This window comes from Sphingomonas sp. Tas61C01 (assembly GCF_052567495.1).
Genome location: NZ_CP199583.1, coordinates 3,425,884 through 3,482,539, shown reverse-complemented (window position 1 = coordinate 3,482,539; position 56,656 = coordinate 3,425,884). Strand labels below are relative to the sequence as shown.

55 protein-coding genes and 1 tRNA gene (1 of these 56 cut by a window edge) are annotated in these 56,656 nt (G+C 68.5%); 29 read left to right on the top strand and 27 right to left on the bottom strand.

Features of this window, described 5'->3' with window-relative positions:
• A protein-coding gene (locus tag ACT009_RS16265) for a TldD/PmbA family protein (RefSeq protein WP_445192095.1) crosses the window boundary here: on the bottom strand, nt 1–1,008 show its 5' portion. The gene continues 342 nt to the left of window position 1, outside the view; the window shows 1,008 of its 1,350 coding nt (coding positions 1–1,008); it begins with the start codon at nt 1,006–1,008; its stop codon lies beyond the left edge, outside the window.
• A 193-nt stretch (nt 1,009–1,201) separates the two neighbouring features.
• A complete protein-coding gene (gene ubiA / locus ACT009_RS16260) occupies nt 1,202–2,110 on the bottom strand; it encodes a 4-hydroxybenzoate octaprenyltransferase (RefSeq protein ID WP_445192094.1) in 909 nt (302 codons plus the stop codon).
• Nucleotides 2,111–2,123: 13 nt separating this feature from the next.
• Between ubiA and ACT009_RS16255 the strand changes: the two genes are divergently transcribed.
• From ACT009_RS16255 to ACT009_RS16245, 3 genes are read left to right on the top strand one after another with little or no spacing between them, the layout of a single operon-like run.
• Nucleotides 2,124–2,366, top strand: coding sequence for a hypothetical protein (locus ACT009_RS16255; RefSeq protein ID WP_445192093.1), 243 nt, complete (start codon nt 2,124–2,126; stop codon nt 2,364–2,366).
• Nucleotides 2,363–3,106: a 16S rRNA (uracil(1498)-N(3))-methyltransferase gene (locus ACT009_RS16250; RefSeq protein ID WP_445192092.1), complete on the top strand. Its 744-nt coding sequence runs from the start codon at nt 2,363–2,365 to the stop codon at nt 3,104–3,106. Before ACT009_RS16255 ends, ACT009_RS16250 begins: the two co-directional genes overlap by 4 nt.
• Before the next feature lie 32 nt (nt 3,107–3,138).
• Nucleotides 3,139–4,509, top strand: coding sequence for a glutamate--cysteine ligase (locus ACT009_RS16245; protein WP_445192091.1), 1,371 nt, complete (start codon nt 3,139–3,141; stop codon nt 4,507–4,509).
• Here ACT009_RS16245 and ACT009_RS16240 read toward each other — a convergent pair.
• Entirely contained in the window at nt 4,488–5,807 is a 1,320-nt protein-coding gene (locus tag ACT009_RS16240) for a methyltransferase family protein (protein WP_445192090.1), read from the bottom strand. The two genes, ACT009_RS16245 and ACT009_RS16240, sit on opposite strands and share 22 nt — an antisense overlap.
• Before the next feature lie 86 nt (nt 5,808–5,893).
• Between ACT009_RS16240 and ACT009_RS16235 the strand changes: the two genes are divergently transcribed.
• The 20 genes from ACT009_RS16235 (at nt 5,894) to lptG (ending at nt 28,628) form a co-directional block, all read left to right on the top strand.
• Nucleotides 5,894–5,967 (top strand) — tRNA-Gly (locus ACT009_RS16235).
• A 130-nt stretch (nt 5,968–6,097) separates the two neighbouring features.
• Entirely contained in the window at nt 6,098–8,902 is a 2,805-nt protein-coding gene (locus tag ACT009_RS16230) for a DUF3857 domain-containing protein (protein ID WP_445192089.1), read from the top strand.
• Between the two features lie 278 nt (nt 8,903–9,180).
• Nucleotides 9,181–10,749 carry a putative bifunctional diguanylate cyclase/phosphodiesterase gene (locus ACT009_RS16225; protein WP_445192088.1) on the top strand — a complete coding sequence of 523 codons (1,569 nt, stop codon included), beginning with the start codon at nt 9,181–9,183 and terminating at the stop codon, nt 10,747–10,749.
• A complete protein-coding gene (locus ACT009_RS16220; RefSeq protein WP_445192087.1) occupies nt 10,746–11,501 on the top strand; it encodes a LysM peptidoglycan-binding domain-containing protein in 756 nt (251 codons plus the stop codon). The genes ACT009_RS16225 and ACT009_RS16220 overlap by 4 nt, the downstream gene beginning before the upstream one ends.
• Nucleotides 11,498–13,174 carry a protein kinase domain-containing protein gene (locus tag ACT009_RS16215; protein ID WP_445192086.1) on the top strand — a complete coding sequence of 559 codons (1,677 nt, stop codon included), beginning with the start codon at nt 11,498–11,500 and terminating at the stop codon, nt 13,172–13,174. Before ACT009_RS16220 ends, ACT009_RS16215 begins: the two co-directional genes overlap by 4 nt.
• A 14-nt stretch (nt 13,175–13,188) precedes the next feature.
• On the top strand, nt 13,189–14,199 hold the full coding sequence (locus tag ACT009_RS16210) for a type VI secretion system-associated FHA domain protein (protein ID WP_445192085.1): 1,011 nt from the start codon (nt 13,189–13,191) through the stop codon (nt 14,197–14,199).
• Nucleotides 14,196–14,972 (top strand): PP2C family protein-serine/threonine phosphatase, encoded by a 777-nt coding sequence (locus ACT009_RS16205; protein ID WP_445192084.1) that lies wholly within the window; start codon nt 14,196–14,198, stop codon nt 14,970–14,972. Before ACT009_RS16210 ends, ACT009_RS16205 begins: the two co-directional genes overlap by 4 nt.
• Nucleotides 14,973–15,029: 57 nt before the next feature.
• Complete coding sequence (locus tag ACT009_RS16200) at nt 15,030–15,728, top strand: PilZ domain-containing protein (protein WP_445192083.1); 699 nt, start codon at nt 15,030–15,032, stop codon at nt 15,726–15,728.
• Nucleotides 15,729–15,825: 97 nt separating this feature from the next.
• Nucleotides 15,826–17,463, top strand: coding sequence for an ATP-binding protein (locus ACT009_RS16195; protein WP_445192082.1), 1,638 nt, complete (start codon nt 15,826–15,828; stop codon nt 17,461–17,463).
• Nucleotides 17,464–17,563: 100 nt separating this feature from the next.
• The gene (locus ACT009_RS16190; RefSeq protein WP_445192081.1) at nt 17,564–17,884 is read left to right on the top strand and encodes a hypothetical protein; all 321 of its coding nucleotides are present in this window, start codon (nt 17,564–17,566) and stop codon (nt 17,882–17,884) included.
• A 301-nt stretch (nt 17,885–18,185) separates the two neighbouring features.
• Nucleotides 18,186–18,776, top strand: coding sequence for a TetR/AcrR family transcriptional regulator (locus ACT009_RS16185; RefSeq protein WP_445192080.1), 591 nt, complete (start codon nt 18,186–18,188; stop codon nt 18,774–18,776).
• A gap of 22 nt (nt 18,777–18,798) precedes the next feature.
• Nucleotides 18,799–19,848 carry a GTPase ObgE gene (gene obgE, locus ACT009_RS16180; RefSeq protein ID WP_445192079.1) on the top strand — a complete coding sequence of 350 codons (1,050 nt, stop codon included), beginning with the start codon at nt 18,799–18,801 and terminating at the stop codon, nt 19,846–19,848.
• Nucleotides 19,849–19,888: 40 nt separating this feature from the next.
• Complete coding sequence (locus ACT009_RS16175; RefSeq protein ID WP_445192078.1) at nt 19,889–20,446, top strand: Uma2 family endonuclease; 558 nt, start codon at nt 19,889–19,891, stop codon at nt 20,444–20,446.
• Nucleotides 20,447–20,479: 33 nt separating this feature from the next.
• Complete coding sequence (gene proB, locus ACT009_RS16170) at nt 20,480–21,580, top strand: glutamate 5-kinase (RefSeq protein WP_445192077.1); 1,101 nt, start codon at nt 20,480–20,482, stop codon at nt 21,578–21,580.
• Nucleotides 21,577–22,464, top strand: coding sequence for an NAD-dependent epimerase/dehydratase family protein (locus ACT009_RS16165; protein WP_445192076.1), 888 nt, complete (start codon nt 21,577–21,579; stop codon nt 22,462–22,464). The genes proB and ACT009_RS16165 overlap by 4 nt, the downstream gene beginning before the upstream one ends.
• Before the next feature lie 45 nt (nt 22,465–22,509).
• On the top strand, nt 22,510–22,755 hold the full coding sequence (locus ACT009_RS16160) for an acyl carrier protein (RefSeq protein ID WP_445192075.1): 246 nt from the start codon (nt 22,510–22,512) through the stop codon (nt 22,753–22,755).
• 150 nt (nt 22,756–22,905) lie between these two features.
• Nucleotides 22,906–24,183, top strand: a complete 1,278-nt coding sequence (spt, locus tag ACT009_RS16155; protein WP_445192074.1) for a serine palmitoyltransferase — start codon at nt 22,906–22,908, stop codon at nt 24,181–24,183.
• A 105-nt stretch (nt 24,184–24,288) separates the two neighbouring features.
• A complete protein-coding gene (locus tag ACT009_RS16150) occupies nt 24,289–26,247 on the top strand; it encodes an ATP-binding protein (protein WP_445192073.1) in 1,959 nt (652 codons plus the stop codon).
• Nucleotides 26,248–26,334: 87 nt separating this feature from the next.
• Nucleotides 26,335–27,534 carry an LPS export ABC transporter permease LptF gene (gene lptF, locus ACT009_RS16145; RefSeq protein ID WP_445192072.1) on the top strand — a complete coding sequence of 400 codons (1,200 nt, stop codon included), beginning with the start codon at nt 26,335–26,337 and terminating at the stop codon, nt 27,532–27,534.
• Nucleotides 27,531–28,628, top strand: a complete 1,098-nt coding sequence (lptG, locus tag ACT009_RS16140) for an LPS export ABC transporter permease LptG (protein ID WP_445192071.1) — start codon at nt 27,531–27,533, stop codon at nt 28,626–28,628. Before lptF ends, lptG begins: the two co-directional genes overlap by 4 nt.
• A gap of 132 nt (nt 28,629–28,760) precedes the next feature.
• Here the strand turns inward: lptG and ACT009_RS16135 are convergent, their stop codons facing one another.
• Nucleotides 28,761–29,855: a fatty acid desaturase family protein gene (locus ACT009_RS16135; RefSeq protein ID WP_445194125.1), complete on the bottom strand. Its 1,095-nt coding sequence runs from the start codon at nt 29,853–29,855 to the stop codon at nt 28,761–28,763.
• 139 nt (nt 29,856–29,994) lie between these two features.
• On the opposite strand from ACT009_RS16135, the gene ACT009_RS16130 reads away from it, so the two are divergent.
• Nucleotides 29,995–31,149, top strand: coding sequence for an N-acetyltransferase (locus ACT009_RS16130; protein WP_445192070.1), 1,155 nt, complete (start codon nt 29,995–29,997; stop codon nt 31,147–31,149).
• A gap of 41 nt (nt 31,150–31,190) precedes the next feature.
• Here the strand turns inward: ACT009_RS16130 and ACT009_RS16125 are convergent, their stop codons facing one another.
• From ACT009_RS16125 to ACT009_RS16095, 7 genes are all read right to left on the bottom strand, one after another.
• Entirely contained in the window at nt 31,191–31,430 is a 240-nt protein-coding gene (locus ACT009_RS16125; protein WP_445192069.1) for a hypothetical protein, read from the bottom strand.
• 187 nt (nt 31,431–31,617) lie between these two features.
• Nucleotides 31,618–32,394: a transporter gene (locus tag ACT009_RS16120; protein ID WP_445194124.1), complete on the bottom strand. Its 777-nt coding sequence runs from the start codon at nt 32,392–32,394 to the stop codon at nt 31,618–31,620.
• Between the two features lie 14 nt (nt 32,395–32,408).
• On the bottom strand, nt 32,409–33,179 hold the full coding sequence (gene xth, locus ACT009_RS16115; protein ID WP_445192068.1) for an exodeoxyribonuclease III: 771 nt from the start codon (nt 33,177–33,179) through the stop codon (nt 32,409–32,411).
• Nucleotides 33,180–33,518, bottom strand: coding sequence for an iron-sulfur cluster insertion protein ErpA (gene erpA, locus ACT009_RS16110; RefSeq protein WP_445192067.1), 339 nt, complete (start codon nt 33,516–33,518; stop codon nt 33,180–33,182).
• A gap of 403 nt (nt 33,519–33,921) precedes the next feature.
• A complete protein-coding gene (locus tag ACT009_RS16105) occupies nt 33,922–34,674 on the bottom strand; it encodes a M23 family metallopeptidase (protein WP_445192066.1) in 753 nt (250 codons plus the stop codon).
• Nucleotides 34,675–34,901: 227 nt separating this feature from the next.
• Nucleotides 34,902–35,357 (bottom strand): peroxiredoxin, encoded by a 456-nt coding sequence (locus ACT009_RS16100; RefSeq protein WP_445192065.1) that lies wholly within the window; start codon nt 35,355–35,357, stop codon nt 34,902–34,904.
• Nucleotides 35,350–38,022 carry a bifunctional [glutamine synthetase] adenylyltransferase/[glutamine synthetase]-adenylyl-L-tyrosine phosphorylase gene (locus ACT009_RS16095; RefSeq protein ID WP_445192064.1) on the bottom strand — a complete coding sequence of 891 codons (2,673 nt, stop codon included), beginning with the start codon at nt 38,020–38,022 and terminating at the stop codon, nt 35,350–35,352. The genes ACT009_RS16100 and ACT009_RS16095 overlap by 8 nt, the downstream gene beginning before the upstream one ends.
• Before the next feature lie 78 nt (nt 38,023–38,100).
• Here ACT009_RS16095 and ACT009_RS16090 point away from each other — a divergent pair, with 78 nt between their 5' ends.
• Entirely contained in the window at nt 38,101–38,268 is a 168-nt protein-coding gene (locus tag ACT009_RS16090) for a hypothetical protein (protein ID WP_445192063.1), read from the top strand.
• Between the two features lie 27 nt (nt 38,269–38,295).
• Here the strand turns inward: ACT009_RS16090 and ACT009_RS16085 are convergent, their stop codons facing one another.
• From ACT009_RS16085 to ACT009_RS16075, 3 genes are all read right to left on the bottom strand, one after another.
• Nucleotides 38,296–38,931 carry a sigma-70 family RNA polymerase sigma factor gene (locus tag ACT009_RS16085; RefSeq protein ID WP_445192062.1) on the bottom strand — a complete coding sequence of 212 codons (636 nt, stop codon included), beginning with the start codon at nt 38,929–38,931 and terminating at the stop codon, nt 38,296–38,298.
• A 113-nt stretch (nt 38,932–39,044) separates the two neighbouring features.
• Nucleotides 39,045–39,182: a hypothetical protein gene (locus tag ACT009_RS16080; protein ID WP_445192061.1), complete on the bottom strand. Its 138-nt coding sequence runs from the start codon at nt 39,180–39,182 to the stop codon at nt 39,045–39,047.
• A 52-nt stretch (nt 39,183–39,234) separates the two neighbouring features.
• Entirely contained in the window at nt 39,235–40,041 is an 807-nt protein-coding gene (locus tag ACT009_RS16075; protein ID WP_445192060.1) for a response regulator, read from the bottom strand.
• 245 nt (nt 40,042–40,286) lie between these two features.
• Here ACT009_RS16075 and ACT009_RS16070 point away from each other — a divergent pair, with 245 nt between their 5' ends.
• The 3 genes from ACT009_RS16070 (at nt 40,287) to ACT009_RS16060 (ending at nt 42,546) form a co-directional block, all read left to right on the top strand.
• Nucleotides 40,287–40,448: a NepR family anti-sigma factor gene (locus tag ACT009_RS16070; protein ID WP_445192059.1), complete on the top strand. Its 162-nt coding sequence runs from the start codon at nt 40,287–40,289 to the stop codon at nt 40,446–40,448.
• A 40-nt stretch (nt 40,449–40,488) separates the two neighbouring features.
• A complete protein-coding gene (locus tag ACT009_RS16065; RefSeq protein ID WP_445192058.1) occupies nt 40,489–42,045 on the top strand; it encodes a sensor histidine kinase in 1,557 nt (518 codons plus the stop codon).
• Nucleotides 42,046–42,411: 366 nt separating this feature from the next.
• Entirely contained in the window at nt 42,412–42,546 is a 135-nt protein-coding gene (locus ACT009_RS16060; RefSeq protein WP_445192057.1) for an entericidin A/B family lipoprotein, read from the top strand.
• A 56-nt stretch (nt 42,547–42,602) separates the two neighbouring features.
• On the opposite strand, the gene tatC is transcribed toward ACT009_RS16060, so the two are convergent.
• From tatC to ACT009_RS16015, 9 genes are all read right to left on the bottom strand, one after another.
• A complete protein-coding gene (tatC, locus tag ACT009_RS16055; RefSeq protein ID WP_445194123.1) occupies nt 42,603–43,373 on the bottom strand; it encodes a twin-arginine translocase subunit TatC in 771 nt (256 codons plus the stop codon).
• A gap of 5 nt (nt 43,374–43,378) precedes the next feature.
• Nucleotides 43,379–43,783, bottom strand: coding sequence for a Sec-independent protein translocase protein TatB (gene tatB, locus ACT009_RS16050; RefSeq protein ID WP_445192056.1), 405 nt, complete (start codon nt 43,781–43,783; stop codon nt 43,379–43,381).
• Nucleotides 43,784–43,862: 79 nt separating this feature from the next.
• Nucleotides 43,863–44,102, bottom strand: a complete 240-nt coding sequence (locus ACT009_RS16045; RefSeq protein WP_445192055.1) for a twin-arginine translocase TatA/TatE family subunit — start codon at nt 44,100–44,102, stop codon at nt 43,863–43,865.
• Nucleotides 44,103–44,129: 27 nt separating this feature from the next.
• Nucleotides 44,130–44,717: an SMC-Scp complex subunit ScpB gene (gene scpB / locus ACT009_RS16040; RefSeq protein WP_445192054.1), complete on the bottom strand. Its 588-nt coding sequence runs from the start codon at nt 44,715–44,717 to the stop codon at nt 44,130–44,132.
• Nucleotides 44,714–45,442: a segregation and condensation protein A gene (locus ACT009_RS16035; protein ID WP_445192053.1), complete on the bottom strand. Its 729-nt coding sequence runs from the start codon at nt 45,440–45,442 to the stop codon at nt 44,714–44,716. The genes scpB and ACT009_RS16035 overlap by 4 nt, the downstream gene beginning before the upstream one ends.
• A complete protein-coding gene (locus tag ACT009_RS16030) occupies nt 45,439–46,440 on the bottom strand; it encodes a glycoside hydrolase family 3 N-terminal domain-containing protein (RefSeq protein WP_445192052.1) in 1,002 nt (333 codons plus the stop codon). Before ACT009_RS16030 ends, ACT009_RS16035 begins: the two co-directional genes overlap by 4 nt.
• 185 nt (nt 46,441–46,625) lie before the next feature.
• Nucleotides 46,626–47,348, bottom strand: a complete 723-nt coding sequence (locus tag ACT009_RS16025) for an SPOR domain-containing protein (protein ID WP_445192051.1) — start codon at nt 47,346–47,348, stop codon at nt 46,626–46,628.
• A complete protein-coding gene (gene argS, locus ACT009_RS16020; protein WP_445192050.1) occupies nt 47,348–49,075 on the bottom strand; it encodes an arginine--tRNA ligase in 1,728 nt (575 codons plus the stop codon). Before argS ends, ACT009_RS16025 begins: the two co-directional genes overlap by 1 nt.
• A gap of 63 nt (nt 49,076–49,138) precedes the next feature.
• Entirely contained in the window at nt 49,139–49,780 is a 642-nt protein-coding gene (locus tag ACT009_RS16015) for a DsbA family protein (RefSeq protein ID WP_445192049.1), read from the bottom strand.
• Nucleotides 49,781–49,976: 196 nt separating this feature from the next.
• Between ACT009_RS16015 and ACT009_RS16010 the strand changes: the two genes are divergently transcribed.
• Nucleotides 49,977–50,270, top strand: a complete 294-nt coding sequence (locus tag ACT009_RS16010) for a hypothetical protein (RefSeq protein WP_445192048.1) — start codon at nt 49,977–49,979, stop codon at nt 50,268–50,270.
• A gap of 155 nt (nt 50,271–50,425) precedes the next feature.
• Here ACT009_RS16010 and ACT009_RS16005 read toward each other — a convergent pair whose 3' ends face one another.
• The 4 genes from ACT009_RS16005 to ftsA all read right to left on the bottom strand — a co-directional run bounded on the left by ACT009_RS16005 (nt 50,426) and on the right by ftsA (nt 56,585).
• Nucleotides 50,426–51,592, bottom strand: coding sequence for a deoxyguanosinetriphosphate triphosphohydrolase (locus ACT009_RS16005; RefSeq protein WP_445192047.1), 1,167 nt, complete (start codon nt 51,590–51,592; stop codon nt 50,426–50,428).
• Entirely contained in the window at nt 51,589–53,421 is a 1,833-nt protein-coding gene (locus tag ACT009_RS16000; protein ID WP_445192046.1) for an SPOR domain-containing protein, read from the bottom strand. Before ACT009_RS16000 ends, ACT009_RS16005 begins: the two co-directional genes overlap by 4 nt.
• A gap of 266 nt (nt 53,422–53,687) precedes the next feature.
• A complete protein-coding gene (gene ftsZ, locus ACT009_RS15995; protein ID WP_445192045.1) occupies nt 53,688–55,217 on the bottom strand; it encodes a cell division protein FtsZ in 1,530 nt (509 codons plus the stop codon).
• A 108-nt stretch (nt 55,218–55,325) separates the two neighbouring features.
• Entirely contained in the window at nt 55,326–56,585 is a 1,260-nt protein-coding gene (gene ftsA, locus ACT009_RS15990) for a cell division protein FtsA (protein WP_375421708.1), read from the bottom strand.
• Nucleotides 56,586–56,656 lie beyond the last annotated feature (71 nt).

The window sequence follows — 56,656 nt, the reverse complement described above, 5'->3', positions numbered from 1 at the left end:
TGCGTGTCCGGTCGGCTCCAGCCCCAGCTGTCGCGCCGATGCGGAATCGAGCAGCCATGCCTCCAGCATTCCGTCCTCGATGATCGCGCGCGGCGATACCGGCAGCCCCTCGCCGTCGAACGGCCGCGAGCGCAGCCCGTGCGGGCGGTGCGGATCGTCGCGGATCGTGATGCCCGGCGCGAACACCCGGCTGCCGAGCGCCTCGAGCAGGAAGCTCGTCCGCCGCGTGATCGCCTGGCCCGATATCGCGCCGGCGAGATGCCCGAGCAGCGACGCGCCGACCCGCGGATCGAACACCACCGGCATCGCGCCGCTCTCCAGCCGACCGGGATCGACCCGCGCCACCGCACGCTCGCCCGCACGCCGCCCGACCGTCTCCGCGCTTTCGAGATGCTGACGACGCCGCGCGCTATGATGCGCATAGTCGCGGACCATCCCGGCCCCGGCGCTACCCGCCAGCACGCTCGCCGACACGCTGTGCCCGGTCGCGGCATAGGCGCCCGCGAAGCCGTGGCTGGTCGCGAGCGCCCAGACGCTGCGCGACGACCCAGCCCCGCCGCCCTCGCTGTTGCTGACGCCGGGCACCGATCGTGCCGCCTCTTCCGCAGCGGTCGCCACCTCGCGCAGTTCGGGGGGCGACACCTCTGCGCCGTCGTCCAGATCGAGCAGCGGCGGCGCGCCGTGCATCAGCCGTTCCTTGGGCGCCAGACCCGACCAGCGATCCTCGGGCGCCTCGCGCGCCATCGCCACCGCGCGCTCGACCAGCCCGGCCATTGCCTCGCTCGACAAGTCGGAGGTCGACACGCTCGCCGATCGCTGGCCGACGAACACCCGCAGCCCGAGCTCCTCGCTCTCCGACCGGCCGACATCCTCGAGCTGCCCCAGCCGCACCGAGACCTCGAGCGACGCATCGGCGGCGAACACCGCATCGGCGGCGTCCGCCCCGGCGGCGATGGCGCGCTGGACGATATCGGCGGCGCGATCGCGCGCTAGATCGGGGGTAAGCATCGCGCGGACTTAGGAGTGGCAGTCGACCCGCGCAACCGAGGCGGGTTGCCAGGACACATTCAGCCAACTTCGGTCACCCTCACCCTTCCGGCGCTTCGCGCCTCCCTCCCTCTCCCACCGGGAGAGGGAAGGGGCCCGCCCGGCGCAGCCGGGTGGGAAGGGTGAGGGTGACCTACCCTGGTCGAACGCCACCCTACACGCTCGTCCCCACCACTACGCAGGCCAGAAACATCAGCAGTCCCGCGAAGCGGTTGCTGCGGAACCGCGCCAATGCGCCGGCGCCGTCGTCGGGTGTCAGCGTCGCCGCTTGCCAACCGAGATGAAGCGCCACCGGTCCCAACGCGACCAGCCCGACCGGATCGGGATGTGCCGACCAGAACGCGCCCGCCCACAGCAGCACCGCCAGCGCGTAGAAGACGCCGACCCCGCCTCTCACCCGCGTCCCCATCCGCAACGCCGACGATCGTACCCCGATCAGCGCATCGTCCTCGCGGTCCTGCAGCGCATAGATCGTGTCGTAGCCGATCACCCACGCGATCGATCCGGCATAAAGCAGCCACAAGGCGGGATCGAGCCGACCCGTGACCTCGCTCCAGCCGACCAGCGCCGCCCAGGAAAAGACCAGCCCGAGCCACGCCTGCGGCCACCAGGTGATGCGTTTCATGAACGGATACGCCGCGACCGGCGCCAGGCTGGCAACCGCGACGATCGCCGCGATCGGGCGGAGCTGCACCAGCACCGCCAACCCGACCAGGCAGAGCAGCGCGAGCCACGCCCAGGCGAGCTTGATCGACACCAGCCCGCTCGGGATCGGTCGCGCGCGGGTGCGCGCGACCTGCGCGTCTAGGTCGCGGTCGACGATGTCGTTGTAGACGCACCCCGCGCCGCGCATCGCGATCGATCCCACCAGCAGCCACAGGATCAGTCGCCAGTGCGATACCGCGCCCCCCGCCAGCGCGACGCCCCACGCGCCTGGCCAGAACAGCAGCCACCAGCCGATCGGCCGGTCGAACCGCGCGAGCAGCGCCAGGCCGCGCAGCCTCGCAGGCAAGCGCTGCACCAGCCCGCGATGTTCGCTGTCGGGGACGATCTCGGATTCCATCGCGACCCCGCGTATGAACAGGCGGGTAGGCGCGCAAGCCCGCACCCGCTACGCACATGATCATGTCGTTGGTGTTCCCCGGATGATCGGGCTGTCGGTCGCGATCGGCCGCTTCGTCGAGGCGCTGTTCTGGGCGATCCTGAAGGTCGCCGGCGTGGTCACCGTCGCCGCGATCGCTGCGGCGGTCGCCGCGATTCTCGCCTTCGTCGTCATGCGCAAGCTGTGGGCGCGGCAGGCGAGGCGTCGCGGCAAGTGACCGCTACCCCCGCCTGGCCGCCGCAATCGACCCCGCGGCTCTACGTCGCTACCGGCCTCGCGCCCGGGCCGGTCACCGTTGACGGTCCGCAGGCGCATTATCTCGCGCAGGTCATGCGGATGAAGCCGGGCGATCCGCTCAAGCTGTTCGACGACCTTACCGGCGAATGGCTTGCGGTCGCGACCGAGGTGGGCAAGCGGTCGGTGACGCTCGATGTCACCACCCTGCTCGGCGCCCGCGAGCCGGTGCCCGATCTCTGGCTCTGCGCCGCGCCACTCAAGAAGGGCCGGATCGACTGGCTGGTGGAGAAGGCGTGCGAACTGGGTGTCGATCGCCTCAAGCCCGTGCTCACCCGCCGCACGGTGGTCGATCGCCTCAACCTCGATCGGCTGCGCGCGCACGCGATCGAAGCCGCCGAACAATGCGCGCGCACCGCGCTGCCGACGATCGAGGAGCCCGTGAAGCTCGCCGCGCTGCTCCGCGACTGGCCCGGCGACCGCGCGCTGTTCTTCGCCGACGAGACCGGCGGCGACCCCGCGCTCGACGCGATGCGTGCACGGCCCGGTCCGGCGGCGATCCTGATCGGCCCCGAGGGCGGGTTCGACGAGGACGAACGCAGCGCGATCCGCGCGCTGCCGCAGGCGGTCGGGATCGGCCTCGGCCCCCGTATCTTGCGCGCCGACACCGCCGCAGCCGCCGCGGTTTCGCTATGGATGGCAGCCGCCGGGGATTGGCGCTAGCGCCCATCTTGATCGGAGCGTAAGGCGCGGCGATGACGACCAAGACCGTGATCAGCGACACGCCCGTGATCGAATCCCGCGACCAGTTGATCGCCACCTTCGCGAAGGGCGAGAAGCCAAAGGACCGCTGGCGGATCGGCACCGAGCACGAGAAATTCGTCTATGCCCGCGGCGATCACCACGCCCCCTCCTACGACGAACAACACGGCATCCGCGCGCTGCTCGGCGAGCTCGAACAACATGGCTGGCGCCCTGTCGAGGAGAACGGTCACGTCATCGCGATGGCGGGCGCGGACGGCAGCATCAGCCTCGAGCCCGCTGGCCAGTTCGAACTCTCGGGCGCGCCGCTCGAGGACCTGCACCAGACCTGCGCCGAAACCGGCCGTCATCTCGAACAGGTGAAGGCGGCGGGCGAGAAGCTCGGCATCGGCTTTCTCGGCCTCGGCATGTGGCCCGACAAGACCCGCGCCGAGCTGCCGATCATGCCCAAGGGCCGCTACGCGATCATGCTGCGCCACATGCCGCGGGTCGGCACGATGGGGCTCGACATGATGCTGCGCACCTGCACCATCCAGGTGAACCTGGATTACGCGTCCGAAGCCGACATGGTGAAGAAGTTCCGCGTCGGCCTCGCGCTCCAGCCGCTCGCCACCGCGCTGTTCGCCAATTCGCCGTTTACCGAAGGCAAGCCGAACGGCTACCTTTCCTATCGCAGCCACATCTGGTCCGACACCGACGATGCCCGCACCGGCATGCTGCCCTTCGTGTTCGAAGACGGCTTCGGCTACGAACGCTATGCCGATTACATGCTCGATGTGCCGATGTACTTCGTCTACCGCGAAGGCCGCTATATCGACGCCGCAGGGCTCAGCTTCCGCGATTTCCTGCGTGGCGAGCTGTCGGTGCTGCCGGGCGAGAAGCCGACGATCGACGACTGGACCGATCACCTCTCGACCGCGTTCCCGGAGGTGCGGCTGAAGAGCTTCCTCGAGATGCGCGGCGCCGATGGCGGGCCGTGGAACAAGATTTGCGCGCTGCCGGCCTTGTGGGTCGGGCTGCTCTACGATCAGGGCGCGCTCGATGCCGCCTGGGATCTGGTGAAGGACTGGGACATCGCCGGACGGCAGGCGCTGCGCGATGCGGTGCCGAAGCTCGCGCTCGACGCACCATTGCCGGGCGGCGGCAAGCTGCGCGACATCGCCGCCGAGGTGCTTTCGATCGCCGATGCGGGGCTGGTCGCGCGCGGTCGCGGCAACTACGCAGGCGACAACGAGAGCGGCTTCCTCGATCCGCTGCGCGAGGTGGTCCGCTCGGGCAAGGTGCCCGCCGAACTGTTGCTCGATCGCTATCACGGCGCCTGGGCGGGCGACGTGTCGAAGGTCTACGACGAAGCGAGCTTCTGACCGCGGATCGCCCTGGACATGCGCGGCACCATGCCGTGCCGTTCGATCCAGTCGCTATAGGCGCGGTAATCGGGGTCCATTCCCAGGTGCCGCTCCTCGGTCTTGGCCCGCCAGTAATAGACGCCGCTGACCACGCCGAGCAGCAACGTCGCGCGGACCGCGTCGGTGGTGCTCTCCAGCGTCAGCACGGGGATCGTCGACAGCCACCAGAACAGGTTCTTGGCGAGATAGGCCGGATGCCGCGACTGCGCATAGGGCCCGTGGGTCAGGATCCCGCGGTTGGTCAGGTTCGAGAAGCGCAGGCCGAACGCCACCGTCGCCCAGGCATAGATGCCGGTCAGCCCCACCAGCACCGCACCCCACGCCGCCAGCACCAGCGGATGGCCTGCGAACCAATAGGTCCATTCCGCGGTCCCGGGATGATAATCCAGCGGACCGCCCGCATCCATCAGGATGAAAGGCGGATAGCACATCAGCGCGGCGGTCCATCCAGCCGCGTAGGGCGTCGCGCTGCGGATATGCGCGTCGAGCGGGCGCATCGTGAGCACATAGCCGACGGTTGCGAACGCCACGTCGATCGTGAACATGAAGGTGATCAGCCACTGTGCCAGCGCCACCGGATCGTGGCGCAACAACGCGGTGTCGGCGCGGATGAACTCCGCGAACCCCGGCCGCACGATCGCGAGCATGAAGGCGAGGAAGAACGCCTTCACCCCCCAGCTGCGCAGATGCGCGTGGATCGCGGCGGCCTCGACCCCCGCCCGCCCCATCAGCCACGCACCAAAATGCCAGGCTCCGTCCTTCGGCTCGATCAGATACCGGTCGAGCCACAGCACATAGGGCACCGACACGACGAACAGCACCGGCGCCGCATAGCCGAAGCACCACATCGCGAATGCGAAATTGCCCTCCCAGTAGAACCGCCCGGTCGCATAGATCAGCCCGATCCCCGCCCAGGTCGCCCATAGCCCCGCGATCTTGGTGACGCTGACATCGCGCGTCGCGCGCGCCGGGCGAACGGCACCCCAGTCGATCCCGGTGCTCGCGCGCCGGTGAACCTTGTCGACGCCCAGGGACCACGCGACCATCGGCACCGCGCAGCACAGCAGGTTCACCAGCGCCGCATAGGGCCCGTCCATCCCGAACCACCGCGAAACCGCGATCCAGGCAATCACCCCGCCCAGTCCCGCCAGCCCGACGCCCCCGCTGACCGCCGACGCCGGCCGCGCCTCCGCTTGGTCGGCGGTCGCCACCAGATATCCACGCGGATCGATCGTCTCGGCAGCCGGGCTTTCCATGCCCGCTTCCTACCACCCACCCTTAACCAATCGATGAATCTGCACGACTTGCGCCCCCGCCCGGTCGCCGCTACCTCGGCGGCGCCGCGGGTGTAGCTCAATGGTAGAGCAGAAGCCTTCCAAGCTTATGACGAGGGTTCGATTCCCTTCACCCGCTCCACGGCACTGGCCCGACTGCGCCGCCCGCCGGGCCCGTACCACTTCGTCACAATCGTCGAAAAGCGCCGCCTAGCCCCCGTTGCGCGGTGCAGATGGCTGCGGCATGATCGTGACTCGGGGGAGTCAAGGTCATGATCGACAAGCTGTTCGTTGCGGCAGTGGTTGCCGGAAGCGCGTCCACGGCGTGGGCTAGCGAGACGGTGCGCTACGAGCCAGCGCCCGCCTGGGTGAAGCCGGCGCCCGCGGTCGATGCGGCAAAGCTGGACGGCGATTCGCCGTTGTTGCTCGTCGCCGACGACCAGCAGCGGCTCGTCGATGGCGAGGTGTGGAGCTACCAGGAGCGCGCGACGCGGGTCGCGTCGCCGGACGTGCTCGCGAAGGTCGGCACCGTCTCGATCGCATGGCAGCCGAGCAAGGGCGACCTCGTCGTCCACAAGCTGGAGATCATACGCGGCGCCGAGCATATCGATGCGCTGTCGGGTGGCCGCAAGTTCACGATCATTCGCCGCGAACAGCAGCTGGAACAGCTCGCGATCGACGGGCAACTGACCGCAACGGTGCCGGTCGAGGGGCTGCGGGTCGGCGATGTGCTACGCTTCGTGGTGTCGACCACCAACCGCGAACCCGCGCTCGGCGGCGAGTTGCAGGCGGTGACGCTGCTGCCGGTCGCGCCGGCGAAGGTCGGCTTCTCGCGCGCGCGGTTCCTGTGGCCCGCCACCAAGCCGGTGTCGTGGCGCGGCTATGCCGCCGGTCTGACCGATACCATCGTCACCGCGGGCGATTTCAAGGAACTCACCATCGCCGGCCCGCTGCCGAAGCCCGCCGATCTACCCGACGACGTTCCCGTCCGCTTCCGCTCGCTGCCGATCGTCGAGGCGACCACCTTTGCCGATTGGCCGGCGGTGTCGCGGGTGATGGCGCCGCTCTATGCGACCAAGGATCTGATCGCGCCCGGCAGCGATCTCGCCAAGGAGGTCGCGACGATCGCGGCGGCGACGACCGATCCGACGCGGCGCACCGCCGCCGCGCTGGAGCTGGTGCAGGAGAAGGTGCGCTACCTCTACAACGGCATGGAGAACGGCAACTACCAGCCGCAGGCACCCGCCAAGACCTGGGCGCTGCGCTACGGCGATTGCAAGGCCAAGACGCTCCTGCTGCTCGCGGTGCTCCACGCGCTGCAGATCGAGGCGGAGCCGATCCTCGCGAGCAGCCAGCTCGGCGACTACGTGCCCAAAAGGTTGCCGACCGCCGCCGCGTTCGATCACGTGCTGGTCCATGCGACGATCGGCAGCGCCTCCTACTGGCTCGACGGCACCGGCACCGGCGCGCGGTTCGCCAACCTGAACGACACGCCGCCGTTCGGGTGGGTGCTGCCGGTGCGCGCAGGCGGTGCGGCGCCGATCGCGCTGCCGATGCACGCGCCGACGCTGCCGATGGTGGTCACCACGATCGATCTCGATCAGCGCGCGGGGCTCGGCATGCCGACGCTGGTCCATGCCAACGCCGTCGTCCACGGGCCCGCCGCCGAGATGATCGGGCTTGCGAAGAGCCAGGGCAGCAAGGAGCAGCAGGAACAGATGGTCGGCGGCATGATCGCCGGATCGATCGGCCGCGACACGGTGATGCTGACCGACTTCAAGATCACCTATGATCAGGCGGCGGCGCAGGCCACCATTGACGCCAACGCGATCACCGGCGGCGTCTGGTATCGTACCGATCGCCGCTACCGGCTCGATCTCGATCGCACCGTCACCAACATCGGCTTCTCGCCCGATCGCGCGCGGTCGGCCTGGCAGGCGCTGCCCGTCAGCCTCGGCATGCCGCAGACCACGCGGCTGACCACGCGCGTGCTGCTGCCGGCGGGGATCACCGGTTTCGCGTTCGAAGGTGATCAGACGATCGCGCAGCCGCTCGCCGGCGCGAAGATCGCGCGCACCACCACGATCGGCAAGGACGTCATCACGATCGACGATCGCGTCGGGTCCGACGGTGGCGAGATCCTGCCCGCCGACGTCCCCGCGATGCGGTCGCGGGTCGCCGCGGCCAAGAACCGGCTGCTTCGGGTCATCGCCCCTGCCGACGTGCCGAGCCGCTGGGACAATGTCGTGGCCGGGCGCAGCGACGGCCGTTTCAAGCCGATCGCCGCCGCCTACGCCGCCGCCATCGCGCGCGATCCCGACGAGGCGAGCGCCTACGTCAACCGCGCCAATTACCTCGCCGGGATCTTCGACTGGAAGGGCGCGCTGCCCGATCTCGACAAGGCGGTGTCGCTCGATCCGACCGCCGATACGCTGGTCACCCGCGCCGATGCCTATCGGACGCTCGGCGACGAGGCGAAGGCGACCACCGACTATCAGGCCGCGCTGAAGGTCGATCCGACGCTCAACAGCGCACTGGTGGCGCTCGGTCGCTTCGATCTCGATCATGGCCGCCGCGACGCCGCGCTGGCGCGGGTCGACGACCAGCTCGCCTCCGCGGGAGAGGGCAAATACGATCTGCTCAGCGCCAAGGCCGACCTGCTCGAATATGCCGGCGACAAGGACGCCGCGCTCGCGGTGATGGACGAGGCGGTGGCGGCGAAACCGAGCAACGCCAACCTGCTTAACGGCCGCTGCTGGCTGAAGGCCAAACTGCGCGTCGGGCTCGATACCGCGCTGAAGGACTGCACCAAGTCGATCGAACTGGCCGAACAGCCCGCCGCCCCACTCGACAGCCGCGCGCTGGTCTATTTTCGCCTCGGCCGGTTCGACGACGCGATGGCCGATGTCGACGCAGCGCTCGATATCGCGCCCAACCAGTCGGACACGCTGTGGCTGCGCGGCGTGCTGCGCTCGCGCAAGGGCGATGCGGTCGCGGCACGCGCCGATTTCGCCGCGGCCCGATTGATGAACCCGCTGGTGGAGAAGGAATATAAGCGCCTCGGCGTGATGCCCTGATCGTCGCCGCCCGTAGACCGCTGTCCTGTTTCGAGACGAAACAGAACGATCGCTATCTGACCGCGGAACCGGTTCGCGAGCGCCGCATTCCATCGGAGCAGCCCGCGTCGTTCGTAACAGCGATCGGCGTCCTGGAGCCCGGCATCGCTGCATGCCGGGCTCCAATTTTTTCGTGGCTCCGAGCGGCGGCGCGCAGCTTGATCTAAGTTGCTACCAAGGCTTGCGAAAACGCCTTCTCCTTAACGTGTCGGTATCAGAGTCTCGGCTATCCGATCGGCATGGGTGCTGATCGTTCGCACATCAACTGGACTGACCTGACCGCGGGGCATTTGCTCCTCGTGGCGTCGGCCGGCGTGGCGATGCTAGTGCTCGCCGCGATGTGGTGGCGCCAGGCGATGCTCCTGCGGCGGCTTGCCGACCGGCTCGACCTGATCCTCGGCAACGCGATCGACGATTGCGCCACGAACCGGCTCGCCCGCGCGATCGACATGGTCGAGCAGCGGCTGGAGCCCGCCCAACGTGCCGACCAGCGCCATTCGCTCACCGGGCTGCCGACCCGCGAGCCGCTGATCGCGGTGATGGCGCGCGATCGGACGGGGCTGCTCGGCGTCGTCGGCGTCGGCGACTTCGATCGCCTCTGCGCCTTCGATCCGACGCTCGGCGAGCGCGTGCTGCTGGCGATCGTCGATCGCTTCGCGCGGATGTTGCCCCCCGAGCGGCTGGTCGCACATGTCGATCGCGCCAATCTGGCGATCTGGTTCGGGCCGGCGGTCGACACCGCCGCTGCGCAGGCCGAACTCGACGTGATCGGCTATGCGCTGGGCGACGCGATCGTCGTCGGCGGGCGCAAGATCCTGCCCGAGATCCGCATCCGCCAGGCAGCTCTATCCGACGACGGCGGTACCCCACAAAACCTGCTCGCCCGCGCGCTTGCGTCGCTGACGCTCGATCGCGCCACCGCGGCGGTCGATGCCGAACCGACGCTCGATCCCGCCGCCGTGGCCAGCGACCGCTACGCGCTCGAACAGGATCTGCGCCAGGCGATCGCGCGCGATCAGTTGCAGATGCATTATCAGCCGCTGGTCGACGCCGCGATCGGACGCGTCTGCGGCGCCGAGGCACTGATCCGCTGGCGCCATCCGGTCCGCGGCAACGTGCCGCCGTCGCGCTTCGTGCCCATCATGGAAGCCGGCGGCATGGCGCATCCGGTCGGCATGTGGATCCTCAACACCGCCTGTCGCGAGGCGCGACGCTGGCAGGCCGAGGGGCTCGCCGCGCTGCGCGTCGCGGTCAACGTGTCTGGCCACCAGTTACAGCGGGACGACCTGCCCGCGCTTGTGGAACGTGCGCTCGCACGGCACTCGCTCGGCCCCGACGCGCTGGAGATGGAACTCACCGAAAGCGTCGCGATGGGCGACGGCGATCACGCCGCGCTTCTGTTCCAGCGGCTGCGCGCGATGGGCGTCAGGATCGCGATCGACGATTTCGGCACCGGCTATTCGAGCTTCAGCACGCTGCGGACGCTGTCGTTCGACAAGATCAAGATCGACCGTGAATTCGTCACCAACGTCGATGCCCGCCGCGATTCGCAGGCGATCTGCCAGAGCATCATCGCGCTGGGCCGTGGGCTCGGCATTCGCGTTCTCGCCGAAGGGGTCGAACGCCGCGCCGAATATGAATGGCTGCGGCGCCACGGCTGCACGCATTTCCAGGGCTATTACTTCGCGCCGCCGCTCGACGGCGCGGCGTTCGTCGCGTTCGTGCGCGACGGCCACGCGCTCGCCCGGCTGCTCGCGGTCGACGGGCCCGCCATCACCGATCGAACGACCAAGAGGCTGACCGCATGACGAAAATGTCCCGCTCCCCGTTCGCATGCGCGCCCCGGATCGCGGTGCTGGCGCTCGCGACGGCGGTGGCGGCCTGTGCGGGCGGCGGCCCGAAGCCGGCCGCGCAACTCCCCGCCCCGCCCAGCGCCGCGACCGCGACCAGCGAGATCGATGCGATCATCGCTCTGCTCGATGCAGGCGACACCAAGACCGCGCAACGCCGCATCAACGCCGCGCTGAAGCGCGACCCGATGAACGCCTCGGTGCAGGTACTGCGTGATTCGATTGCGCAGGATCCCAGGGAATTGCTCGGGCCGGTCAGCCACCCCTATGTCACCAAAGCCGGCGACACGATGAACGGCCTCGCCGACCGCTTTCTCGGCACCCGGCTGAAGGGCTATCAACTGTCGCGTTACAACGGCATCGCGGTGCCGGCGACGCTCGCCGCCGGCCAGACGCTGCGCATCCCCGGCGAGGCTCCACGCGCCGAACCGATCCATCGCGCCGAGCCGCGTGCCACCGCTCCCGCCGTCGCCGCACCCAGGCCGAAGCCCGTCGCCGCCAAACCGGTCGCCGCCGCCAAGCCCCCCGCCAATCCCGTCGCCGCCCGCCAGGCACGCGCCGCGGGGCTCGCCGCGCTCAACCAGGGCGACGTCGTGCGTGCCACCAATCTGCTGCGCCGCGCATCGTTCCTCGACCCCGCCAACCCGACGATCGCGCGCGATCTCGGCCGAGCGCAGCGGATCGCCGCAACCGTGAAGGCCCGCCGATGACGATGCTCGGACGCTACCGTATCGAAGGACGTCTCGGCGAAGGCGCGATGGCCGACGTGTTCCGCGCGCACGATCCGGGAATCGGCCGCACCGTCGCGATCAAGCTGCTCAAGCCCGAATTCGGCCGCAACCCCGAACTCGGCGAACGCTTCCTGCGCGAGGCGCGGGCGGCGGGCGCCCTCAACCATCCCAACATCGCGACGATCTACGACGTCGGCGAGGCGGACGGCGTCGCCTATATCGCGATGGAGCTGGTCGAGGGGCAGCCGCTCGACCAGTTGATCCAGTCGCAGGGCCGGCTGCCCTATGAACGCGTGCTCGCGATCGGCCAGCAGCTCGCCTCCGCGCTCGACTATGCGCACCGCGCCGGGATCGTCCACCGCGACGTCAAGCCGTCGAACATCCTGCTCACCGCCGACGGCCGTACCGCCAAGCTGCTCGATTTCGGCGTCGCGCGGATCGGCGATCTCGATCCCGCGGGTAGCGAACAGCAGCTCGCCCAGACCCAGATCGGCCAGATGATCGGCACCCCGCGCTACATGAGCCCCGAACAGGCGCTCGGCATCGCGGTGGACCGCCGCTCCGATCTCTTCTCGCTCGGCGTCGTGCTCTACGAGATGGTCACCGGCAAGGTCGCCTTCCCCGGCGTCGGGCTCGCGACGCTCGCGATACAGATCGCGCAGGAGCGGGTCGAGCCGATCGACCGCTCCGCCGCCGATTGCCCGCCGGGCCTTCGCTTCATCATCGACAAGCTGCTCGCCAAGAAGCCCGATCAGCGCTTCGCCGACGGCGACGCGGTGCTGAAGGCGCTGACCCGCGAGCTCGACGCCACCGGCGAGGCGCCGACGCAGCGGCGCGGGCTGTCGCTGCGGGTCAAGCTGCCGCTGATGCTGGTGACGCTGACCGCAGTGGCGCTGGCGGCGAGCGTGTCGATGATGCTGTCGCGCGAACGCCGGACGCTCGAACACATGGCAATCGTCTCGGGCGGCTCGATCGCGGCGTTCGTGACCGGCAATTCGGCAGTGCTTGCCGCCGACAATGCCGGGCTCGCGCCAGCCGAGCAGGACTGGACCAGCCTCCAGGCGTTCGTCACCACCGCAGCGCGCGATCAGGGCATCCGCGACCTCGTCGTCGCCGACACCGGCGGCATCGTCCGTGCCGCCAGCGATTCGGCGCTGATCGGCCGACCCTATCGCGCGGCATCGGGCGAAGCGCCGCTCGACGCCGAAGCCACCGGCGTCATCGCCGCCACCGATCGCGGCAAGGGCCCGGGCCTGCGCTTCGTCCGGCCGATCCGCTATGCCGGCGCCGATTTCGGCAAGGTCGATCTGGTGATCCGCCGCACCGCGCTCGACGCGGCGATCGCCAACGCGCGCCTGCTGCTGATCATTCTGTCGCTGGTGGTGATGACCGTCGTGCTCGTCGTCGGCTATCTCAGCGGCGCGATGGTGGCGCGGCCGTTGGCGCGGCTGCGGCTCGCGCTCGACGAAGCCGCGCAGAGCGACTTCGCGCTCCGCATCTCGCACCGTCGTCGTGACGAATTCGGCGCGGCGTTCGATGCCTTCAACCGCGCCGCCGCCGCGGTCGAGCCGCATCTCGGCGGCACCGGCGCCAAGTCCGAAGCCGCGATGAAGGCCACACTGATCGCCGCCCCCGCCCGCCGCGCCGCCTGAGAAAGCCAGCCGTCATGTACATGCTGCAACTGTTCGATGCCGACGACATGGTGACCCCGGTCGATGTCCGGCTGATCCGCGACGGCATCCTGCGGATCGGTCGCGATGCCGAGGCGGACTGGGCGATTGCCGACCCCGATTGTGCCCTGTCGCGCGCGCATTGCGAACTCGCGGTGAACGGCGACGCGCTGACGCTTCGCTCGCTCGGCGCCAACGGCGTGTTCGACGATGACACCGGCGAACGCTATCCCGATGCCACCGACGTCGCGCTGCCGGTGCCGAGCGCGCTGCGCCTAGGCCGGTTCCGGATGGTCGCGACGCAGGCGCCGCACGACGACAGCATGATCGATTCCGGCCGCACGATGGTGTTGACCCCGCCGCTCGGCTCGTCGGTCGAGGTGCCGAGCGAATGGTCGGACGGCACCGCCGCACCGATCGCGTCGGGCGGCTCGCTGCTCGAGGCGTTCTGCCAAGGCGCCGGGCTAGATTGCTCGCAGCTGTCCGAAGAAGAGCCCGAGGAGATTATGCGCCGCGCGGGCGCGGTCTACCGGCAGATGGTGCTCGGCATCGGCGATCTGATGGCCGAGCGCGACCTCGCCCGTGCGCGCTACCAGCTCACCCGCACGACGATCAGCGGCAGCAACAACAATCCATTCAAATGGGCGCCCACCCAGCGGCTCGCGATCGATCTGCTGCTGGTCGGATCGACCGGCTTTCTGTCGGGGCCCGCGGCGCTGAAGGCGTCGTTCCGCGACGTCAAACGCCATCTTGTCGCCACCTTCGCGGGGCTCCAGGGAAGCCTGCGCGCCGCGATCGGCACGTTCGATCCCGCTGCGCTCGACACCGCGATCGCCGACCGGGCGACGCTGCTGAAGAGCCGCACCGCGTTGCAGATGGGGGCGGTTGCCGAACGCCACGCCGATCTCGTCCGCCAGCTCGATGAAGCGACCCCGGGCTCGCTCGATCACGCTTTCGTCGCGGCGTACGGTGATGCCGAGAGCATGATGATGCGCGACCCGACGTGAGGCGCGCGATCCTGCCGCGCTGGGCGCGGTTCGCCGCCTCCACGACTCCGGTGATGACGAACCGCTTCCGGTCCGCGGCGCGCACCCATGTCGGCCGCGTTCGCTCGATCAACGAAGACCGGCTGCTCGACCGCGCCGATCGTGGGCTATGGGTGATCGCGGACGGCATGGGCGGGCATCATGCCGGCGCGGCGGCCGCCACCACCGCGGTCGAGACGCTGGCGCGGCTCGCCGACCGCACCGGCCAGATCACCCGCCCCGACCTGCTCGCCGCGATCCGCGAGGCCAACTCCGCCATCCACGCCGGCAGCACCGCCGACGCCGGCACCAGCGGCGCAACGATCGTTGCGATCACCGTGATCGACGACCGCGCAACGATCTGCTGGGCAGGCGATAGCCGTGCCTACCGGATTCGCGCCGGCATGGCCGAACGCCTCACCCGCGACCACAGCCTCGTCCAGGAACTCGTCGACGCCGGCGTCCTTGCCGAGGCGGCGGCCGAACGGCATCCGCGCGCCAATGTCGTGACCCGTGCACTCGGCGTCGCGGCAACCGTCGAGATCGACGTCGCAGCGGTGACGCTCGTTCCCGGCGACCGGCTGTTGCTCTGCTCGGACGGCATCTCGCGCTCGCTCCACCCGCGCGACTTCGCGACCATGCCGGTCGCGATCGATGCCTGCGCGGACCGGCTGCTCGCCAATGCGCTGCAACGCGACGGCAGCGACAACGCCACGCTGATCCTGGTCGACCTCGCCGGCGCGGCCATCTCCTAACGTCGGTTTACGATGTCCCGCAGCCGGCTGGAAACCATTGTCGCCTAGGATGATCCGATGACCGCACTCCCCCAGCGCCTCGCCGAACCGCAACCCGATACCGACCGCCGCAGCGCGCAACGCCACGCGGTCAAGCTCGTCGGCCACGCCGTGGTCGCGGCCAGCCCCAGCGTCGCGGTGATGCTGACCGACGTGTCCGAATCAGGCTGCCAGATCGCGCAGTCCGATTGGCTCGGCGACGCCTCCACCGTCATCCTGACGCTCGACGGCTTCGCGGCGTTCGAATGCACGGTGACCTGGACATCGACCACCGCGACCGGCTTGCGGTTCGACGAACGGCTCCACCCGGCGGTGCTGCGCCAGATCGTCGCGCTCGGCCAAGGGCGCAAGCGGGCGCAGCGCCTGCTCGCGGGGGCGCTGGTGCGGCGCGACGAGGGTGACCGCCGCTGGCGCGTGGCGAAGGACATCGTGATCGAGCGGCAGCGCGGCCGCGACGGCGCCGAGCCGATCGTGGCGCGGCTGTTCGACCTGTCGAGCGCCGGCTGCCGGGTGAGTTCGGACGTCCGTCTGTCGCCCGGGCTCGACGTCATGTTGTCGATGCACGGGCTCGATCCCGTCCGTGCCAGCGTCTGCTGGTCGGACAGCCGCAACGCCGGCCTCACCTTCGCCGAGCCGATCGACGCCGCTGCCGTCGAACGCTTTGCAACCGACAAGCTGATCCATCTGCCGCGAATCGATCCCACCGATCTCGCCTAATCAACCTTAGATCTACGGTACGCTACCAAACTGGTTTGCTCGATCGCGTCACACGCGATAGGGCCGGACCGGCGAGGAACGGCATCGGGGTGCGCGCATGAACTGGGCTGCCTTGAGCGACTTGGGCCGACGCCATCCGGTCTATTCGATCGCCCTCTCGATGGCGCTCGCCTGTGCCGCCATCGCCGGCCGGCTCGCCTTCGATCCGATGCTCGGCGGCTATCCGCTGCTGACCTTCTTCCCCGCGATCCTGCTGGCGACCTTGTTCGGCGGCCGCAACGGCGGGATCGTCTGCGCATCGCTGTCGACGCTGTTCGCGTGGTATTTCCTGATCGAGCCCCGCTACAGTCTCGCGGTTGCCTGGCCCGGCGGGCTGCTCCGGCTGCTCGCGTTCGGCACGCTCTGCGCGCTGATCGTCGCGGTGATCGACGGCATGGCCCGCGCCTTCGATCGCGCGCAGAAGAGCGACGCCGCACGTGCGGCGCTGAACGCGGAGCTCGAGGAACGGGTGATCGCCCGCACCGCCGAACTGCGCAACGCCAACGAACGGCTGACCAGCGAGATCGCGCAACGCACCGCCGCGGAGGAACAGGTCCGCCAGATGCAGCGGCTCGAGGCGATAGGCCAGCTCACCGGCGGCATCGCGCATGACTTCAACAACATGCTGTCGATCATCATGGGCAATCTCAGCCTCGCCAGCCGCCGCATCGCCGCGGGCAACCCCGATGTCCTGCGCTATCTCGACAGTGCCAACGAAGGCGCCGCACGCGCCGCGACCCTGACCCAGCGGCTGCTGGCGTTCGGCCGCCGCCAGCCGCTCGAACCCGCGGTGGTCGACGTCAACCGGCTGGTCGGCGGCATGACCGACATGATCCGCCGGACGCTGGGCGAAGAGATCCAGATCGAAACCATCCTCGCAGGCGGCTTGTGGATGACCCACGCCGATCCTGGCCAGCTCGAGAATGCGATCGTCAACCTGGCGATCAACGCGCGCGACGCGATGGCCGATGGCGGCAAGCTGACGCTGGAAACGCAGAACGCGCACCTCGACGAGGCCTATGTTGCGGGCGAGAACGGGCTGGAGGCGGGGCAGTATGTGATGCTCGCGGTGTCCGACACCGGCAGCGGCATGAGCGCCGAGGTTGCCGCCCGCGCGTTCGAACCCTTCTTCACCACCAAGGAGGTCGGCAAGGGCACCGGGCTCGGCCTGTCGCAGATATACGGATTTACCAAGCAGACCGGCGGGCATCTGCGGATCTATTCGGAGCCCGCGCACGGCACCACGATCCGGCTCTACCTGCCCCGGCACCACGGCGCCGTCGGCCCGGTCGCCGCGACGCTCGCCCGCGAAACGCTGCCCTGCGGATCGCGCGACGAACTGATCCTGGTCGTCGAGGACGAGGCGTCGGTCCGCGCGACCTCGGTGGAGACGCTGCGCGAACTCGGCTATTCGGTGGCGGAGGCGGCCGACGGCGACAGCGCGCTGGCGTTGCTCGCGACGCTGCCCGCGGTCGCGCTGCTGTTCACCGACGTGGTGATGCCCGGCATGACCGGCGGCGCCCTGGCGCAGGAGGCGACGCGCCGCCGGCCGGGCCTCAAGACACTGTTCACGACCGGCTATACGCGAAACTCGATCGTTCACGGCGGCATGCTCGATCCCGGCGTGCAGCTGCTGCAGAAGCCGTTCACCGCCGACCAGCTCGCCCGCAAGATCCGCCAGGTCATCGCGCGGTAGCCCATTGCGGGACAGCGAAAACGGCCGAGTCGTTTCGATGAAGGAACATCATCCGGGTTCGACGAGTTGCACGCTTACGAACAAACTAGGGAGGATGACCATGGCCGATTACCGAGACGATACCGATCGTACCACCGTACGCCGCGGCGGCGCGGGCCGCACGATCCTGATTCTGCTGGCGATCGCGGCCATCATCGTCGCGATCCTGTTCGCGACCGGCTTCTGGAGCGCGGACGTGAAGGAAGGCGCATTGCCGAAGGTCGATGTCAGCGCCAAGGGCGGCGCGCTGCCCGACGTGGACGTGAATTCCAAGGAAGTCGTGGTCGGCACCAAGTCGACCACGGTCGACGTGCCGAAGGTGAAGACCGAGAAGGAACAGATCGACGTTCCGGTCGTGGGCGTCACCGACGACAAGAAGTAAGCGCCGCCGCGCAAGCGGAGATGGCGACCAAGACGGCGGTCCCGCGAGGGGCCGCCGTTCTGCGTTGGATGGCCAGCGTCGCCCCACCTCTTCCGTCACCATCGCGAAGGCGAGATCCAGAACTTATACCGTCAGCGATAGGGCCGCAGCGTTGGCCAGTCTGGATCCCCGCCTGCGCGCGGATGACAAAATAGTCGGAACTGCCAACACCTCGCCCCCTGTTGCTTTCGCCACGAAACTCTCCAAACAGAATGGCCGCCCGTCCTACTTACACCGATGTAAACAGGTCCCGACCCACCCCGTGACAAGCCTGCGCAAACGCCTCTCTCCCGCCGAATCGCGCGATGCCGCGCTCGATGCAGCCCGCGCGCTGCTGGTCGAAACCGGGCCGCAGGCGGTCACGTTGAAAGCGGTATCCGCGCGAATCGGGCGCACCCATGCCAATGTGCTTCATCATTTCGGGTCTGCCGAGGGCCTGCAGAAGGCGCTGATCGCGCGGATCGCAGAGGACATCGTCGGCACCATCGGCGCGGCGGTGCTCCGCGTCCGCGCGGGGGATCAGGACCCACGCGAGGTTGTCGACCTCACCTTCGACGCGTTCGGCAAGAACGGCGCCGGCGCGCTCGCCAGCTGGATGATCCTCAACGGCAACGAGGATGCGCTGGACCCCATCCTCACCGCGATCCACGATCTCGTCGATCAGCTGGCGGAGGGCCATTCCCCCGCCGAGAAGCCGATCCACGAAGAGACGCTGCAACTCGTGCTGATGGCGCTCGGCGATGCGCTGCTCGGCGCCCCGATGGCGCGCGCGCTGGGGCTGGATCGCGGCAAGGCGCGGCAGCTCGCCTTCGAGACGCTGGTCGCCGCGCGTACCGACGCTGGCGAAAAATAGCCCGACTCGCTAGAGGGCGCGAATGCATTTCCTAGACCAGGCCAAGATCTTCGTCCGTTCGGGTTCGGGCGGCCCCGGCGCGGTCAGCTTTCGCCGCGAAAAGTTCATTGAATATGGCGGCCCCGACGGCGGCAATGGCGGCAAGGGCGGCGACATCGTGTTCGAGGCGGTCGCCGGCCTCAACACGCTGATCGACTTCCGCTACACCCAGCATTTCCGCGCGCCGCGCGGCAGCGGCGGATCGGGGTCGAACCGCACGGGTGCCGGCGGTGACGATCTCGTCATCAAGGTGCCGGTCGGCACGCAGATCCTGTCCGAAGACAAGGAGGACGTGCTGCTCGACTTCACCGAGGTCGGCCAGCGCGAGGTGTTCATGCGCGGCGGCGACGGCGGTCGCGGCAACGCCAGCTACAAGACTTCGACCAACCGCGCGCCGCGCCAGCACGGCACCGGCTGGCCGAGCGAGGAGGGCTGGATCTGGCTGCGGCTGAAGCTGCTCGCCGACGCCGGCCTCGTCGGATTGCCAAATGCGGGCAAGTCGACCTTCATCAACGCCGTAACCAACGCCCAGGCCAAGGTCGGCGAATACGCCTTCACCACCACCCGCCCGCAATTGGGCGTGGTCCGCCACAAACAGCGCGAATTCGTCATTGCCGATATTCCCGGCCTGATTGAGGGCGCTGCCGATGGTGCGGGGATCGGCGATCGCTTCCTGGGGCATATCGAACGTTGCCGCGTCCTGCTTCATCTGGTCGACGCCAACGACGAGGACGTCGCCGAAAGCTACCGCGTCGTTCGCGCGGAACTAGAGAACTACGGCGCCGGGCTGGTCGACAAGCCCTACGTCGTCGCCCTCAACAAGATCGACACACTCGACGACGAACTGATCGCCGCGCTTTCCGCGGAACTGGAGTCGGCCAGCGGCCGCCCGGTCCTGCCGATCTCGGGTGTCTCGGGAACCGGGGTCGACTGGGTGCTCGACGAGATGATCGAGGCGATCGGCCCCGCCCCTGGCGGCGCGGTGCCCGCCAACGACGAAGGCAGCGACGCGATCTCCTGGTCGCCGCTGTGAGGGGGTAGGAGACACCCGCCCGATCGGATATGGTCGGGCCATGGCGACCAGTCCCGTCTATCCGCTGCTCACCGCTGCCGAATTCCTCTTGATGGATTTTGGGGATAGAAAGGCCGAGCTCGACAACGGCGTCATCCGCATGATGGCGGGAGGCACGGCGCGGCATGCGAGAGTGCAGGCCAATATCCTCGTGGCGCTGGCCAACCGCCTGCGCGGCACCGGCTGCACGCCCTACAATTCGGATATGGCGACGCGGACCCACGATCTTTCGATCCGGTATCCCGACGTGAGCGTCTTCTGCGACCGCGGCGATCCGGCGCACGACGACGCCACCGCGTTCGACGATCCCCGCATCTTGTTCGAGGTGCTTTCGGCGGGCACCGCACGCACCGACCTTCGGGTCAAGCTCGACGAGTACAAGGCGCTGGCAAGCGTCGAGACGATCGTGTTCGTCGACATCGCGACCGAACGGCTGCGCATCGTCCAGCGCACCGGTCCGCACGCCTGGCAGGACGAGAGCCACGATGCGCCCGTCGATCCGGTATTCCCCGGGTTAAACCTCGTCGTGCCGCATCAGGAAATCTTCGCGCGCGATTGATCCTTGGGCGCGCGACGGGCTAACCCGACGCCGATGCTGTTGCCCCCCGCCTCCTGTGCGCGCCTGATCGTCAAGATCGGCTCGGCGCTGCTCGTCGATCCGGACGGCGCGGTACGGCGCGACTGGCTCGCGACGCTGGTCGCCGATCTCGCCCAGCGCCACCGTGCCGGGCAGCAGATCGCGATCGTTTCGTCGGGCGCGATCGCGCTCGGCGCCCGGCGGCTCGGCTTGCCGAAGGGTGGCCGCGCCAGCCTCGAGGACGCGCAGGCCGCCGCCGCGACCGGGCAGATCGCGCTCAGCCAGACCTGGGCGGAACTGCTCGCGGCCGAAGGGCTTACCGCAGCGCAGATTTTGGTCACGCTCGACGACCTCGAGGATCGCCGCCGCTATCTGAACGCCGCGGCGACGCTCGATCGGCTCCTCGGACTGGGCGTGGTGCCGGTGATCAACGAGAACGACACCGTCGCCACGGAGGAGATCAGGTTCGGCGACAACGACCGGCTCGCCGCGCGGGTCGCGCAGGCGGCGGTCGCGCAGGGCGTGATCCTGCTGTCCGACATCGACGGCCTCTACGACCGCAACCCCGCTTATCCCGACGCGCGCCACGTGCCGCTGGTCGAGCGGATCGACTTGGCGATCGAGGCGATGGCCGACACCGGCTCGGCATCGGGCATGGGCTCGGGCGGCATGGTCTCCAAGATCGCCGCCGCGCGCATCGCCACCGGCGCGGGCGTGCCGCTGGTGATCGCCTCGGGCCGGATCGACCACCCGCTGGCCGCGACCCCGCGCCACACGCTGTTCGCGGCCGAGAAGACCGCCACCGCGCGCAAGGCGTGGCTCGCAGGTGGGCTGACCGCCAAGGGCGCGCTCCACGTCGACGCCGGCGCCGAGCAGGCGCTGCGCTCGGGCCGCAGCCTGCTGGCAGCGGGGGTCACCCGGATCGAGGGCGGGTTCTCGCGCGGCGACCTCGTCGCGGTGCACGGCCCTTCGGGAGCAATCGCGCGCGGCCTGATCGAATACGATGCCGCCGACGCCGCGCGGCTGCTCGGCCGCCGCAGCGACGAACATGCCGCGCTGCTCGGCTACGCGCCTCGATCAGCGCTGATCCACCGCGATCATCTGGCGCTGCTATGATCCTGGCGATCACCGGCGGCACCGGCTTCGTCGGTGGCCACCTCATCGACCTGGCGCTCGCAGCCGGGCACGAGGTCCGCGCCCTCACCCGCCGCGCGCAAGTCGCGCGCGCGGGCGTCACCTGGGTCGAGGGCAGCCTCGCATCGCCCGGATCGCTCGCGGTCGGCGCCGACGCGATCATCCACGTCGCCGGCATTGTGAACGCCCCCGACCGTGCGGGCTTCGCAGCAGGCAATGTCGAGGGCACCCGCGCGATCCTCGCCGCGGCGAGCGAGGCCGGCGTGTGCCGCTTCGTCCACGTCTCCTCGCTGTCCGCACGCGAGCCGCAGCTGTCCGACTACGGCTGGTCGAAGCGGGAGGCCGAACGACTGGTGGAGGCATCCGCGCTCGACTGGACGATCGTCCGCCCGACCGCCATCTACGGCGCCGGCGACATGGAGATGCGCGACCTGTTCCGCGCCGCGCGCCTTGGGCTCGCCTTCCTGCCGCCCCCCGGGCTAATGTCCGCGGTCGAGGTCGGCGACTTGGCGCGCCTGCTGCTGATCCTCGCGGCCCGCCCCGGTGCGGGCGAGACGTACGAGATCGACGACGGCCGGGCCTGGACCCATGCCGAGTTCGCCCACGCACTCGGCACCGCGGTCGGCCGGCCGGTGCTCGCGATGCATCTGCCGAAGCCGCTGATGCGGCTGGGCGCCCGGCTCGATCGCCTGATCCGCGGCGACAAGGCGAAGCTCACCCCCGACCGCGTCGGCTATCTCTGCCATCCCGATTGGTCCGCCGCCCCCGATCGCCGCCCGCCCGCCGATCTCTGGACCCCGCTGGTCGACACCGAGGCGGGGCTCGCCGCGACCGCGCGATGGTATCGAGCCAATGGTTTGCTATAGCCTCGCCGTACCGCCGCCGCATTTGGCTGCCAACCGGATAACATCATGAGCGACCGTCAACAGATCTTCGACACCGTCACCGGCCAGATCACGCCCTTCAACAAGAAGGGCGTCGCACTGACCGACGCCACCACGTTCCAGGGCGATCTCGAATGGGACAGCCTGACGGTGATGGATTTCGTCGCTGCGATCGAGGACGAATTCGACATCATCATCACGATGAACATGCAGGCCGAGATCGAGACGGTCGGCCAGCTCGTCGATGCGGTCGCCAAGTTGAAGCAGGATTGATCCCCACCCCGTTCGTCCCGAGTAGCCACTGAGCGAGATGGAAATGGCGTATCGGAGGACAGGTGGTTCGATACGGCGCTTCGGCTACGCTCAGCACCTACTCACAACGAACGGGGCTGGGGAAACGAACCCAATATTTGGATCGAGATCATGACCGAAGCCGCCACCACCGCCCATGCGTTGCCGATCGATCCGCCGGTGATCGCGCCCGAACGCGATCTGATGTCGAAGTTCGACAATCTGATCGCGGAGCGCCAGGCGCTGATCGACACCGGCGTCACCGATCCCTTCGCGATCGTGATGGAACAGGTGAAATCGCCGACCGAGGCGGTGATCCGGGGCCGCGACACGATCCTGCTCGGCACCTATAACTACATGGGGATGACCTTCGACCCCGACGTGATCGCCGCGGGAAAGAACGCGCTCGACCGCTTCGGGTCGGGCACCAACGGCAGCCGCATGCTCAACGGCACCTTCGCCGACCATATGGACGTCGAACAGGCGCTTCGGGAGTTCTACGACGTGTCGGGCGCGATCGTGTTCTCGACCGGCTACATGGCCAATTTGGGGATGATCTCGACGCTGGTCGGCAAGGGCGAATACGTCATCCTCGACGCCGACAGCCACGCCTCGATCTACGACGGCTGCCAGCAGGGCAACGCCGAGATCGTCCGCTTCCGTCACAACAGCGTCGAGGATCTCGACAAGCGGCTCGGTCGCCTGCCCAAGGAACCCGCCAAGCTGGTGGTGCTGGAGGGCGTCTATTCGATGCTCGGCGACATCGCGCCGCTGAAGGAGATGGTCGCGGTCGCCAAGAAGCACGGTGCGATGGTGCTGAGCGACGAGGCGCATTCGATGGGCTTCTTCGGCGATCACGGCCGCGGCGTGTACGAAGCCGCGGGGCTCGGCGACGATGTCGACTTCGTCGTCGGCACTTTCTCCAAGTCGGTCGGGACGGTCGGCGGCTTCTGCGTCTCCAACCACCCCAAGTTCGAGGCGATCCGCCTCGCCTGCCGCGCCTATATCTTCACCGCCAGCCTGCCGCCGTCGGTCGTCGCCACCGCGGCGGCATCGATCCGCAAGCTGATGCATGCCGATGCGAAGCGCGCGCAATTGTGGAAGAACGCGCGCCGCCTGCATGGCGGGCTGCGCGAGATGGGCTTCAAGCTCGGCACCGAGACGCCCGACAGTGCGATCATCGCGATCATCCTCGACGATCAGGAACAGGCGGTCGCGATGTGGCAATCGCTCCTCGAGAGTGGGCTCTACGTCAACATGGCTCGTCCCCCGGCAACTCCCGCGGGCACGTTCCTGCTGCGCTGCTCGCTGTGCGCCGAGCATTCCGACGATCAGATCGGCCGCGTGATCGAGATGTTCCGCGCGGCGGGCACCGCGATCGGCGTCCTCGGCGGAACGGCCGCTTCTTAACCGGTCGTCAACCATGTTCGGTCACGATCGCGTCATGATCGACCGGCCCGCCTGCCCGGAATGCCTCGCCTCCGCCCGGCGCAAGCGAATTGCGCCATTTCGGTGATGAGTTATACCGATGCGGTGCATGCGGAGAACGAAGGGACTGCCCGGGGGGGCGTGACCTCGTGGCGCACCATCATGCTGGTCGTGATGGGGCTACTCGGGGCGGCGGTCCTGGTCGGGCTGCTGATCACGCTCGGAGGCGCCAATCGCCAGCGCGACCGCGCGCTGGAGCTGCAGGCGCACAGCTACGACGTCATGATCCTGGCACGGACGCTGTCGGGCACGATCGCGCGGTCGGAGGCATCGCTGGGGCGCTACGTGATTTCCGGCGACCGCAAGCTCGGTCAGCTCTATTTCGACCAATGGCGCCTCGCTGCGTCGCAGATCACCCGGCTCGACAACATCACCGAGGACAATCCAGCGCAGCAGCGCCCGATCGATCGGCTGCGCGATGCCTATCAAAGCCGCGGTCGCGAACTTTCCCTGACCGCGCTCAGCACTTATTACGGCAAGAACAACCAGGCGCTGTCGCGCTACTATCAGGCGCGCAAGGGACCCTCGCTGGTCAACATCGACAAGCTGCTCGACGAGATCATCGATCACGAGCGCGAACTGCTCGACAAGCGTACCGCGACCGCGATGCGCACGGTCGACCGGTCGAGCCGGATCGCGGGCGTCCTCGCGGTATTCGGCATCCTGCTCGTGCTTGGCGCGATCCTGCTCGGCTGGTTCACGATCCGCGCGGTCGAGGAACGCGCCAATGCGCGCGCCGACGCCGATGCAGCGCGTGCGCTGGCGGAGGAACTGTCCACCGCGGTCGCCGAGGCCACCGACGAGCTCCGCGTCCAGGAACGCAAGCTCCGCCAGGTCCAGAAGATGGAGGCGGTCGGCCAGCTGACCGGGGGCATCGCGCACGACTTCAACAACATGCTTGCGGTCGTGCTCGGCGGTCTCGAGCTCGCCCGCCGCTCGGTCGACAGCGATCCCGCCGCGGCCGCCCGCCACCTCGACAATGCCACCGAAGGCGCCAACCGCGCCGCGGCGCTCACCCGCCGGCTGCTCGCGTTCAGTCGCGAGGATTCGCTGAAGCCCGAACCGATCGGCGCGGCGACGTTGGTCGCGGGCATGTCCGAACTGCTCGATCGCACGCTAGGCGACGAGGTCACCGTCGTCACCGAGGATCGCGCAGCGGGCTGGCAGGTCCGCGCCGACCGCGTCCAGCTCGAGAATGCGATCCTGAACCTCGCGGTAAACGCGCGCGATGCGATGAACGGGCGCGGCACGCTGACGATCGCAACCGGCACGATCCTGCTGGGCAAGGACGCGGTCGGGCATTGCGCCGCCGGCGAATATGTCACCATCGCGGTGACCGACAATGGCTGCGGCATGACCCCGGACGTGGTCGAGCGCGTCTACGAGCCCTTCTTCACGACCAAGGCGGTGGGCCAGGGCACCGGCCTCGGGCTCAGCCAGATCTTCGCACTCGTCCGCCAGCTCGACGGCGAGATCGCGATCCGCACCGCGCCCGATCAGGGCACTACCGTGACGCTGTACCTGCCGCGCGAGGACAATCCCGAACCGTCGGGCGAGATCGTCTCGATCATGCCCGCCCCCGCAGGTCCGACCCGCCCGCTCACCGTGCTGGTGGTGGAGGACGACCCGCGGGTGATGGCCGCCGCGCTCGGCGCGCTGGAGGAGCTCGGCCATATCGGGATCCCCTGCGACGATCCGTTCGCGGCGGAGGCGTTGCTGGACCGCCACGGCGATGTCGACCTGATCCTGTCCGACGTGCTGATGCCGGGCCAGACCGGTCCGGAGATGATCGCCGCGCTGTCGCCGCGCTTTCCGCATCTTGCGGTGCTGTTCGTCACCGGCTTCGCGGGCGACGTCGACGCGGCGGAATTCATCGATCGAGACGTGCTCCGCAAGCCCTTCACGCTCACCGCGCTGGAACGCGCCGTCGCCGCGGCGATGGCACGCGAGCGCCCCGCTCCGCCCGAACAGATCGCTGCCGAATAGCCGGGCGCGACGCTGCCGAAATAGAAGCTGACGACCCTTCGCGTCCCGCCTATAGCGTCGGCTCCCCTGCCCCCGAGCCGATCCTTCATGCAATCCATCGACCGCTACATGGCCCGGCTGATCGCATTGCCGCTGTTCGCGACGCTGATCATCTCGGCAATGCTGCTCGTGCTCGATCGGATGCTCCGGCTGTTCGAATTCGTCGCCACCGAAGGCGGGCCGGTCAGCGTCGTCTGGCGGATGCTCGCCAACCTGCTCCCGGAATATCTCGGCCTCGGCATCCCGATCGGGCTGATGCTCGGCGTACTGCTCGCGTTCCGGCGGCTGGCGACGACCTCGGAGCTCGACGTCATGCGCGGCGTGGGCATGAGCTACGGCCGGCTGCTCCGGGTGCCCTATATGTACGCGATCGCGCTCGCGGTCGCGAACCTGCTGATCGTCGGCTATCTCCAGCCGATCTCGCGCTACTACTACGAAAATCTGCGCTTCGAGCTGCGCACCGGCGCGCTCGGCGCCTCGATCAAGGTCGGCGAGTTCACGCATCTGGGCGATCGGATGACGCTCAGGATCGAACAGAGCCGCGACAAGGGCCGCGACCTCAGCGGCATCTTCGTACACACCCTGACCGCAAAGGGCGACTGGATCGGGGTCACCGCCGAACACGGGCGTTTCCTCGCGTCGGACGATCCCAACGTAATCATCTTCCGCCTCACCAACGGCACGATGATCCACAATAATCCGACCTTCAAGGTGCCGCGCGTGCTCACCTTCAGCACCCATTCCCTGCCGATCAACCTGCCGAAGTTCGAAAGCTTCCGCCAGCGCGGCGGGCGTAACCTCGAATATACCCTGCCCGAACTCGCCCGCCAGGGGCAGACCGCGGCGACGGTCGAGCAGCGCGACAGCAGCCGGTCCGAGTTCCATTTCCGGGTGGCGGAGGTCGCGACGATGTTCCTGCTGCCGATGCTCGCGCTCGCGCTGGGGGTGCCGCCCAAGCGTTCGTCGTCCGCGCTCGGCGTGTTCCTCGCGATCGTGATGATCGTCACCTACTTCAAGATCAACCAATATGCCGCCGGGATCGGCGAGGCGGGCAAGGTCGATCCGCTGATCGCGATGTGGGTCCCGTTCTCGCTCTTCGCCGCTTTGGTGCTGTGGATGTACTATACCATCGCCTACGTCCCGGGTGGGCAGCCGATCGGCGCGCTCGAACGTACCATCTCGCTCATCGCCAAGGCGGTGACGAGCCGCCTGCCCGGCCGCCGCCGCCGGGTGGTGGCAGGCGCATGAGCACCGTCAGCTTCTTTCCGTCGCGGACCGTCGCGCTGTACATGGCGCGGCTCTTCCTGGTCCGCACCTTTGCGATCCTGGGCGGCCTGGTGCTGGTACTGCTCGCGCTCAACCTGCTGAGTGAATCGGGCAACATCCTCGCCCAAAAGGGAAACGGCGATGCGCAGGTGTGGCGCTATGTGTCGCTGCGTGGGCCCGAGCTGATCGCATTCGGGCTGCCTTATTCGGTGCTGCTCGGCACGATCCTGACGCTGATCACGATGAACCAGAATAGCGAGATCATCGCACTGAAGGCGTCGGGCATGTCCGCGCACCAGGTGCTCGCGCCGCTGCTCGTCGCCAGCCTCGGCGTCGCGATCCTGAGCTTCGCGTTCAACGACCGCGTCGTCTCGCGCGCGACCGCGACGCTGACCCAGTGGAACAAGGTCAATTACGGCCCGCTGCCGGTCGATCGCGGGGATCGCTCGAACGTGTGGGTGCGTGACGGCGACGACCTGATCGAGGTCGGGCAGATCCGCGGCCGCGGTAATGCCGCGATCCTCGGCGGAGTGACGGTCTACGATCGTGCCGGCGGCAATCTCGTCGGCATCGTCCGCGCCGATCGCGGCCGCCGCGACGGCAATGGATGGCGGATCGAACCCGCGACCCGCTTCGACGTGGCGAAGGGAACGTTGACCCAGCTAGGATCGGTGGTGATCGGCCGCGGCGTGCGCCCCGATCAATTCACGCTGGCGAGCGTCGATGCCGACGGCCTGTCGTTCGGCGCCCTCCGCTCGGCGATCGCCGACCTGGCGGAGTCGGGCCGGCCGACTGCCGCGCTCGAAGGCGCGCTGTGGCACAAGCTATCGAGCCCGTTGTCGTCGGTGCTGATGCCGCTGCTCGGCGCGGTCGCGGCGTTCGGCATCGCACGCTCTGGCAAACTGTTCATCCGTGCCGTGATCGGCATGGCGCTCGGCTTCCTGTACTTCGTCGCCGACAATTTCGCACTCGCGATGGGCAGCCTCGGCGCCTACCCGCCGTTCCTCGCCGCCTGGGCGCCGTTCCTGCTGTTCCTGCTGATCGGCGAGGCGGTGCTGTTCCGCACGGAGGAATAACGCCGATCCTCCCCTGCAAGGGGAGGTGGCAGTCCGCAGGACTGACGGAGGGGTAACCCGGTATCCGGAGAAGGCGTCACCCCTCCGCTTGGCTGACGCCAGCCACCTCCCCTTGCAGGGGAGGATGACCCGTTACCGCCGCACCACCATCGTGCTCCGCGCGATCCGCGCGACCAGTCCCGGCAACCCCGGATAGCTCGCCTGATGATAGGGCGACATCGCGTCCAGCGTCGCCGACAGCCGGCGATGCGCCTCGCCCAGCGCGTGATAGGGCACGCCCGGCAGCAGATGATGGAGCGCGTGATAGCGCAAGCCGACCGGCGCCCACAGCATCGGCAACAGCGCGGGCGGGGGCACGTTGACGGTATCGAGGTACTGCGCGGTCACGCTCATCGATTCGCCCTCGTTCTCCCACAGATGCGCCACCAGCGTGCGGACCTGGTTGACCACCGCGACCCCGGCGGCGACCGCAAGGAAGATCAGGAACGCGCGCAACGGCACGACGTCCGACGCGACCAGCGCCAGCAGCGTGATTGCCCAGAGGCTCGCCGCGGTCTCGATCCGGTTCCACTGGGCGCGGAACTCGCCTTCGGGCATCCGGCGGCGGAACGACGGATTGATCGCCAGCGCGGAGAAGCGCTCGACGACGATGCGACGCAGGCCCGGCAACACCACCGACACCGGCGAAAGGATCGCATAGCGGATGAGCAGCCCGATCGGCGCCAGCCCGGAGATCACGATGAACAGCGGCAGCGTCCACGGCTTCATCAGCGCCAGCGGCAGATATTCAGGATCCTCCGCGGTGCCGTAACGCGTCTTCGCGTGGTGCAGATTGTGGACGCCTTCGTACATGAACGACGGCGTCAGCATCGGCACGCCGATCAGCGCGTTCCAGCCGGCGCGGAAATGCGGCAGCGACGCGTGCTTCACGTGGGTCAATTCGTGGATGAAGCTGATCCCGCGGTACAGTGCCAGCATCGACACGATCCCGGCGCCGATCGCGAGCGCGGTCGACGGGGTCAGGATCGCCACCGCCAGGGCCCCCCAGCCGACCACTGCGGAGGCGATCAGGTCTGCCCAGTAGATCGCCGGGCGGGGCGCGGTCAGGTCGCGCGTCAGCACCGCCGCGGTACGCAGCATCGCCTTGTCGTCCGCCACCAGATGCGTCGGCACCTTTCCCGGCGCCGCCTGTCCGGCGCTGCGGTCGAAGTTGAGGATGGTGTCCATATTCGTTGCCATTACCCACAGATAGTGGCGACACGGTGGCTTTAACAGGCCGGCGCCGGCCTGCCATTAGGTAGAAACCCTGCTCGCTATGATCGCCTGCGCCGGTTAGGAACCATCACTTGGCAGTTGGACGACGACGATGGCAGAACCCCTGACGATCCGCCCGGTAACCACGAAACGCGACCGGGTCGCGTTCATCGATCTCCCCTTCCGCCTCTACGCCGACGATGCGAATTGGGTGCCGCCGCTGAAGGGCGAGGCGCTCGGGATGATCGATCCCGCCAAGAACGGCTGGTTCAGCCATGCCGAGGCGCAGCTGTTCCTGGCGCTGGAGGGCAAGCGTGTGGTCGGCCGCATCTCCGCGCACATCGACACGCTCGCACTGACGATGCCCGCCGCGCAGGGCTTCGGCCCCGGTGTCGGGCAGTGGGGCCTGATGGAGGCCGAGCGCGAGGACGTCTTCCGCGCGCTGCTCGCCGCCGCCGAGGAATGGCTCCGCAAGCGTGGCATGGTCCGTGCGCTCGGCCCGATCAGCATGTCGATCTGGGAAGAACCCGGCCTGCTCGTCGAGGGGTTCGATCATCCGCCGACGATCATGATGGGCCATGCCAAGGCCGAATACCGTGCCTGGATCGAGACCGCGGACTATCACGAGGTCAAGAAGCTGATGACCTACGATCTCGACATCACCCAGGATTTCCCGCCGATCGTCAAGCGGATCATCCAGTCCGGCGAGAAGAACCCGCGGATCGTCGTGCGTGAGGTCGACAAGAAGCGGTTCGAGGAGGAGGCGGCGATCATCCTCGCGATCCTCAACGACGCCTGGTCCGACAATTGGGGGTTCGTGCCGCTGACCCCGCCCGAGATCCGCGACGTCGGCGTCAAGCTGAAGCCGATCGTGTTCAACGACCTGATCCGCATCGCCGAACTCGACGGAAGGCCCGTCGCGTTCATGATCACTCTCCCCGACCTCAACGAGGCGATCGCCCCGCTGAAGGGCAGCCTGCTCCCGTTCGGCTGGGCCAAGCTGCTGCTATGGCTGCGCAAGCCGAAGGTGAAGACGATGCGGGTGCCCTTGATGGGCGTGTTGAAGGAGCTGCAATCGTCGCGGCTGGCGAGCCAACTCGCCTTCATGATGATCGAATACATCAAGCGCGCCTCGGTCGAACATTATGGCGCGCGCCGTGGCGAGATCGGCTGGATCCTGGAGGACAACCAGGGCATGCGTTCGATCGCCGAGACGATCGATAGCAAGGTCAACAAGGTCTATCTGATCTACGAACGGACGCTGTGATCCCGGGCCCGCGCCGGACGATCCGGCGCGGGCGGGCGGTATCATTTGGCGATCGGATCGACGCCGCGCTTCATCCATTCGGCGCGAGTACGGCAGATCTTGTTGCGCAGGATCGTTCCCGTCTCCGGCCCTACGACGCAATAGCGCGTCTCGGGCCGTTGCCGCACCGCTTGGTCCGCCACGGGCGCGGACACCGCCGGGTCGGCGCGATCGGTGGCGAATGCGGGTGCCGCGACCAGCGACGCACCGGCTGCGATCATCGAAAACATCGTCTTCATCATGGTTCCTGCTCCACTTACCCAGGCCGTAACCCGGCCTGCTAGTGTAGCAGTGCATTATGCATGCCAAACAGCTATGCCGTTGACTCTCAAGTGTTTTGCAAAGATTCTACCTGTCCGATCCCGGTCAGCGCCCCGCATATTGGCCGATTTCGCGCGGAGGTGGCGGATCACCCCACCCCGCGTCGCGTCAGAACCGTCGCGACACACCCGCATAAACCCGCGCATCGGGAGCATCGTGGTTCAGCCCGGCCACGCCACCGACATCGATCTGCAGGTCGTCGTTGGCCATCCACGCCATCGACAGCGCCGCGAACGCCTGCGATGTCCGCCCGCCGGGATCGCGATCGCGCAACGCCTGCACCTCCGCAGTCGCGGATACCGTCTTGGTGAAGGGCAGCTCGATCCCCGCCACCGCGCTGTAGGCGAGGTGCCGGCCATTGCCGTCCTCGTCGACCGCTGCGTCGATCTCCGGGGTGAATTGCAGGTTCATGCCGCCGGGCAGGTCGTAGCTCATCGGTACGAGCAGCCCCGCGCCCCAATCGCCAGCGCCGACCGGCGACCGCCCGACCGGCAGCGTCGCGAACGGCTGCACCGCAACGGAAAACCCGCTGCCGTCGGGGCTGGCGAGGTTCGCCTTCAGCCCCAAATACGCGTCACCGACCGCGGTGCTGCGGTCGATCGAACCCGTCGCCTTGTCGCGCTCGCGGGCGATGCTGACCGGCGACCAGCCGACGATCCCCTCGATCGTATCGGTCAGCCCGGCCCGCACGATCGTATCGCCGAACAGGATGGTGTCCGACCGCTGATCCGCATTGTCGTCGCGTTCCCAGTCCGCGACGCTGGTCTCGACCGAAACGCGGCCCGGCGCGATCGTGCAAGCCGGGGTGCCTAGCCCCGGACGCGCCGGGCAATAATCGCGGTCCTGCGCGGCAGCAGGTGCCGCGACCACCAGCGCGACGAGCATCAGCACGGCACCTCTCACCGCAACGTCGTCCAGGTCGGCGCGTGATCGCTGGCGCGTTCGCGGCCGCGATATTCCTTGTCGACGCCCGCATCGATCAGCCGATCCGCGGCCTGCGGGCTGAGCAGTAGGTGATCGATCCGGAAACCCGCGTCGCGCTGCCACGCGCCCGCCTGATAGTCCCAGAAGGTCCACATCCGGCCGGTCGGATGCCGGGTCCTGAGCGCATCGGTCCACCCCTGCGCCAGCAACCGTCGGTACGCCGCGCGGCTCTCCGGCTGCATCAGCGCGTCCTCGGCCATCGCACGTACCGAGAAGGTGTCGTCGTCGTTCGCGATCACATTGTAATCGCCCATCAGCACCGCCGGCATTTCTTCGGCCAGCAAGGCACGCGCCCGATCGGCCAGACGATCGAACCAGCGAAGCTTATAGTCGAACTTGGGGCCCGGCCGCGGATTGCCGTTGGGCAGATAGATAGAGGCGACGACCAGCCCGTCGATCTCGGCCTCGAGATAGCGGCTATGGTCGTCCTCTTCCTCGCCCGCCAACCCGCGCTGCCGCTCCACCGGGGTAGCACCGCGCGCGAGCACCGCGACGCCGTTCCAGCTCTTCTGCCCGTGCCAAACCGCGCCGTACCCTGCCGCCTCGATTTCCGCGATCGGAAAGGTGTCGTCGCTCGCCTTCAGTTCCTGGAGGCAGACGATTTCGGGCTGCTGCTCGGTCAGATACTCGATCAGCCGCGGCAGCCGGGCCTTGATCCCGTTGACGTTGTAGGTGACGAGCTTCACTTAGACGGCGAAGCTGGAGCCGCACCCGCAGCCGCTGGCCGCGTTGGGGTTCTCGACCTTGAACGCCGCGCCGCCGAGCGATTCGACGTAATCGACCGCGCATCCGCGGACCAGATCCATGCTGACGCTGTCGACCACCAGTCGGACGCCGTCGGTTTCGGCGATCGTGTCGTCGGTCTCGACCGCGTCGGCGAACCCGAACTTATACTGGAACCCCGAACACCCGCCGCCGTCCACCGACAGGCGGAGGATCGCGGGCTTGTTCTGCTTGGTCGCGATCGCAGCGACCCGCGCCGCTGCAGAGGGTGTCAACGCGATCTCGGGAGCGAGTGTGGCCATGCAGCCGAGATAGGCGCTGCGCCCGCACTCGGCAACCGGCGTGCGGTAGGCGGGTCGGCCCGAGACAAGTGAGTCACGCGAAGGCGCGCAGGCACGAAGATGAGGCGCCTGCGGCAGCATGCTCTGATCGTTGCCAAGGAACAGCTGTCCCACGACATGCAAACTGCCGCTGCACCGGCCGAAACACCTTTGCGCCTCCGCGTGAACATCCTCATCTACTCCGGGGAGCGCCGCGGGGCCTAAAGAAGTGGATTTACGCGAAGATGCGGAGGTGATCCGCCTGCGGCAGCCTCAGCCTGTCTTCGCTGAACGGACTATAATAATTGGAGCACTTGCGCGCCGTCGTCAGAAACGCCGCAGCGTCCTTCGCGTCTCTGGGCGCCCATCTTCCTCTGTTAGCAGATCAATCCTGCGCGGCAGGGCCGTCCGTCGACACCGGGATCGCGTGCACCGCACGGTCCTGCGCCGCGAGCAGATAGTCGGCGGTCGTCAGGAACGGGATCGGGTTCACGGCATGGCCGTCGATGCGGACCTCGTAGTGGAGGTGCGGGCCAGTCGAACGCCCGGTCGAGCCCATCAGCGCGATCAGCTGGCCGCGGGTGACGTGCGCGCCGTCGGCGACGAGGATCTTGGACAGATGGCCGTAGCGGGTCGCGATGCCCTTGCCGTGGTTGATCTCGACCATGTTGCCATAGCCACCCTGGCGCGCGGCGTGGCTGACCATGCCGTCGGCGGTCGCGTAGATCGGGGTGCCGGTCGGGCCGGGGATGTCGACGCCCGCGTGCATCGCCGCGGTGCCGCGGAACGGATCGGAGCGGATGCCGAAATTACTGGTGAACAGCAGCTTCTGAACCGGCTGTACCGACGGGATGGCGATGCCGCCGCGCGTACCGACGTCGAGCTTCTTCCAGCTCTGGAACAGGGTGCGGAACTGGCCGTCGGCCTTGAGATCGGCGGCGGCTTCGGCGCTGTTCGCCTCGACCAGCATGCCACCGACTGCGGCGCTAGCGTGCTTGGCGATCTTGGCCGTTCCCGGGGTCGCGGCGACCGGCTGCTCCAGCTTTTCGGCGGCGAGGGCGGGTCCTGCGAGAGCCACGCTCAGCGTCGCTGCGATCGCGAAACCGATCGAGGAAAAATTCCGGGCAATGCTGATCATCGGACCCCAACAAGATGCGCCACATCCGACCGGCGGATGCGAACTCGTAAACCTCGTCCCAATTCGCAGCCCCACCGCGTCCCGGACGCTCATCTTGTGGCCGGATCGCGCGTTCGTCCGCAATAGCGCGGCGGCGTTCCCGCGCCGGACCGACATGGCGTCGCGGCAAAGCGTTGATTCAGAGGCGGGATGAGCCGCGGTTCGACGGAACCGAGGTGGCCAAGTGTTTACAAGGTCTTGACGGCGTCCAGCACCGCGGCGGCATGGCCGGGCACTTTGACCTTGCGCCACGACCGCGCCAGCGTGCCGTCCGCGGCGAACAGGAAGGTCGCGCGCTCGATGCCCATGTAGGTTCGCCCATACATCGATTTCTCACCCCACACGCCGAACGCGTCGCACACGCTGCCATCGACATCGCTGCCGAGGACGACGCCGAGTTCGTGCTTGGCGGCGAACTTCGCATGGCTCGCGGGCGGGTCCTTCGATACGCCGATCACCGTCGCGCCGACGCCCGCGAACGCGTCCGCCGAAGCGGTGAAGTCCTGCGCCTCGCGGGTGCAGCCCGGCGTGTCGTCCTTCGGGTAGAAATACACCACCAGCGGCCGCGGCAGATCGCGCAGCCGGACTTGCGCGCCGTCCGCGGTCGTCACCGCGACATCGGGGATCATCGCACCGTCATCCATTTGTCTCTCCCGTCATCGATCCCCAGCACCGCGCGACCTCCTGCCGGGTGGTCGCCAGGGTGGCAAGCACCTCGTCCCAGTCGGTCGTCCCCAGCGCGCGCGCGATCAGCGCCCGTGTCGCCGGTGCCGGCTCGGCGGCGTCGGGCGCGACCAGCCGCAGCGTCACCAGCAGCCGCGTCAGGAAATCGTGCGCCGCGATGAGCGACACCGGCACCAGATCCTGGGCCGCCAGCGATGCGATCGCGCGCGCCAGATTGGCGTCGAACCCCGCGCGCGCGACGAGCTGCGCGACATGCACCGTGAATTCCAGGTCGACGAGCCCGCCCGGCAGCAGCTTGGCGTCGAGCGGCCCGGTCGGCGGCTTGTGCGCGGCCATGTCGGCGCGCATCTGCCGCGCGTCGGCGCGCACATCGCGCGCACGCCGCTCGCCGTGAAGCACCGCCGCGATCACCGCCGCCGCCGCGGTCCGCGCCACCCCTGACCCGAACACCGCCCGCGCCCGCGCCAGCGCCATATGCTCCCAGGTCCAGGCGTCCTCGCGCTGATAGCGTGCGAAGGAATCGAGCGAGACGACCAGCGGCCCTTGCGTCCCCGACGGCCGCAGCCGCGTGTCGATCTCGTAGAGCGGCCCAGCGGCGGTCGCGACCGAGAGCGCCGCGGTGACCCGCTGCGCCAGCCGGGTGAAGTACAAGGTCGCGCCGAGCGGCTTGGCGCCGTCCGAATTGCCGTGGAAGTCGCCGGTGAACAGATACACGAGGTCGAGATCGGACGCGTTGGTCAGTGCCCCGCCGCCCAGCCGCCCGAACGCCAGGATCACCAGCTCGCTGCCCGGCACGACGCCGTGCAGATGCGCGAATTCGTCGATTGTCGCGCTCGCCAGCACCTCGATCGCCGCGTCCGCGACCCGCGCATAGCCGGCGGACACCGCGAGCGGATCGGCGACCCCCGCGACGATCTGGGCGCCGAGCGCAAAGCGCTTCTCGCCGACGACGCGGCGGACATGATCGAGCCGCGACTGGTAATCCGCGACGTCGCCGCCGCGCATCTCCGCCGCCAGCGCCTCGGCCGTGGGCACGTCGTCGAACGCCGACGCATCGATCAGCCCGTCGAGCAGGTCCGGCCGTCGTCCCAGGGCCTCGGCGAGCGGCGGCGCGTGGCTGAGGATCGCGACCAGCAGCGTCGCCAGCGCCGGTCGCGCCTCCAGCAGCCGGAAGATGTTGATGGCGCTCGGCAGCCGTTCGAGCATGATGTCGAAGCGCAGCAACGCCGCCGCCGGATCGGGTGCCGCGGCGAAGGCGGGCATCACCACCGGCAGCACCGCCTCCAGCGCCTCGCGCGCCGCCTGGCTGCGCAGCGCCGGATAGCGCCCGCTCCGCCACGCCGCGAGCCGCTGCGCCGCACCCGCGCTGTCGGCGAAGCCGCTGGCGACCAGCGCCTCGCCCAGCGCTGCGGTCTCGTGTGGCAGGCCGAACGGTCGTCCTTCGTCGAGCGCGTCGTAGATCCTGCCCGCCGTCGCCACCGGTTCCACGATCGACGCCAGCAGTGCCGCGCCGTCGGCGAGCCCGTGCAACCGCGCGACCCGGTCCAGCGCCTCGCCCTCGGGCAGCGCATGGGTCTGGCGGTCGTCGATCATCTGAACGCGGTGTTCGATCGTGCGGAGCAACGCGTAGGACCGGATCAGCGCCTCCGCCTCGCGCGCACCGATCCACCCCGCCGCCGCCAGCCGTGCGAGCGCGTCGCGGGTCGCGGGCGCACGCAACGACGGATCGCGTCCGCCGTGGATCAGCTGGTGGATCTGCGCGAAGAACTCGGCCTCGCGAATGCCGCCCCTCCCCCGCTTGAGGTCGAAGCCGGGGCCGAACACCTGCCCGCCATGATGGTCGCGGATCCGGCGGGAGATCGCGCGGATTTCACCGATCGCGCCGAAATCGAGCCCGCGCCGCCACACGAACGGCCTTATCGCGTCGAGGAACGCCTCGCCCAGCGCGCGGTCGCCCGCCGCCGCCCGCGCGCGGATAAAGGCGGCACGTTCCCACGCCAGCGCCTGCGATTCATAATAGCCGATCGCGGCGTCGACCGGCAGCGCGATCGGCGTCACCTCGGGCGAAGGCCGCAGCCGCAGGTCGACGCGCAGCACATAGCCGTCGCCGTCGCGCGCTTGCAGCAGCTCGACCGCGCGCCGCCCGATCCGCACCGCCGCCGCGAACGGCTCCTCCTTCGCCCCCCGCGGCAGCGTCGCCGGATCGAAGATGAGGATCGGGTCGATGTCGGACGAATAGTTGAGCTCGTGGCTACCCTGTTTGCCGAGCGCGATCGCCGCGAACCCGACCGCATCGGCGCCCGGCGTCCGTTCCTGGATCGCGGTGCGGATCGCGAGATCGAGCGCATAATCCGCAAAGTCGCTAAGCGCTCGCGTCACCGCGGTGAGGTCCAGCTCCCCCGCCAGATCCCCGATCGCGACGGTCAGCGCCAGCGCGCGGCGTTCGAGCCGCAGCCGCCGCGCGACCGGCAGCTCTTCTAGCCGCACCGCTAGATCGATCTCGCCGCGCGCGAGCCGTTCCACCAGCGCAGGCTCGCGCTCCATGATCATCGCCAGGAACGGCGCGTTGGCGCGCGCCCGGTCGATCGCTTCGACCACCCTGTCGGGCGACGTGGCACGAATCATCGGCCGCGATGTCCCGCGAAGGAGCGATTGCGTCCGCATCGCGACGAAACGTTTCCGGTCGAGGGTCGTTCAACCTGCATGACCGACACCGATCATCCCGTCGATCGCGCCAGCGGCGAACAGCTGATCCGTCGTCCCCGCGCGACCGATGCGGTCGGGCGGGCGTTGCGCGGAGTGTTCGCTACCCCGTGCCTGCCGGCCGACATGATGCGGCTGATCGAACGATTGGATGCCAGCGAGCACTGATCCGCACGCGCCGGTCGGCCGAGGCGATCAGCGACCGCGGCTCAGTTCCTCGACGTCGCCCATGATCTGGTCGAGCGCGGTCTTGTTGACGTCGGTCTCGTGATCGCGCCGGGAGGGCAGCGATCCGTCGCTCATCAGCGTTTCCAGCGCGACGCGGCCGCGGGCGACGCGGCTCTTGATCGTACCGACCGCCACCTGACAGATTTCGGCAGCCTCTTCATAGGCGAAGCCGCCCGCACCGACCAGAATCAGCGCCTCGCGCTGCGGCTGCGGCAGGTGCATCAGCGCCCGCTGCATATCGCCCAGCTCGACATGGCGGTCCTGGCTCGCGGGGGCGGCGAGGATGCGGTCGGCGACCAGATCGTCCCACTCGCCCTTGAAGCGCGCGCGACGCATCTGCGACAGATAGAGGTTGCGCAGGATGATGAACGTCCATGCGCGCATGTTGGTGCCCGCCTGGAACCGCTGGCGTGCAGCCCATGCCTTCAGCAGCGTCTCCTGGACGAGATCGTCCGCAAGGTCGCGGCTGCCCGACAGCGATCGGCCAAACGCGCGGAGGTGCGGGATGACCTGCGCCAGCTGCGCCTTGAACTCGGGGTCGGATAACGCGACGTGCTCGACGGGCGGCGCCAGAGCGTCGTCATCATCGTCATCGTCACGCATGGCAGGCTGAGTCATCTGATAAGCGTCCAAAGGCTCGGGTCAGCCATCCATCGCCCCACCGGGACATAGGATGGCGTTTCCCGGATTGCCAGCGATGCCGAAGGCGCGTGCGATCAGCGGAGGATGAGGAACGCGAAGATCACGATCACCAGGACCAGCGAGATCGCGAGGACGTAGCGCGCGACGCCCGGGGTCGAGCCTCCGCGCGCTTCGTTGGTGGTGACATGCACTTGTTCGTTCGGATCGGCCATGGCGTCTCAACCCCCTAGGTTCGTTTTGGGTCCGTAACTTTTTGCATGCGCATTACGCGGCGGCGGGGATCGTGCTCTCGTCGAAGAACAATGCCTGGCTGATCGCCGCCTTCACCGTCGATCGCTGAAACGGCTTAGTGATCAGGAAGGTCGGCTCGGGACGCTCGCCGGTCAGCAGCCGTTCGGGGAAGGCCGTGATGAAGATCACCGGCACGTCGAACTCGGCGAGGATGTCCTTCACTGCGTCGATGCCCGAACTGTCGTCGGCGAGCTGGATGTCCGCGAGCACCAGGCCGGGGCGGTCCTCCATTGCCAGCGCCACCGCCTCGTCGCGGGTCACCGCGACGCCGGTCACGTCATGGCCGAGGTCGCGGACGATCGTCTCGATATCCATCGCGATGATCGGCTCGTCCTCGATGATCAGCACGCGCGCACGCGTTTGCTTCTCGATCTCTGCGAGCGCCTCGGCGACCAGCGTTTCGACCTCGTCGGTATCGACCTCGATCAGATAGGCCGCATCCTCGGGCGTGAACCCCTCCATCGCGGTCAGCAGCAGCGCCTGACGCGACAACGGCGTCATCCGCGCCAGTCGCGCGCGCGCGACCGCCTCGTTGCCGTCGATGTCGCTTGCCGAGGTCTCGTCCGCGCCGTTGGCGTTGGCCGAGGCCCAGATCCCCTGGAACATGCGATAGAGACCGAGCCGCGGATCGACGTCGCGCGGGAATTCACCGGGTGCGGCGACGATCGCTTCCAGCGTTGCACGGACATATTTGTCGCCCTGGGTCTGGCTGCCGGTCAGTGCACGGCCGTAGCGCCGCAGGAATGGAAGATGCGGTGCGAGTTGCTGTCCAAGCGACATGGGTCGTGATCACTCCCTGAAAAAATGCATGTACCCCATCTGTCCGGGGGTCAGCCGCAATGCAACGGTTACGTCGAAATAGCGGTTCCGCCCGGACGGACGGAATTTTCGCGTGCCTACGGAACCAACGAACGTCCATATGGTTTCACCGGCACCTTTATGCGACAGCCTGTGTCCGAGGGGGCGGGGTTGTATGCGTTGCGTCGTTCGCCTGGACCGCCGGGCCACCAGGGGAAACGTTCGAATTGACCAGCAACAAGGATAGCAAGAAGGCGTCGAACAAATCCCCGGCGAAGGTCCAGAGCAAGGATCGCGACATGGGGTCGGCGCTGCGTTCCGCCTATCAGAAGACCATCGAGGAAGACGTGCCGGACGAGATGCTCGACCTGTTGAGCAAGCTCGCTTAGCGTCGTGATGACCGCGGACCCCGCCGCGACTGGAACAAGAATGAAAGACCGGCCGGCGTTCGGCGATCCGTCACGGCTGACGACGGGTGCCAAGCTATTCCTGATCCTGAGCGCCGCCCTGCTCCCGCTGGCGCTGATCGCGATCTTCGCCACCTTGCAGACGAGCCGCGTTGCCGACGAAGAGGCGCGCGCGCGGCTTCGCGTCGCCGCCGACGAAAGCGCGCGGTCGATCGCGATCGAACTCATTGGCGACATGGTGGCGTTGCGGGTCGCGTTGAACGCGCTCGGCGCCGACGCGGCCGACGCACCCAGCTGCGCGCGCGTCCAGGGCGTCTTCGCACAGCAGGCGGTCGACGGGACCCGTTTCGCGGTGCTCGATCGCTCGGGTCGGGTGCTGTGCGGTGCCAACTTCGCGTTGCCGGTGGCGCTGCCAAGCGACCAGCCGATCGCTGCCGCGGTCGTCCCCGGAAAGGGGCTGATTCTCGCGATCTCGGGCAAGCGCAACGGCCCGACCGCGCGCGCCTTCTTCCCCCAACCTTTCCTCGCCACGCTCGGCACGCCAACCAGCCGCTCGTCCGGCTTCAGCAGCGCGATCGTAGTGCGCGACCAGGAACTGGTGCTCGACACGATCGACAATGCCGGCCCGCTCGATCGCATGGAAACGACTAGCGCCGACATCGGCATCGGCGATCTCGCGCTACGGGCGAGCGTGCGCAGCGCGCCGGTCACCTCGTCGCTGATCGTCGCGATGCTGTTGCCGTTGCTGATGTGGGCCGCCGCCGCCGGCATCGGCTGGTTCGTCGTCGATCGGCTGCTGATCCGCCCGCTGCGCCAGCTCCGCGCGAGCGTCGCCGCGTATACCCCGGGCGAGCTGATCGATCCGGGTCAGGTGCGCGCGCTGCCCGCGCAGGAAATCCGTGAACTTGGTGACACCTTCCGCGCGATCAGCCGTACCGTCGCCTTGCATGAGGCCGGACTCGCCGAGGGTTTGGTCCGCCAGACCAAGCTGACCCGCGAGGTCCACCACCGCGTCAAGAACAATCTCCAGGTGATCTCCAGCCTGATCAACTTTCACGCCCGTGCCGCGCCCAGCGCCGACGCGATCGCCGCCTATGCCTCGATCCAGCGCCGCGTCGACGCGCTCGCGGTGGTTCACCGCAACCACTTCGCGGAGATGGAGGAGAATCGCGGCCTCAACCTGCGCGCAGTGATCGGCGAACTCTCCTCCAACATCCGCGCCACCGCGCCGGAGGGCGCATCAAGCGTCTCGATCGCGCTCGACGTCGATCCGTTCCTGGTTACCCAGGACGTCGCGGTCGCCGTCGCCTTCCTCGTCACCGAATCGATGGAACTCGCGATGAGCTGCGATCCGTCCGCGCAGATCCGTGTCGCGATCAAGCCGTCGGAGATCGAGAAGCGCGCGGTGCTCCGCGTCGTCTCTCGCGCCTTCGTCGAGAGCGAGGAGCTGCGGATGCTGATCTCCAGCCGCTACGGCCGCGTCATGGAGGGCCTTTCCCGCCAGCTGCGCTCGCCGCTCCACCACGATCCGCTCGTCGGCGCGTACGAAATCGCCGTTGCGGTGCTCGGCCGCGACTGACCGTCCGCGAGGGGAACGAGTTTTTTCGTCGCACCACAAAAAACCTGGTCGGTCGCCGGAACCCATCGCGCGAAGGTGGGTTATCATATTCGGATCGCGACCTTATGCCCCCCCGCTCTCGCGATCCACGACATAGGCCCGAAGGCGTCCACCCTCCCCCCCGGTGACGTCTTCGGGCCTTTAACGTTTATGGGGCTGGTGACGCGCAGGTGCTTACGAGCCTCCCCTGAAACGGGAGGATTTGGTGGATCAGCGCACCGATCATGACGCTATCCACCCATATGCAACCGAACCGCAGGTGGAACGATCCGCGCGCAAAAGCATTGGCGCTTACGGCGATATGCCCTGTTTTCGAAAGGATGGACCATGCGGAAGTTTCTTGGATTGGCGCTCGTCACCGGCGCGCTGCTGGTCAGCGGCTGCAACACCGTTGAAGGCCTCGGCAAGGATGTCGGCTCGGCCGGCGACACCGTCGCCAAGACCGCCGACAAGAGCAAGTAAGCCGGTCTATCGATGCGCAGGGGCCTTCCGCGATTCCGCGGGAGGCCCTTTTCACGTCAGCCTTCGACGATTTCTTCCTTGGCGGCTTCCCGCGCACGCTTACGTTCGGTGAACCAGATCCCGATCAGCGCCATTTCGTACAGGATCGTCAGCGGGATCGCGAGCAGCAGCTGCGACCCGATATCCGGCGGGGTCAACACCGCAGCGATCGCAAAGGCCGCGACAATCGCATAGCGCCGCGCCGACACCAGCTGCTGCCGGGTCACGATCCCCGCCCGCTCCAGCAGCATCAGCAGCACCGGCAACAGGAAGGCTAACCCGAAACCGAACAGAAACTGCATGATGAACGAGAGATAGTTGCCGATCGCGGGCAATGCCTCGCGATTGACGCCGCCGACCACGCCCGAATAACCGAGCAGGAAGTGCAGCGCCATCGGCACCGCGATGTAATAGGCCATCGCCGCGCCCATCGTGAACAACACCGGCGTCGCCAAAATGAACGGCAGCAGCGCGCGCTTCTCCTTGCGGTAGAGCCCCGGCGCCACAAACTGCCACATCTGGTTGGCGATGATCGGGAACGACAGCATCATCGCCGCGAAGAAACCGACCTTCACCTGGACAAAGAACGCCTCGAAGATCTGGGTGTAGATCACCGTCTTCTGCCCGGCGTGGAGCAGCGGCTGGACTAGGAAGGCGAAGATATCCTCGGCGAAATACATCGCCACCGCGAACGCGATCCCGATCGCGGCAATGCAGTAGAGCAGCCGCCTGCGCAGCTCGATCAGGTGATCGAGCAACGGTGCGCGGCTCTCGTCGATCTCGGTCATGTCGGTCATGATGGCGCCACGTCGGGGTTCGCCTGTGCGGGTTTGGATTCGACCGGCCTCGGATCGGCCGCGGGGGCCGGACGCTCCGCCTCGACCACCTGCGGCTGTTCGACCATCACCGGCGGCGGCGTCCCGTCGTCCGTCACCGGCTCGACGACCGCATCGCCGTCGCTTGCGGGATGCTCGCGCATGATCCGCTCATTCTCCGCGGCCCAGCGCTTTTCCATTTCCTCGAGCTCGGCCTCGCGCACCATGCTGTCGAAACCCTGCCGGAACTGCCGCGCCACGCCGCGCGCCTTGCCGACCCAATAGCCGACCACGCGCAACGCCTTCGGCAAATCCTTCGGGCCGATCACGATCAGCGCCACGAAGGCCACGAGCAGCAATTCGGACGGCGCGATGTCGAACATCAGCAGCCGCCCTGCCGCGACGCCTGCGGCAACGAATGAAGTCTAGGCACCAAGTCGGCCCGCGATCGCGTGCGCAGGCTCAGCGATCGTCGCGGACGCGTTCGCCATCGCGATCGAACGCGGGGTCGGCGGTCTTCTTCGCCTCGATCCGGCCCGCTGGCTTGCCGGCGGTATCGTCGTCCTGCTCCGCCATGCCCTTCTTGAAGTTCTTCACGCCCTTGGCGACGTCACCCATCAGGCTGGAGAAGCGACCGCCACCGAGCAGCAGGATTGCGACGACGGCGAGAACGAGAAGGTGGATCGGGCTGAAGCTGCCCATGGCGCGTCTCCTAAATATGCGACCTATCTAGGCGTCTTCGCCGGGACTTTCCACCTCCAAAGCCGGGTCCGCCGCCTCGTCGGCGAGATCGACCGGGTCGAGCATCCCCGCCGCGCGGAGATCGTCGATCCCGGGCAGGTCGCGGCGGCTCGCCAGGCCGAAGTGGACGAGGAACTCCGCCGTGGTCGCGAAGGTCAGCGGCCGTCCCGGCACCTCGCGTCGCCCCGCCGGCCGGATCCAGCCCGCCTCCAGCAGCACGTCGAGCGTCCCGCGCGAGATCTGCACCCCGCGGATCGCCTCGATCTCGGCGCGGGTGACCGGCTCGTGATAGGCGATGATCGCCAGCGTCTCGATCCCCGCCCGGCTCAGCTTGCGAGGCTCGTGCCGATCGCGGCGCAACAGGTGCGCGAGATCCCCCGCGGTCTGGAACTGATAGCGGTCGCCGCGCCGTACCAGCTCGACCCCCCGCCCCGCATAGTCGCCAGCCAAGCGGTCGAGCGCCGGCCGGACCTCCGCCGCCCTGACATGCGCGCGGATCGCGTCGATCGTCAGCGGCTCCTCCGCCGCGAACAGCACCGCCTCCACCGCGCGGACGAGGTCGTCGGGCGGGGTCACGGCACCGCGCGCAGATAGAGCGGCGCGAAGGCGGCGTGCTGGCGCAACTCTATCCGCCCCTGCCGCGCCAGCTCCAGCGCCGCGACGAAGCTCGACGCCAGCGCCGATCGTCGCAGCCGCCCCTCGGCGGCGGGGGGCAGGAAGCTGCCGATCACGCTCCAGTCGATCCGCTCGCCGACCAATGCCGACACCCGCTGAAGCGCAGCGTCGAGCGTCATCACCTCGCGATCGGCGACGACATGCATCACCGGCCGCGTCCGCGCGCTGATCCGCCCATAGGCCGCAATCAGATCGTAGATCTCCGCCTGCCACTGCGCGGTGCGCACCGTCCGCAGCCCCTCCGGCGCGCCGCGTGCGAACACGTCGCGGCCGACGCGATCGCGCGCCATCAGCCGCGCGCCCGCGTCGCGCATCGCATCCAGCCGCTCCAGCCGCCGTTGCAGCCGCAGCGCGAGCAGTTCGGGGTCGGGATCCTCCGCGGGATCGCGCGGCAGCAAGAGCGCCGATTTCAGGTACGCCAGCCACGCCGCCATCACCAGATAGTCCGCCGCGAGTTCCAGCCGTAGCGCCTCGGCGCGATCGATGAAGCCGAGATACTGCTCCACCAGCGCGAGGATCGAGATCTGCCGCAGATCGACCTTCTGCGACCGCGCGAGCGACAGCAGCAGGTCGAGCGGCCCTTCCCAGCCGTCGATCTCCAGCGTCAGCGTGTCGTCGTCGGTCACACCAGCGCCAGCAGCGCGTCGCGCTTGGCGATCAGCGCGGCGAAGTCGCCCTCGGGCTTGCCGATCGTCGCCATCGCCCGGTCGAGCCTGGCAAGCGAGGCCGGAGCGATCTCGCCCAGCCGCTCCGCGATCTGGACCATCTCCGGCATGCGAGCCCAGCAGTCGAGCACCACGTCGCATCCCGCCGCGATCGCGCCCGCGGCCTTGTCGCCGGCACTGCCGGACAGCGCCTTCATGTCGATGTCGTCGGTCATCAGCAGCCCGTCGAAGCCGATCCGCTGCCGGATCACCTGCTCGATCACCGTCGGCGACAGCGTCGCGGGCCGGTCCGCATCCCACGCCTCGAACACGATGTGCGATGTCATGCCCATCGGCGCCGCCTTCAGCGTCCGGAACGGCTCGATGTCGATCTCCAGTTCGACATCCGACGCGGTGACGGTCGGCAAATGGTGGTGGGTATCGACCACCGCGCGGCCATGCCCCGGCATGTGCTTGACCACCCCGACCACGCCGCCCGCGCGCAGACCGTCGAGCGTCGCACGGCCCATCGCCGCGACCCGCATCGGCTCGCTGCCATAGGCGCGGATCGTGATCGCCTCGGTCGTGTCGGGCTGCACCACATCGAGCAGCGGCAGGCAGTCGACGGTGATCCCCACCTCCGACAGCATCAGCCCCAGCGCCTGCGCATTCGCTGCCGCCGCCTTGATCGCGGACATCGGCGCGATGTCGTACAGCGCATCGAACGCCGGTCCCGCAGGAAAGGCCGGCCATTCCGGCGGCTGCATCCGCGCCACACGACCGCCTTCCTGGTCGATCAGGATCGGCAGATCGTCGCGCCCCGACAAGGCCCGCAGGGAGTCGGTCAGCGCGCGAAGCTGCGCGCGATCCGCGACGTTGCGCTTGAACAGGATATAACCGAGCGGCGCCGCCTCGGCGAAGAACGCACGCTCGTCGGCGGTGAGCGACAGGCCGGACAGGCCGAAGATGACGGGCTTCATGTCCGCTTGTTAGCGGGGAGGGTGGCGAAACTCAAAGCCCGCTCAGTTCCTCCGCCGCCAGGGGGAGGTGGCAGCCGCAGGCTGACGGAGGGGGAGGTAAGCGACCAACTATCCTTCCGCTTACCTCCCCCTCCGTCACGGCTTCGCCGCGCCACCTCCCCCTGGCAGGGGAGTATTGCCCGCCCTCAACTCGCGATGAAGCAGCTCTCGCCGGCGACCCGCAGCCGCCCGCAGATATCCGCCGCCTGGTTCGCGCTGCCGGCGTTCACCCGCAGCCGATATAGCGTCTTGCCACCGGTCGCGACCGGCTGCACCGATTGGCCGAGCGGCGCGAGATAAGCGAAGCGTTTAGAGAACCGTGTCCACGCCGCGGTCGCCGCCGCCTGGCTCGGGAAGGCACCCAGCTGCACCACCGCGCCGCCGCCGGTCGCCCCGATCGCCGCCGGGCGAGCCACCGTCACCGGAGCCGCCGCGACCAGCTTGCCACCCGATTTCGGCACCTGCGCCACCGCGTTGCGGCCGCCGTCGGGCATCGGCTTCGCGGCGGGGGCGATCCGCCGTCCTTCCACCGGGCGCTCGGGCACCGCCTGGAGATCGATCGATCCGTTGCCCGCCTTGCCCGCGCTCGTCGCGATCGCCGCCGCGCCTTCGCCCTCGACCTTCAGCCCGCCGGGCTCGTCGGGCTTGACCTTGTACGCCCCTGCAGGTGCCGCGATCAGTTGCCCGTCGCTGTCCGCGGGGCGCTGTTGCAGGCGATAGATCCCGAAGATGATCGCGGCGAGCACCACCAGCCCGAGCACGACGGCAGCGACGACCCGCCCGATCGACGGACCATCCTGCTCCTCCGGCTCGACGGTCTCCAGCCACGGCAGCCGGTCGTCTTCGCGCAGGTCCATCTCATGGGCCATCAGTTCATCTCCGCAACCGCCACCACCCCCATGATGGCGAGGCCGTTACGGATAATCTGTCCGATCGCTGCCGCCAAGGCGAGACGCGCACGGGTCGCGTCCGCATCATCGACCACCAGGAAGCGCCGGTCGGGCCGATCGTTGCCGACGTTCCACAGCGCGTGGAAGGCTGCGGCCAAGTCATAGAGATAGAACGCAATACGGTGCGGCTCGCGCGCCAGCGCCGCAGTTTCGATGGTCCGCGGAAACTGCGCCGCCAGCTTCACCAGCGCGAGCTCTTCCGTATCAAGACGGGACAGATCGGCGCTTCCCGCGGCGATCCCCGCCTCCGCCGCACGCCGGTGCAGCGACGCGATCCGCGCATGCGCATATTGCACGTAGAACACCGGATTGTCCTTCGACGCCTCCACCACCTTGGCAAAGTCGAAGTCCATCTGCGCGTCGGACCGCCGGGTCAGCATCGTGAACCGCACCACGTCCTTGCCGACCTCGCGCACCACGTCCGCCAGCGTCACGAAATTGCCCGACCGCTTGGACATCTTGACCGGCTCGCCGTCGCGCAGCAGCCGCACCATCTGCACCAACTTGACATCGAACCGGGTCTTGCCGCCGGTCAGCGCCGCCACCGCCGCGACGATCCGCTTCACCGTGCCGGCATGATCCGCGCCCCAGATGTCGATCAGCTGGTCCGCGCTCTGACTCTTCTGATAATGGTAGGCGAGATCGGCGCCGAAATAGGTCCATTGTCCGTTCGATTTCTTGATCGGCCGGTCCTGGTCGTCGCCGAATTGCGAGGACCGGAACAACGGCAGCTCGACCGGCTCCCAATCGTCCGCCATCTCGCCCTTCGGCGCCTCGAGCACCCCGTCATAGACCAGATCCCGCGCGCGCAGCTCGGCCTCCGCGGCCTCGGGCTTCCCCGCCGCCTGCAGTTCGGCCTCCGACGCGAACAGGTCGTGATGGATGCCGAGCAGGGCCAGGTCCTCGCGGATCATCACCAGCATCGCCGCGACTGCGCGGGTGCGGAACAGCACCAGCCACTCGCCGTCGGGCGCACCGACGAAGCGGTCGCCATACTCGACCGCGAGCGCCTGCCCGACCGGAATCAGATACTCGCCCGGATACAGCCCCTCGGGGATGGCGCCGACATCCTCGCCCAGCGCCTCGCGATACCGCAGGTGCGCCGACCGAGCGAGCGTATCGACCTGCCCCCCCGCATCGTTGACGTAATATTCCCGGATCACCTTGTGCCCGGCATACTCGAGCAAACTGGCGAGCGCGTCGCCGACCACCGCGCCGCGGCAATGCCCCATGTGCATCGGACCGGTCGGGTTGGCGGAGACATATTCGATGTTGACGGTGATGCCCTGCCCGGTGCTCGACCGGCCATAATCGTCGCCCGCCGCGGCGATCGCTTCCAGCTCGTCGCGCCAGCTCGCATCCGCCAGCCGCATGTTGATGAAGCCCGGCCCCGCCACCGACACCTCGGCGACCTCGTCGATCGCACCGAGCGCCGCGACTAGCGCATCCGCCAGCGCGCGCGGATTGGTCCGCGCCGGCTTGGCGAGCACCATCGCCGCGTTGGTGGCGAGATCGCCGTGGCTGGCGTCGCGCGGCGGCTCGACCGTGACGTTGCGCCGGTCGAGCCCCTCGGGCAGCGTCCCGGCGGCGACGAGGCGATCGAGCGCTGCATCGAGATGCGCGGCAAAGCGGGTATAGAGCGTCATGTTAATCGTCCGATTGGCAAGCCGCGGGCTCTAGCCCAGCTGAGAGCAGCACTCAAACAGCTGTTAGCGTGTCGCCGCGGCACGGCCTTGCGCGAAAAGCTTGGCGAACCCATCCTCGTCGCGCGCGCCGACCGCAAGGATCGGCCCGGTCAGATATCCCGGCGTGCCCGCAACCCCGATCGCCGCCGCCAGCTTTCGCGTCGCCATGAGCTGCGCCTCGATCGCCGCGGCATGCGTCGCCCGGTCCCGCACCACCCGCGCCCAGTCGCCGCCCACCGCCTCGACAGCCTCGCGCAGGACCGCCTCGTCGAGCGGCCGGCGCTCCGCCATCAGCCGACGGTGAAGCGCGGGATAGATACCTTGCCGATCCGCCGCGATCGCCACCCGCGCGGCATTCTCCGCGACCGGCCCGAAGATCGGATAGTCGCGGTAGATGGTACGGACATGCCCGTCCCGCGCGATCGCTGCCGCCATCGCCGGGTCGGCGGCGCGGCAGGCCGGACACAGATAGTCGGTGAACACCACCAGCGTCAGCGTCGGCGCTTCGACCTCGACACGCGGGGACGCAACATCGGCCAGCGCCCTCTGCACCGCGGCACGATCCGCGACATCGGTGCCTGCCGGACGCAACCGCTCGACGATCTGCCCGACTCCCCAGCCGAGCACGACCACCAGCAACAGCAGCAGCATGTGTCGGCGTGCCATCGTCGTCGCTCCCAACGAGCCGCCCCGTGCCGCCCGTCGCCTGCGCCTACCACGTGGCGAGAACGCCGGTCGATCCAACCGTCATTGCGTCTCACGCAATCACGAGAAATAAGTTTGCAATTGAAACCTATGTTGCGCTGCAATAGATGGTTGATCAGAGTTTCAGTATCATTCCTACACTGCAGCGGAGACCATCATGCGCAAGACCCTCACCATCGTTGCCGCAGTTGCTGCCGCTCTCACCTCGACCATCGGCATGGCCGCCGAGGGCCAGCAGCGCTTCACCCATGACGGCATGACCTATGTCTACACGTCGAAGCAGGACGGCAACCGCCAGATCATCGACGGCCGCCGCTTCCCCGCCGGCGCGGGCTTCCACCTCGTCGTCCGCAACAACCGCGTCTCGGGCGTATCGGGCGGCGTTCCCGTCGACTTCGCGCTGGACGAAGCCCGCGGCGCCAAGGGCGCCGTCGAAGTCGCCGCGCGTTAACCGAGCGGTGCACGTCACCTACTGTACCCCGGCGAAGGCCGGGGCCCAGTAGCGACGATCAGGCGGGTGAAGATAATCCGCCGCCACAAACCGCTTCCAACCTAGGCCCCGGCCTTCGCCGGGGAACAGCTCTAGGCAAGCTTCCGCCCGCCCCCTCAAAACCCTTCCGGCAGATCGATCGGTCCCACCAGCTCCCGAAACCGCGAGATCGCATAGCGATCCGTCATGCCCGCGATGAAGTCGGCGATATGTCGATCGCGCGCCGGCTCCCCCTCCGGCAGCCGCTCGCGCCACTCGCCCGACATCGCGCACGGATCCGCGCGATAGGCCGCGAACAGCCCGGTGACGATCCGCTGCGCCGCGGCCGCCGCCTCGAGCTGATGCGGGTGGTGATACAGGTTCGCGTACATGAAGCGCTTCAGGTCGCGTTCCTCTTCGCGCAGCTGCGCCGAGAACCCCGCCAGTGCGACCCCCGCCGCGCGCACCTCGTCGACGCTGCCGACGCCGGCGGCGAGCACCCGGGCGCGGGTTTCCTCGATCAGGTCGTTGACCATATACCCGATCTGCCCGCGCACCAGTTCACCCGCCAGCCGCGCGTCGGCGACGTCGGGGAACCGCGCGCGCGCCGCCGCCCAGTTGCGCGCGACGACCGGTACCTCCATCAACTGCGCCATCGTCAGCAGTCCGGCACGCAAGCCATCGTCGATGTCGTGATTGTCGTAGGCGATATCGTCCGCGATCGCCGCGACCTGCGCCTCCAGGCTCGGCCAGCTGGTCAGCGCCAGCGGAAACGGCGCGTCGGCCTCCGCCAGCGCCCAGCCCGGATGCCGGACCGGCCCGTTGTGCTTGGCCAGCCCCTCCAGCGTCTCCCAGGTCAGGTTGAGCCCGTCCCAGCGCGGATAGGGCCGCTCGATCGCGGTCAGCGCGCGCAGCGTGTGGCCGTTATGGTCGAACCCGCCCGCTCCCGCCATCGCCGCCTTCAGCGCATCCTCCCCGGCATGCCCGAACGGCGGGTGACCGATATCGTGCGCCAGGCACAGAGCCTCGGTCAGATCCTCGTTCAGCCCCAGCACTCGCGCGATCGTCCGCCCGATCTGCGCGACCTCCAGGCTGTGGGTCAGCCGCACCCGGAAATGATCGCCGTCGGGCGCCATGAACACCTGGGTCTTGTGGCGCAGCCGGCGGAAGCTGATCGAATGGATGATCCGGTCGCGGTCGCGCTGGAACGCGTCGCGCGGGCCACGTTCGGACCCGCTTTGTTCCTCGTGAAGCCGTCCTTTGCTGCGCGCCGGGTCCGAAGCCCAGAGCGCGCGGGCGCTCACTTGCCCGGCAGCCTCGTCACGGCCTGACCCTGGTCGCTCTCGAAGGTGAACGCCGACACCCCGCTCTTGCCGAGCTGGTTGACGAAGTTGCGCGCCTCGGCGTCGGTCTTGAAGGGTCCCGCCAGCACCCGGTTGGTCGCGCGCAGCGGCGTCGACCAGCCCTGCTTGCCCGCGAACACCTCCGGCGCCTTGGCCTTCACCGCACGCCATGCCTTGGGCAGATCGCCTTCATTAGCGCCGCCCGCGACCTGCACCCAGATCCGCGCCGGGTTCGCGCGCGCCGCCTTCTTTTCGGCGGCCTCCTCCTTGGCCTTGGCGTCGGCGAGCTTCTTCGCGGCGAGCGCCTTCTTGTCGGTCACCGCCTTCTTGTCGGCGAGCTTCTTGTCCGCCGCCTTCTTCTCGGCGAGCTTCAGCTCGGCCGCCTTCTTGTCGTCGAGCGCTTTCGCGGCGAGCGCACGTGCAGCCTCGTCACGCGCTTCCTTTGCGCGCGCTTCGGCGACGACCTGCGCAGCGCTAACCGGCGGCGGCGTCTTGCGCGGCGGCGTCGCCGGAATGAACGGCGCGACGTCGAGCTCCGACGCGGGGATCGACAGCCCCGCGATGATCCGCGCGAGGATCGAGTCCTCGCTGGTTCGCGACGCCTTGGCCGTGGTGACCGCTGCGGGCGCAGCCGGAACGGGTTCGGCCACCGTCGTTGCCGCCAGCGTCACCGGGGGCGTCGAGGCAGGCAATGGTGCCGACGCGGTCGTCACGCGTGTTGGCGTCGGGGCCGGCGCCAGGGTGGGCGTCGGCGTCGGAGCCACGCGCGGTTGCACCATCGTGGGGGCCGGCAGCGGCTGAACCGTCGCGACCTGAACCGGTGGCGTCGCTCGCGGCGTCGGCTGCACGCTCGCAACCTGCGTCGGTGCGACCGTCACCGGCGGCTGCGATGCGACCACCGTCGCCGGCTTGTTGCGCCCGCGCGTCTTGGTCTTCGGCACCGGCGCGGGCTGCGCGATCGCGACCTGGGTGAGCGTGCCCGGCTCGGGCGTCAGCACCGGGAGCCGCGGTGCCATGCCGCGATCCGCGATCCGCTCGGGCGTGGTGTGCACCTCGCCGAAATGCACCGCGAAGGCACGGTCGATCGCGGGCAGCGTCGGCAGCCGGTCGAAGAACGGCTGCAACCCCTGCGCCATTCCCGGCGGCAGTGTCGTCGTCGCGATCCGCGTCGCCTCCGGCCCCTTGCCGTTCATCGCCAGCACGAAGGCCCGCGCGCGCCAGGCGCCGCGATCCTGCTTGCGCAGCAGCGGATCGATCACCTCCAGTGCCTGCGCCTCGCGCCCCGAGATCCCGAGCGACAGCGCGTAGCGCCGCGCCGCCTCGTCGCGATCCTCCTGGTCGCCGAGCTGGCTCTTCAGCGCCACGCGGTATTCGCGCTGGGCGCGCTCCTGCTCGCCGATCAGGTCGTAGGCCAGCCCGCGATCAGACGCGATCCGCTGCGGATCGATGCCGTAGCTGTCGGCAAGCGCGAAATACCGCAACGCCTCGCCCGGCCGTTCGGAACGGACCAGGATCGATCCCATTCCGCCCTTCACCCGCGCCTGGCGCGCGTTGATCTTGTCGGCGCGCGCGAACAGCGCCGCCGCCGCGCTGAGATCGTCGAGCTCGAGCGATAATTCGCCCGCTGCGATCAACGCAGTCAGGTTGTTCGGATTCGCACCCAGCGAGCGCATCTGGTCCGCCAGCCGGTCCGCCGCGGTCGTGCCCGGCAATGGCTGCACCACCGCTTGGGCGAGCACCGGCTGATGGATCGTGGCAAGGCTGAGCAACAGGAGAATGGAGGCACGCATCAGACTGCGATCCCTAGAGCGCAACCGCGCCGATCGGCAATGCATAGAAACAGGCGGAGCGCCGGACGGGCCTGCGCCGACGACGAACGCCGGCGAGTGACTGCCTGAACGGCCAATTCTCCCTCGTACCCCGGCGAAGGCCGGGGCCCGGCGACCCAGGTCAGCGTAACGGCGGGCAGCCCGCCGTTACCTTCTATCCTCTACTAGGCCCCGGCCCCCGCCGGGGTAGAAAGGTTTAGAAGCAGGCGGCGACGCCGTGCCCCAACCTACTGGTTGTTCTGCCGATGCAGGAACCGCGGGATATCCAGCGGCTCCTTCGACTCGTCCTCGCTCTCGTCACGCGACGCACCCCGCGCCGCGTTCGACATCCGCTCGAACAGCGTGCCACCCAGTTTCACCCGCGGCTGCGCGGCAGGCTCGGCCTCGGCGGCCGGAACTTCGTTGCCGGGGCTAAGCCAGCGCCGGCGACCCGCGCCCTCTTCGCCCGCGGGCAGCGCCGCGGGCTCGGCCTTGCCGAACGGCTCGTCGGCGAAGGTGCGCGGCGGCTGCGACACGATCGTCTCGGCGCCGAGCACCAATTCCTCGTTCGCGGCATCCGCCGTTTCGGGCGCGGCATCGGCCTCGATCGCATCGCCGGCGGTCAGGTCGAGCGGCTCTTCCGCGGCGACCGGCTCGGGCTGCGGCGTCGGCTCTGCCGCCACCGGCGCTGCGGCGGCAGGTGCAGCCGCCTCGGTCGGGCGGAACGACACCGGCTCGTCGGTCTTGCGGCCCATGCCGAAGCTGAAGCTGCGCGATGTCTCGGGGGCCGGGATCGGCGTGCTCGCGCGCGCATCCGCATCGATACCGGTGGCGACAACCGAGACGCGGATCTTGCCCTCCAGCTCGGGATTGAACGCCGAACCCCAGATGATGTTGGCGTCGGGATCGACCAGGTCGCGGATGTGGTTGGCGGCCTCGTCGACCTCCAGCAGGCGCATGTCGTCGCCGCCGGTTATCGAGATGATCACGCCCTTGGCGCCCTGCATCGACACGCCGTCGAGCAGCGGGTTGGCGATCGCCTTCTGCGCGGCTTCCAGCGCGCGGTTGTCGCCGCTCGCCTCGCCGGTGCCCATCATCGCCTTGCCCATCTCCTGCATCACCGACCGGACGTCGGCGAAGTCGAGGTTGATCAGGCCCGGCATCACCATCAGGTCGGTGATCCCGCGGACGCCCTGCTGCAGCACCTCGTCCGCCATCGCGAACGCTTCCTTGAAAGTGGTGTTGGCGTTGGCGATCAGGAACAGATTCTGGTTAGGGATGACGATCAGCGTATCGACGTACTTCTGCAGTTCCTCGATGCCGCCTTCCGCGCTCTTGGCGCGGCGGTTGCCCTCGAACGCGAACGGTTTGGTGACGACGCCGACCGTCAGGATGCCCATGTCGCGCGCCGCCTTGGCGATGACCGGGGCGGCACCGGTGCCGGTGCCCCCGCCCATGCCCGCGGCGATGAACACCATGTGCGCGCCTTCCAGCTGCTTGGCGAGGCTGTCGATCGTCTCTTCGGCGGCGGCGCGGCCGATCTCGGGGCGGCTGCCGGCGCCGAGCCCCTGCGTGATCTTGGTGCCCAGCTGGATCCGCTGCGGTGCGGTCGATTGCTTCAGCGCCTGCGCGTCGGTGTTCGCGACCAGGAAGTCGACGCCCTGCACATCGGCGCGCATCATGTTGGCGATCGCGTTGCCGCCGGCGCCGCCGACCCCGATCACCGCGATCCGCGGCGTGAGTTCGTCCACTTCGGGGGTAATGAATTCGATGCTCATGCCTTAGTCTCCGCCCCTCCCGGGGATAAGCTCCGGGGCCCGCTGTTAACCGTCTGCCCGAACCTTCTGTGCCGTGCCAGCCAAAACGTTCACTAGTGCCGCAAAGCGTCAATAATTCGCGCGTGCCGCCTGGATCAACTTGCGAACCATGCCGATCCCGCGCTGCCGGTGCACCGTCTGCTGGGGTGCGACCGCGCGAAGATCGATCGGGTCGGTCGCTGCGTAGAAGGCGAGACCCGCTAGCGTCGCGAAGGCGGGGCCGCCATGCGCTTCCGGCAGGGCGGTCAATCCGCGCGGTCGCCCGATCCGCACCGACCGCCCGAGCGCCTGCTGCGCATAGTCGGCGATCCCGTTCAGCTCGGCGCCACCGCCGGTCAGCACCACTTGCCGCCCGACCGGCCCTTCGAACTTCAGCTTGGCGAGCGCCTGGCGGATCTCGCCCATCTGGTGCTCCAGCCGCTGGCGGACCACCCCGATCAGCGCCGCCTTGGTGATCTGCGCGCCCTCGCTCGCCCCGTCCTCCGCGGCGATCGGCATCACCGGGATCATGTCGTGATTGTCGCGCGGCGATGCGTTGGCGGAGCCGTGGACGCACTTCATCCGCTCGGCATGCTGGCGCTGGGTGCCGAACGCCGAGGCGATGTCGTCGGTGATGTCCGCAGCGCCCATCGCGATTGAGGTCAGCCCGACCAGCATCCCGCCCGCGAACAGCGACACGTTGGTGATCCCCGCGCCCAGTTCGACCAGCGCCACCCCGAGCTCGCGCTCCTCCTCGCTCAGGCAGGCGAGCCCGGTCGCGACCGGCGACGCGATGATCGATTTGACCTCCAGATGTGCGGACCGGACGCACAGGTCGAGGTTGCGGACCGGCGACCCGTCCGCGGCAACGACGTGGATATGGACGCCCAGCCGGTCGGCATGCAGCCCCAGCGGCTTCTTGACCCCGGTCAGCCCGTCGAGCGTGTACAGCGCGGGCTGCGCATGCAGCACCATCCGCCCCTGGGGATCGATCGAATTGCGGCCCGCCGCCAGCAGCGCGTCGATGTCGCCTTGCTCGACGCGGTGGCCGCCCAGCTCGAATTCGACCTCCGCTACGTCGCTGACCAGCCCGCCCGCGGAGAAGCCGACCCAGACGTTCTCGATATTGATCCCGGCGATGCGTTCGGCCTGCTCGACCGCCTCGCGCACCGCGGCCTCGGTCGCCGCCATGTCGGCAATATAACCGCGCTTGACCCCGCGACTTTCGCGCTGCCCGGTGCCGAGCACGATCAGCTCGCCGCCATCGCCTTTTTGCGCGATCATCGCCGACACCTTGGACGACCCGATGTCGAGTGCGGTGATCAACCCTTCCGGTGCAGCCTTGGCCATCGAATCTTCCCCCGCATCAATATCATGCCCGGACTTGACGTCCGCCCCGTCACCATTCGTCCCTTAGTACG

Coding starts and splice junctions, on each gene's coding strand:
- ubiA (WP_445192094.1), bottom strand. CDS start 2,110: ATGGAATCCGAGATCGTCCCCGACAGCGAACATCGCGGGCTGGTGCAG.
- ACT009_RS16255 (WP_445192093.1), top strand. CDS start 2,124: ATGAACAGGCGGGTAGGCGCGCAAGCCCGCACCCGCTACGCACATGAT.
- ACT009_RS16245 (WP_445192091.1), top strand. CDS start 3,139: ATGACGACCAAGACCGTGATCAGCGACACGCCCGTGATCGAATCCCGC.
- ACT009_RS16240 (WP_445192090.1), bottom strand. CDS start 5,807: ATGGAAAGCCCGGCTGCCGAGACGATCGATCCGCGTGGATATCTGGTG.
- ACT009_RS16230 (WP_445192089.1), top strand. CDS start 6,098: ATGATCGACAAGCTGTTCGTTGCGGCAGTGGTTGCCGGAAGCGCGTCC.
- ACT009_RS16225 (WP_445192088.1), top strand. CDS start 9,181: ATGGGTGCTGATCGTTCGCACATCAACTGGACTGACCTGACCGCGGGG.
- ACT009_RS16220 (WP_445192087.1), top strand. CDS start 10,746: ATGACGAAAATGTCCCGCTCCCCGTTCGCATGCGCGCCCCGGATCGCG.
- ACT009_RS16215 (WP_445192086.1), top strand. CDS start 11,498: ATGACGATGCTCGGACGCTACCGTATCGAAGGACGTCTCGGCGAAGGC.
- ACT009_RS16210 (WP_445192085.1), top strand. CDS start 13,189: ATGTACATGCTGCAACTGTTCGATGCCGACGACATGGTGACCCCGGTC.
- ACT009_RS16200 (WP_445192083.1), top strand. CDS start 15,030: ATGACCGCACTCCCCCAGCGCCTCGCCGAACCGCAACCCGATACCGAC.
- ACT009_RS16195 (WP_445192082.1), top strand. CDS start 15,826: ATGAACTGGGCTGCCTTGAGCGACTTGGGCCGACGCCATCCGGTCTAT.
- ACT009_RS16190 (WP_445192081.1), top strand. CDS start 17,564: ATGGCCGATTACCGAGACGATACCGATCGTACCACCGTACGCCGCGGC.
- obgE (WP_445192079.1), top strand. CDS start 18,799: ATGCATTTCCTAGACCAGGCCAAGATCTTCGTCCGTTCGGGTTCGGGC.
- ACT009_RS16175 (WP_445192078.1), top strand. CDS start 19,889: ATGGCGACCAGTCCCGTCTATCCGCTGCTCACCGCTGCCGAATTCCTC.
- proB (WP_445192077.1), top strand. CDS start 20,480: ATGCTGTTGCCCCCCGCCTCCTGTGCGCGCCTGATCGTCAAGATCGGC.
- ACT009_RS16165 (WP_445192076.1), top strand. CDS start 21,577: ATGATCCTGGCGATCACCGGCGGCACCGGCTTCGTCGGTGGCCACCTC.
- ACT009_RS16160 (WP_445192075.1), top strand. CDS start 22,510: ATGAGCGACCGTCAACAGATCTTCGACACCGTCACCGGCCAGATCACG.
- spt (WP_445192074.1), top strand. CDS start 22,906: ATGACCGAAGCCGCCACCACCGCCCATGCGTTGCCGATCGATCCGCCG.
- ACT009_RS16150 (WP_445192073.1), top strand. CDS start 24,289: ATGAGTTATACCGATGCGGTGCATGCGGAGAACGAAGGGACTGCCCGG.
- lptF (WP_445192072.1), top strand. CDS start 26,335: ATGCAATCCATCGACCGCTACATGGCCCGGCTGATCGCATTGCCGCTG.
- lptG (WP_445192071.1), top strand. CDS start 27,531: ATGAGCACCGTCAGCTTCTTTCCGTCGCGGACCGTCGCGCTGTACATG.
- ACT009_RS16135 (WP_445194125.1), bottom strand. CDS start 29,855: ATGGACACCATCCTCAACTTCGACCGCAGCGCCGGACAGGCGGCGCCG.
- ACT009_RS16130 (WP_445192070.1), top strand. CDS start 29,995: ATGGCAGAACCCCTGACGATCCGCCCGGTAACCACGAAACGCGACCGG.
- ACT009_RS16125 (WP_445192069.1), bottom strand. CDS start 31,430: ATGATGAAGACGATGTTTTCGATGATCGCAGCCGGTGCGTCGCTGGTC.
- ACT009_RS16120 (WP_445194124.1), bottom strand. CDS start 32,394: ATGCTCGTCGCGCTGGTGGTCGCGGCACCTGCTGCCGCGCAGGACCGC.
- erpA (WP_445192067.1), bottom strand. CDS start 33,518: ATGGCCACACTCGCTCCCGAGATCGCGTTGACACCCTCTGCAGCGGCG.
- ACT009_RS16105 (WP_445192066.1), bottom strand. CDS start 34,674: ATGATCAGCATTGCCCGGAATTTTTCCTCGATCGGTTTCGCGATCGCA.
- ACT009_RS16100 (WP_445192065.1), bottom strand. CDS start 35,357: ATGGATGACGGTGCGATGATCCCCGATGTCGCGGTGACGACCGCGGAC.
- ACT009_RS16095 (WP_445192064.1), bottom strand. CDS start 38,022: ATGATTCGTGCCACGTCGCCCGACAGGGTGGTCGAAGCGATCGACCGG.
- ACT009_RS16090 (WP_445192063.1), top strand. CDS start 38,101: ATGACCGACACCGATCATCCCGTCGATCGCGCCAGCGGCGAACAGCTG.
- ACT009_RS16085 (WP_445192062.1), bottom strand. CDS start 38,931: ATGCGTGACGATGACGATGATGACGACGCTCTGGCGCCGCCCGTCGAG.
- ACT009_RS16080 (WP_445192061.1), bottom strand. CDS start 39,182: ATGGCCGATCCGAACGAACAAGTGCATGTCACCACCAACGAAGCGCGC.
- ACT009_RS16075 (WP_445192060.1), bottom strand. CDS start 40,041: ATGTCGCTTGGACAGCAACTCGCACCGCATCTTCCATTCCTGCGGCGC.
- ACT009_RS16065 (WP_445192058.1), top strand. CDS start 40,489: ATGAAAGACCGGCCGGCGTTCGGCGATCCGTCACGGCTGACGACGGGT.
- ACT009_RS16060 (WP_445192057.1), top strand. CDS start 42,412: ATGCGGAAGTTTCTTGGATTGGCGCTCGTCACCGGCGCGCTGCTGGTC.
- tatC (WP_445194123.1), bottom strand. CDS start 43,373: ATGACCGAGATCGACGAGAGCCGCGCACCGTTGCTCGATCACCTGATC.
- tatB (WP_445192056.1), bottom strand. CDS start 43,783: ATGTTCGACATCGCGCCGTCCGAATTGCTGCTCGTGGCCTTCGTGGCG.
- ACT009_RS16045 (WP_445192055.1), bottom strand. CDS start 44,102: ATGGGCAGCTTCAGCCCGATCCACCTTCTCGTTCTCGCCGTCGTCGCA.
- ACT009_RS16030 (WP_445192052.1), bottom strand. CDS start 46,440: ATGAAGCCCGTCATCTTCGGCCTGTCCGGCCTGTCGCTCACCGCCGAC.
- ACT009_RS16025 (WP_445192051.1), bottom strand. CDS start 47,348: ATGGCCCATGAGATGGACCTGCGCGAAGACGACCGGCTGCCGTGGCTG.
- argS (WP_445192050.1), bottom strand. CDS start 49,075: ATGACGCTCTATACCCGCTTTGCCGCGCATCTCGATGCAGCGCTCGAT.
- ACT009_RS16015 (WP_445192049.1), bottom strand. CDS start 49,780: ATGGCACGCCGACACATGCTGCTGCTGTTGCTGGTGGTCGTGCTCGGC.
- ACT009_RS16010 (WP_445192048.1), top strand. CDS start 49,977: ATGCGCAAGACCCTCACCATCGTTGCCGCAGTTGCTGCCGCTCTCACC.
- ACT009_RS16000 (WP_445192046.1), bottom strand. CDS start 53,421: ATGCGTGCCTCCATTCTCCTGTTGCTCAGCCTTGCCACGATCCATCAG.
- ftsZ (WP_445192045.1), bottom strand. CDS start 55,217: ATGAGCATCGAATTCATTACCCCCGAAGTGGACGAACTCACGCCGCGG.
- ftsA (WP_375421708.1), bottom strand. CDS start 56,585: ATGGCCAAGGCTGCACCGGAAGGGTTGATCACCGCACTCGACATCGGG.